The sequence below is a fragment of the Enterobacter sp. 4974935 genome (assembly GCF_058661735.1).
Map to the genome: position 1 here is coordinate 906,820 of NZ_JBZWGT010000003.1, position 56,536 is coordinate 963,355.

The 56,536-nt window shown below is 52.8% G+C and carries 59 protein-coding genes, 1 tRNA gene, 1 rRNA gene, 1 other RNA gene, 1 pseudogene and 1 other annotated feature; of the genes and pseudogenes, 44 read left to right on the forward strand and 19 right to left on the reverse strand.

What is annotated here, in order from left to right:
• Window positions 1-754: 754 nt before the first annotated feature.
• The gene (locus AC4OVS_RS05555) at window positions 755-2,239 is read right to left on the reverse strand and encodes a flagellin N-terminal helical domain-containing protein (RefSeq protein ID WP_323633801.1); all 1,485 of its coding nucleotides are present in this window, start codon (window positions 2,237-2,239) and stop codon (window positions 755-757) included.
• Between the two features lie 310 nt (window positions 2,240-2,549).
• Between AC4OVS_RS05555 and fliD the strand changes: the two genes are divergently transcribed.
• Genes fliD through fliT form a run of 3 tightly spaced genes read left to right on the forward strand, consistent with a single transcriptional unit; the run spans window position 2,550 to window position 4,806 of the window.
• A complete protein-coding gene (gene fliD, locus AC4OVS_RS05560) occupies window positions 2,550-4,052 on the forward strand; it encodes a flagellar filament capping protein FliD (protein WP_063865285.1) in 1,503 nt (500 codons plus the stop codon).
• A 45-nt stretch (window positions 4,053-4,097) separates the two neighbouring features.
• A complete protein-coding gene (fliS, locus tag AC4OVS_RS05565) occupies window positions 4,098-4,505 on the forward strand; it encodes a flagellar export chaperone FliS (RefSeq protein WP_017692827.1) in 408 nt (135 codons plus the stop codon).
• A complete protein-coding gene (fliT, locus tag AC4OVS_RS05570) occupies window positions 4,498-4,806 on the forward strand; it encodes a flagellar protein FliT (protein ID WP_323633803.1) in 309 nt (102 codons plus the stop codon). Before fliS ends, fliT begins: the two co-directional genes overlap by 8 nt.
• A gap of 117 nt (window positions 4,807-4,923) precedes the next feature.
• Here the strand turns inward: fliT and AC4OVS_RS05575 are convergent, their stop codons facing one another.
• The 3 genes from AC4OVS_RS05575 to flgA all read right to left on the reverse strand — a co-directional run bounded on the left by AC4OVS_RS05575 (window position 4,924) and on the right by flgA (window position 6,453).
• Window positions 4,924-5,367, reverse strand: coding sequence for a flagella synthesis protein FlgN (locus AC4OVS_RS05575; protein ID WP_491922243.1), 444 nt, complete (start codon window positions 5,365-5,367; stop codon window positions 4,924-4,926).
• Window positions 5,368-5,390: 23 nt separating this feature from the next.
• Entirely contained in the window at window positions 5,391-5,681 is a 291-nt protein-coding gene (gene flgM / locus AC4OVS_RS05580; RefSeq protein WP_180243123.1) for a flagellar biosynthesis anti-sigma factor FlgM, read from the reverse strand.
• Window positions 5,682-5,754: 73 nt separating this feature from the next.
• The gene (flgA, locus tag AC4OVS_RS05585; RefSeq protein WP_180243122.1) at window positions 5,755-6,453 is read right to left on the reverse strand and encodes a flagellar basal body P-ring formation chaperone FlgA; all 699 of its coding nucleotides are present in this window, start codon (window positions 6,451-6,453) and stop codon (window positions 5,755-5,757) included.
• Between the two features lie 259 nt (window positions 6,454-6,712).
• On the opposite strand from flgA, the gene flgB reads away from it, so the two are divergent.
• The 19 genes from flgB (at window position 6,713) to AC4OVS_RS05680 (ending at window position 24,735) form a co-directional block, all read left to right on the forward strand.
• Window positions 6,713-7,123, forward strand: a complete 411-nt coding sequence (gene flgB / locus AC4OVS_RS05590) for a flagellar basal body rod protein FlgB (RefSeq protein ID WP_063865280.1) — start codon at window positions 6,713-6,715, stop codon at window positions 7,121-7,123.
• A 4-nt stretch (window positions 7,124-7,127) separates the two neighbouring features.
• On the forward strand, window positions 7,128-7,529 hold the full coding sequence (gene flgC, locus AC4OVS_RS05595; RefSeq protein ID WP_491922244.1) for a flagellar basal body rod protein FlgC: 402 nt from the start codon (window positions 7,128-7,130) through the stop codon (window positions 7,527-7,529).
• Between the two features lie 8 nt (window positions 7,530-7,537).
• A complete protein-coding gene (locus AC4OVS_RS05600; RefSeq protein WP_063865278.1) occupies window positions 7,538-8,236 on the forward strand; it encodes a flagellar hook assembly protein FlgD in 699 nt (232 codons plus the stop codon).
• A 28-nt stretch (window positions 8,237-8,264) separates the two neighbouring features.
• A complete protein-coding gene (gene flgE / locus AC4OVS_RS05605) occupies window positions 8,265-9,479 on the forward strand; it encodes a flagellar hook protein FlgE (RefSeq protein ID WP_063865277.1) in 1,215 nt (404 codons plus the stop codon).
• Window positions 9,480-9,488: 9 nt separating this feature from the next.
• A complete protein-coding gene (locus tag AC4OVS_RS05610) occupies window positions 9,489-10,226 on the forward strand; it encodes a flagellar basal body rod protein FlgF (protein ID WP_491922245.1) in 738 nt (245 codons plus the stop codon).
• Window positions 10,227-10,244: 18 nt separating this feature from the next.
• On the forward strand, window positions 10,245-11,027 hold the full coding sequence (gene flgG / locus AC4OVS_RS05615) for a flagellar basal-body rod protein FlgG (protein WP_015571595.1): 783 nt from the start codon (window positions 10,245-10,247) through the stop codon (window positions 11,025-11,027).
• Window positions 11,028-11,089: 62 nt separating this feature from the next.
• Entirely contained in the window at window positions 11,090-11,803 is a 714-nt protein-coding gene (locus tag AC4OVS_RS05620) for a flagellar basal body L-ring protein FlgH (RefSeq protein WP_063865275.1), read from the forward strand.
• Between the two features lie 58 nt (window positions 11,804-11,861).
• Window positions 11,862-12,926 (forward strand): flagellar basal body P-ring protein FlgI, encoded by a 1,065-nt coding sequence (locus tag AC4OVS_RS05625; protein WP_045324746.1) that lies wholly within the window; start codon window positions 11,862-11,864, stop codon window positions 12,924-12,926.
• Complete coding sequence (gene flgJ, locus AC4OVS_RS05630; protein ID WP_491922246.1) at window positions 12,926-13,855, forward strand: flagellar assembly peptidoglycan hydrolase FlgJ; 930 nt, start codon at window positions 12,926-12,928, stop codon at window positions 13,853-13,855. The genes AC4OVS_RS05625 and flgJ overlap by 1 nt, the downstream gene beginning before the upstream one ends.
• A gap of 104 nt (window positions 13,856-13,959) precedes the next feature.
• Window positions 13,960-15,600 carry a flagellar hook-associated protein FlgK gene (gene flgK / locus AC4OVS_RS05635; protein ID WP_491922247.1) on the forward strand — a complete coding sequence of 547 codons (1,641 nt, stop codon included), beginning with the start codon at window positions 13,960-13,962 and terminating at the stop codon, window positions 15,598-15,600.
• 11 nt (window positions 15,601-15,611) lie between these two features.
• Window positions 15,612-16,505, forward strand: coding sequence for a flagellar hook-associated protein FlgL (gene flgL / locus AC4OVS_RS05640; protein WP_063865271.1), 894 nt, complete (start codon window positions 15,612-15,614; stop codon window positions 16,503-16,505).
• 65 nt (window positions 16,506-16,570) lie between these two features.
• Window positions 16,571-18,199, forward strand: a complete 1,629-nt coding sequence (locus AC4OVS_RS05645) for a methyl-accepting chemotaxis protein (protein WP_063865270.1) — start codon at window positions 16,571-16,573, stop codon at window positions 18,197-18,199.
• A 169-nt stretch (window positions 18,200-18,368) separates the two neighbouring features.
• On the forward strand, window positions 18,369-19,097 hold the full coding sequence (gene fliA, locus AC4OVS_RS05650) for an RNA polymerase sigma factor FliA (protein WP_323633819.1): 729 nt from the start codon (window positions 18,369-18,371) through the stop codon (window positions 19,095-19,097).
• 355 nt (window positions 19,098-19,452) lie between these two features.
• Window positions 19,453-19,803 (forward strand): flagellar transcriptional regulator FlhD, encoded by a 351-nt coding sequence (gene flhD / locus AC4OVS_RS05655; protein ID WP_462825109.1) that lies wholly within the window; start codon window positions 19,453-19,455, stop codon window positions 19,801-19,803.
• Window position 19,804: 1 nt separating this feature from the next.
• On the forward strand, window positions 19,805-20,377 hold the full coding sequence (gene flhC / locus AC4OVS_RS05660) for a flagellar transcriptional regulator FlhC (protein WP_063865269.1): 573 nt from the start codon (window positions 19,805-19,807) through the stop codon (window positions 20,375-20,377).
• An 84-nt stretch (window positions 20,378-20,461) separates the two neighbouring features.
• On the forward strand, window positions 20,462-21,358 hold the full coding sequence (gene motA, locus AC4OVS_RS05665) for a flagellar motor stator protein MotA (RefSeq protein ID WP_063865268.1): 897 nt from the start codon (window positions 20,462-20,464) through the stop codon (window positions 21,356-21,358).
• Window positions 21,355-22,260 (forward strand): flagellar motor protein MotB, encoded by a 906-nt coding sequence (gene motB / locus AC4OVS_RS05670; protein ID WP_180243116.1) that lies wholly within the window; start codon window positions 21,355-21,357, stop codon window positions 22,258-22,260. The genes motA and motB overlap by 4 nt, the downstream gene beginning before the upstream one ends.
• The gene (gene cheA, locus AC4OVS_RS05675) at window positions 22,247-24,235 is read left to right on the forward strand and encodes a chemotaxis protein CheA (RefSeq protein WP_491922248.1); all 1,989 of its coding nucleotides are present in this window, start codon (window positions 22,247-22,249) and stop codon (window positions 24,233-24,235) included. Before motB ends, cheA begins: the two co-directional genes overlap by 14 nt.
• A complete protein-coding gene (locus AC4OVS_RS05680) occupies window positions 24,232-24,735 on the forward strand; it encodes a chemotaxis protein CheW (RefSeq protein WP_323633826.1) in 504 nt (167 codons plus the stop codon). Before cheA ends, AC4OVS_RS05680 begins: the two co-directional genes overlap by 4 nt.
• 168 nt (window positions 24,736-24,903) lie before the next feature.
• Here AC4OVS_RS05680 and ssrA read toward each other — a convergent pair.
• Window positions 24,904-25,267: a transfer-messenger RNA gene (gene ssrA / locus AC4OVS_RS05685) on the reverse strand.
• Window positions 25,268-25,356: 89 nt separating this feature from the next.
• A complete protein-coding gene (smpB, locus tag AC4OVS_RS05690) occupies window positions 25,357-25,839 on the reverse strand; it encodes an SsrA-binding protein SmpB (RefSeq protein ID WP_003863115.1) in 483 nt (160 codons plus the stop codon).
• Window positions 25,840-25,995: 156 nt separating this feature from the next.
• On the opposite strand from smpB, the gene AC4OVS_RS05695 reads away from it, so the two are divergent.
• Window positions 25,996-26,433, forward strand: a complete 438-nt coding sequence (locus tag AC4OVS_RS05695) for a type II toxin-antitoxin system RatA family toxin (protein WP_196344390.1) — start codon at window positions 25,996-25,998, stop codon at window positions 26,431-26,433.
• The gene (locus tag AC4OVS_RS05700) at window positions 26,423-26,710 is read left to right on the forward strand and encodes an RnfH family protein (RefSeq protein ID WP_003863119.1); all 288 of its coding nucleotides are present in this window, start codon (window positions 26,423-26,425) and stop codon (window positions 26,708-26,710) included. The genes AC4OVS_RS05695 and AC4OVS_RS05700 overlap by 11 nt, the downstream gene beginning before the upstream one ends.
• 61 nt (window positions 26,711-26,771) lie before the next feature.
• Here AC4OVS_RS05700 and bamE read toward each other — a convergent pair whose 3' ends face one another.
• The 3 genes from bamE to nadK form a co-directional block, all read right to left on the reverse strand.
• Window positions 26,772-27,110, reverse strand: coding sequence for an outer membrane protein assembly factor BamE (gene bamE, locus AC4OVS_RS05705; RefSeq protein ID WP_003863121.1), 339 nt, complete (start codon window positions 27,108-27,110; stop codon window positions 26,772-26,774).
• A gap of 138 nt (window positions 27,111-27,248) precedes the next feature.
• Window positions 27,249-28,910 (reverse strand): DNA repair protein RecN, encoded by a 1,662-nt coding sequence (gene recN / locus AC4OVS_RS05710; RefSeq protein WP_022649071.1) that lies wholly within the window; start codon window positions 28,908-28,910, stop codon window positions 27,249-27,251.
• A gap of 85 nt (window positions 28,911-28,995) precedes the next feature.
• Complete coding sequence (gene nadK, locus AC4OVS_RS05715) at window positions 28,996-29,874, reverse strand: NAD(+) kinase (RefSeq protein WP_022649070.1); 879 nt, start codon at window positions 29,872-29,874, stop codon at window positions 28,996-28,998.
• Between the two features lie 122 nt (window positions 29,875-29,996).
• On the opposite strand from nadK, the gene grpE reads away from it, so the two are divergent.
• Window positions 29,997-30,590, forward strand: coding sequence for a nucleotide exchange factor GrpE (grpE, locus tag AC4OVS_RS05720; protein ID WP_003863126.1), 594 nt, complete (start codon window positions 29,997-29,999; stop codon window positions 30,588-30,590).
• A gap of 52 nt (window positions 30,591-30,642) precedes the next feature.
• Here the strand turns inward: grpE and AC4OVS_RS05725 are convergent, their stop codons facing one another.
• Window positions 30,643-31,929: an HlyC/CorC family transporter gene (locus AC4OVS_RS05725; RefSeq protein ID WP_026094274.1), complete on the reverse strand. Its 1,287-nt coding sequence runs from the start codon at window positions 31,927-31,929 to the stop codon at window positions 30,643-30,645.
• Between the two features lie 19 nt (window positions 31,930-31,948).
• Window positions 31,949-32,740, reverse strand: coding sequence for a cytochrome C assembly family protein (locus tag AC4OVS_RS05730; protein ID WP_491922249.1), 792 nt, complete (start codon window positions 32,738-32,740; stop codon window positions 31,949-31,951).
• 166 nt (window positions 32,741-32,906) lie between these two features.
• On the opposite strand from AC4OVS_RS05730, the gene ffh reads away from it, so the two are divergent.
• The 7 genes from ffh (at window position 32,907) to AC4OVS_RS05765 (ending at window position 38,324) form a co-directional block, all read left to right on the forward strand.
• Window positions 32,907-34,268: a signal recognition particle protein gene (gene ffh / locus AC4OVS_RS05735; protein WP_491922250.1), complete on the forward strand. Its 1,362-nt coding sequence runs from the start codon at window positions 32,907-32,909 to the stop codon at window positions 34,266-34,268.
• 116 nt (window positions 34,269-34,384) lie between these two features.
• Window positions 34,385-34,633: a 30S ribosomal protein S16 gene (gene rpsP, locus AC4OVS_RS05740; RefSeq protein ID WP_022649067.1), complete on the forward strand. Its 249-nt coding sequence runs from the start codon at window positions 34,385-34,387 to the stop codon at window positions 34,631-34,633.
• Between the two features lie 15 nt (window positions 34,634-34,648).
• Entirely contained in the window at window positions 34,649-35,188 is a 540-nt protein-coding gene (gene rimM, locus AC4OVS_RS05745) for a ribosome maturation factor RimM (RefSeq protein WP_003863136.1), read from the forward strand.
• Window positions 35,189-35,219: 31 nt separating this feature from the next.
• Window positions 35,220-35,987, forward strand: a complete 768-nt coding sequence (trmD, locus tag AC4OVS_RS05750; protein ID WP_003863138.1) for a tRNA (guanosine(37)-N1)-methyltransferase TrmD — start codon at window positions 35,220-35,222, stop codon at window positions 35,985-35,987.
• A 43-nt stretch (window positions 35,988-36,030) separates the two neighbouring features.
• Entirely contained in the window at window positions 36,031-36,378 is a 348-nt protein-coding gene (gene rplS, locus AC4OVS_RS05755; RefSeq protein ID WP_002914145.1) for a 50S ribosomal protein L19, read from the forward strand.
• 132 nt (window positions 36,379-36,510) lie between these two features.
• The gene (locus AC4OVS_RS05760; RefSeq protein ID WP_022649065.1) at window positions 36,511-36,915 is read left to right on the forward strand and encodes a DUF2946 domain-containing protein; all 405 of its coding nucleotides are present in this window, start codon (window positions 36,511-36,513) and stop codon (window positions 36,913-36,915) included.
• Window positions 36,916-36,953: 38 nt separating this feature from the next.
• Entirely contained in the window at window positions 36,954-38,324 is a 1,371-nt protein-coding gene (locus tag AC4OVS_RS05765) for a PepSY-associated TM helix domain-containing protein (protein WP_491922251.1), read from the forward strand.
• 2 nt (window positions 38,325-38,326) lie between these two features.
• Here AC4OVS_RS05765 and AC4OVS_RS05770 read toward each other — a convergent pair whose 3' ends face one another.
• Genes AC4OVS_RS05770 through yfiR form a run of 3 tightly spaced genes read right to left on the reverse strand, consistent with a single transcriptional unit; the run spans window position 38,327 to window position 40,571 of the window.
• A complete protein-coding gene (locus tag AC4OVS_RS05770) occupies window positions 38,327-38,809 on the reverse strand; it encodes an OmpA family protein (protein WP_045308388.1) in 483 nt (160 codons plus the stop codon).
• 12 nt (window positions 38,810-38,821) lie between these two features.
• Window positions 38,822-40,042: a diguanylate cyclase DgcN/YfiN gene (gene dgcN / locus AC4OVS_RS05775; protein ID WP_045308387.1), complete on the reverse strand. Its 1,221-nt coding sequence runs from the start codon at window positions 40,040-40,042 to the stop codon at window positions 38,822-38,824.
• Entirely contained in the window at window positions 40,035-40,571 is a 537-nt protein-coding gene (gene yfiR, locus AC4OVS_RS05780) for a regulatory sequestration protein YfiR (protein ID WP_058646296.1), read from the reverse strand. The genes dgcN and yfiR overlap by 8 nt, the downstream gene beginning before the upstream one ends.
• Before the next feature lie 478 nt (window positions 40,572-41,049).
• On the opposite strand from yfiR, the gene aroF reads away from it, so the two are divergent.
• The gene (gene aroF / locus AC4OVS_RS05785) at window positions 41,050-42,120 is read left to right on the forward strand and encodes a 3-deoxy-7-phosphoheptulonate synthase AroF (protein WP_491922252.1); all 1,071 of its coding nucleotides are present in this window, start codon (window positions 41,050-41,052) and stop codon (window positions 42,118-42,120) included.
• Window positions 42,121-42,130: 10 nt separating this feature from the next.
• Window positions 42,131-43,252, forward strand: a complete 1,122-nt coding sequence (gene tyrA / locus AC4OVS_RS05790) for a bifunctional chorismate mutase/prephenate dehydrogenase (protein ID WP_023298402.1) — start codon at window positions 42,131-42,133, stop codon at window positions 43,250-43,252.
• A gap of 185 nt (window positions 43,253-43,437) precedes the next feature.
• Here the strand turns inward: tyrA and AC4OVS_RS05795 are convergent.
• Window positions 43,438-44,040 (reverse strand): annotated as a pseudogene (locus tag AC4OVS_RS05795) (tyrosine-type recombinase/integrase); the annotation flags it as partial.
• A 124-nt stretch (window positions 44,041-44,164) separates the two neighbouring features.
• Here AC4OVS_RS05795 and AC4OVS_RS05800 point away from each other — a divergent pair.
• From AC4OVS_RS05800 to AC4OVS_RS05820, 5 genes are all read left to right on the forward strand, one after another.
• Complete coding sequence (locus tag AC4OVS_RS05800; RefSeq protein WP_479438191.1) at window positions 44,165-44,395, forward strand: DUF7415 domain-containing protein; 231 nt, start codon at window positions 44,165-44,167, stop codon at window positions 44,393-44,395.
• 146 nt (window positions 44,396-44,541) lie between these two features.
• On the forward strand, window positions 44,542-45,213 hold the full coding sequence (locus AC4OVS_RS05805; protein WP_023298400.1) for a hypothetical protein: 672 nt from the start codon (window positions 44,542-44,544) through the stop codon (window positions 45,211-45,213).
• Window positions 45,214-45,223: 10 nt separating this feature from the next.
• On the forward strand, window positions 45,224-45,652 hold the full coding sequence (locus AC4OVS_RS05810) for a WapI family immunity protein (RefSeq protein ID WP_023298399.1): 429 nt from the start codon (window positions 45,224-45,226) through the stop codon (window positions 45,650-45,652).
• A 72-nt stretch (window positions 45,653-45,724) separates the two neighbouring features.
• Window positions 45,725-45,928 (forward strand): ogr/Delta-like zinc finger family protein, encoded by a 204-nt coding sequence (locus tag AC4OVS_RS05815; protein ID WP_071788728.1) that lies wholly within the window; start codon window positions 45,725-45,727, stop codon window positions 45,926-45,928.
• 144 nt (window positions 45,929-46,072) lie between these two features.
• On the forward strand, window positions 46,073-46,945 hold the full coding sequence (locus tag AC4OVS_RS05820; protein ID WP_491922253.1) for an SMP-30/gluconolactonase/LRE family protein: 873 nt from the start codon (window positions 46,073-46,075) through the stop codon (window positions 46,943-46,945).
• Here AC4OVS_RS05820 and pheA read toward each other — a convergent pair.
• From pheA to bamD, 4 genes are all read right to left on the reverse strand, one after another.
• On the reverse strand, window positions 46,942-48,102 hold the full coding sequence (pheA, locus tag AC4OVS_RS05825; protein WP_023306733.1) for a bifunctional chorismate mutase/prephenate dehydratase: 1,161 nt from the start codon (window positions 48,100-48,102) through the stop codon (window positions 46,942-46,944). The genes AC4OVS_RS05820 and pheA overlap by 4 nt on opposite strands.
• 30 nt (window positions 48,103-48,132) lie before the next feature.
• Window positions 48,133-48,258: a sequence feature (Phe leader region), on the reverse strand.
• Entirely contained in the window at window positions 48,210-48,257 is a 48-nt protein-coding gene (pheL, locus tag AC4OVS_RS05830; RefSeq protein ID WP_100229775.1) for a pheA operon leader peptide PheL, read from the reverse strand. Its footprint overlaps the feature before it by 48 nt.
• A gap of 103 nt (window positions 48,259-48,361) precedes the next feature.
• Window positions 48,362-48,703, reverse strand: coding sequence for a ribosome-associated translation inhibitor RaiA (gene raiA / locus AC4OVS_RS05835; protein WP_006811628.1), 342 nt, complete (start codon window positions 48,701-48,703; stop codon window positions 48,362-48,364).
• 267 nt (window positions 48,704-48,970) lie between these two features.
• A complete protein-coding gene (gene bamD / locus AC4OVS_RS05840; protein ID WP_003863164.1) occupies window positions 48,971-49,708 on the reverse strand; it encodes an outer membrane protein assembly factor BamD in 738 nt (245 codons plus the stop codon).
• Window positions 49,709-49,839: 131 nt separating this feature from the next.
• On the opposite strand from bamD, the gene rluD reads away from it, so the two are divergent.
• The 5 genes from rluD (at window position 49,840) to AC4OVS_RS05865 (ending at window position 56,379) form a co-directional block, all read left to right on the forward strand.
• Window positions 49,840-50,820: a 23S rRNA pseudouridine(1911/1915/1917) synthase RluD gene (gene rluD / locus AC4OVS_RS05845; protein ID WP_022649057.1), complete on the forward strand. Its 981-nt coding sequence runs from the start codon at window positions 49,840-49,842 to the stop codon at window positions 50,818-50,820.
• Window positions 50,817-51,548: a purine nucleoside phosphorylase YfiH gene (yfiH, locus tag AC4OVS_RS05850; RefSeq protein WP_171932823.1), complete on the forward strand. Its 732-nt coding sequence runs from the start codon at window positions 50,817-50,819 to the stop codon at window positions 51,546-51,548. Before rluD ends, yfiH begins: the two co-directional genes overlap by 4 nt.
• 129 nt (window positions 51,549-51,677) lie before the next feature.
• Complete coding sequence (gene clpB / locus AC4OVS_RS05855; protein ID WP_045308384.1) at window positions 51,678-54,251, forward strand: ATP-dependent chaperone ClpB; 2,574 nt, start codon at window positions 51,678-51,680, stop codon at window positions 54,249-54,251.
• Window positions 54,252-54,677: 426 nt separating this feature from the next.
• Window positions 54,678-56,219, forward strand: a 16S ribosomal RNA gene (locus tag AC4OVS_RS05860).
• A gap of 84 nt (window positions 56,220-56,303) precedes the next feature.
• A tRNA-Glu gene (locus AC4OVS_RS05865) sits at window positions 56,304-56,379 on the forward strand.
• Window positions 56,380-56,536: the final 157 nt, after the last annotated feature.

Sequence of the window (56,536 nt, forward strand, 5' to 3'; positions counted from 1 at the left end):
ATCGCAACTATTCGCGGATCGCTAAAGGTAAATTTCAAAGGTATTAACGTTATTAATGCCGATGTTAATAATTGCCAGGCCTCGGTTGGCGTATTTGTGTGATAAATAAAGTTAATGCCCTCCCATTTTGATGCGCATGCGGTGATTCCTCTCGCTGAACCTGGCGGCCCGATAGCAGTGGGGTGACGCTTATATTCATATTTTTCTGAGGCTTAGTACGTGAAGGGCATTGACTGACGGGCATTTGCTGACTGCTCAAGTTAGTTAAGCTAAATGCTTAAAAATGTATTAGTCACAGGAGGGAGTTTCTCCCTGTGCACGCTGTGCAGCGAAAACGATTTTAACATTAAATATCGGCAGTCGCTATAAATGAGTTGGTTAATTTTATCTCACTGGTCATATCATTTAAAAAATGTTGAGGTGAGCCGTTTACCGAAGGGGTGCGCTCATAATAAATGAACGAGACGCGTTCGTTCTTTCATTTCGTATTCAATGGCACTTTTTGCATGCTATTTATGGTCGGTTATCGTTTGTCTCGAAATAGGGTGAGAGCATGTTTATATTGTTTTGTTAGGCTTTTTTCGCCCGCGCATTTTGTAATACTTTTTATTATTTATGCCTTGCCTGACAGACCGTCAGGGCAGGATGTGAACGATTCAGGAGAAGAAGCGGCGGGGGGCAAAACGAAAAAAGCCCTCCGACAGGGAGGGCTAACGCGCAATGGATACGCGTAAAATGTTGAGGCTTTTCGGGATTAACGCAGCAGGCTCAGAACGTTCTGAGGTACCTGGTTCGCCTGGCTCAGAACGGATACGCCGGCCTGTTGCAGGATGTTAGAACGGCTCATTGCGGACACTTCCACGGAGAAGTCAGCGTCCTGAATACGGGAGCGTGCTTCGGTGGTGTTAATCACAGTGGTGTTCAGGTTCGCGATGATAGAGCTGAAACGGTTCTGAATCGCGCCCAGGTCAGCCTGGAAGTTGGTCACTTCGGTCAGGGCTGCGTCCAGGTTGCCCAGCAGGTCGTCGGCTGCGGCAGCGTTAGCGGCGGTGTTGATGAACGCTGAGTCCGCTGCGCCTGCATCCGCGACGGTTGGTGCAGTTGCGTTATCTGCGAAGGTCAGCTCTTTCACCACGGTGTTACCGCTTGCGTCGGTGCTCTGCGCGAAGTATTTGGTGTTTGCACCGTCTTTCACGGAGAACATCTGCATGTTGCTGTCAGCAGCGTCAGCGCCGAAGGCCGCGTTGGAGATCTCGTCCAGCTTAGCCTGATCCAGCTTCACTTCAGAACCATCCTGAGCTTTGAAGGTCGCGCCTTCTTTCAGCTTGGTGGCATCGCTCAGCGTTGATGGACCGTTCAACAGGATATCGGCATCCAGCGCGCTGACTTCCGTTGCAGCACTCGCTGGTACAGCACCGTCAATGATCGCATTGCCAGCACCATCATCCTTGAAGGTGATAGCAGAGGTGTCCAGTTTAAACATTTTGTCGGCAGTTTTATCGTAAGCGAAAGCTTCACCATCAGCTACGTACAGTTCGACATCGCCTGCTGCTGCGCCCACTGCCGTTTCAATTGCGGTGATATCAGCCGCGTCAACTTTCCAGTTACCGGCACTAGTGCTGATACCCGTATCGTCGCCCGCTGCTTTCGCAGTAGCTGCCTTGGTGTATTCGCTGGTAGCGCCCGCAGAGCCGGCAATTTTATCGAATGCCGCAGTGAAGCCATCCAGACCCAGGGAGTCGATGTCCAGTTTCTTCAGATCGATGTCGATGGTCTGGCCATCTTTGTCGCCAATCTGGATGGTCAGTTTATCTTTGGAACCATCGAGAACGTTAACGCCGTTGAAGTTGGTGGTTTCAGAAATACGTTTGATCTCGTCCAGACGTGCAGAGATCTCTTTTTTGATGGAGTCACGGTCGTCAGAGGAGTTGGTGCCGTTTTTTGCCTGAACGGTCAGTTCACGGATACGCTGCAAGTTCTCGGTTACTTCTTCCAGCGCGCCCTCGGTGGTCTGCGCCAGGGAGATACCGTCGTTGGCGTTACGTGCTGCCTGGGTCAGGCCGCGGATAGAAGAGGTGAAGCGGTTAGAGATCGCCATACCTGCTGCATCGTCTTTCGCACTGTTAATACGCAGACCGGAAGAGAGACGCTGAATTGCAGTACCCAGAGAAGTCTGAGATTTGTTCAGGTTGTTCTGAGCCATCAAGCTCAATGCGTTAGTATTAATGACCTGGGCCATATCAATATCCTTTTAAATAAAGTAACGACGGCATTCGCCAGTTAAATATGCGATGTCTGTTGCGCATACTGAATTAATCGGATGAAAAGGAAATGACTAAATTATTTTTTCATAATTTTTTATATTCCTGGAAAAGCGCACATAAGTGATGGCAATTATCACGATTGCCACAGTCAATAGCCTGATAAGCGTGTAAGAGTGTATTAACGTGGTGGTTTCGTTGTCGCCTGCACTGTAAAAAATTAAACTTTATGGCCGAAACCCCGATGTTATCGCTATATCTATCTTCACTGTAACAGGAATACAAATCATGGCTTCGTTCTCTATGTCAGGCCTCGGCGGCTCCGGGTTAGATATTGAAAGTATGATTTCGCAGCTCCAGGTAGCTGAGAATAAAAAACTAAATCCCTATTTGCAGAAGCAGAGTAATTATGAAGGACAAACTTCCTCCTGGGGTAAAATCTCCAGCAGTCTGGATGCGGTGAAAACGGCGCTGAAAAAACTGGAGGATGAAGGGTTCAACGGGGTCAGCATTGGCACCAACAAGGCATTTAACGCAACGGCAGGTAAGGGAGCGATCCCGAATAGCTACTCAGTCCAGGTTGAGCAGTTAGCAAAAGCCAATAAAGTGGGGACGGCACCGCAAAAAGCGAACGACACCCAGCTGGGCGACGGTGCCGGTCCGCGTACGGTGACCATCACCGCAGGCAAAGGCAAGCCGATGGAGGTGGAACTGAAAGATGATGAGACCTCTCTGGTACAGATTGCTAAAAAAATTAATGCTAAAAATGGCGATGTTACCGCGACGGTAATGCCTGCCGAAGATGGCAAATATCAGCTGGTTGTGACGTCGAAAAAGACCGGCGAAGATGGCGAAATTAGCATCAGCGTAAGCGGCGACAGTAAGCTGGCGAAAGTGCTGGATTACGATCCGGCAGTCACGCCAGGTGCGGATAATGCCCGGGAGATTACGCCGGCGCAGAATGCCATTGTCTACATTGATGGTACGAAGATTGAACGCAGCTCCAATACCATTTCTGACGCCATTGACGGGATCACCCTCGATCTGCGCGAGGTCTCAGAAAAAGATCCTGACGACGCATCAAAACTGAAATCAGAAACACTGTCGATCACCGCCGATACCTCTAAGGTTAAAAGCCTGATCGAAGAGTTTGTGAATGCCTATAACGCCTATCTTAGCGCGGCATCCAGCGCCAGTGCCTACAACGAACCGGAGAAGACGACCGGCGATGAACTGCCGCAGGCCAACGCGTCAAACGGCGCGCTTTTCGGTGACGGTACCCTGCGCCGTTTGACCAGCCAGATGAAGTCCGCTGTCGCCGGGAGCTATGGCGATGCCGACGATCTGTATAAATCGCTGGGTGCGCTCGGTATCAAGGTGAATTTCAACGAAAGCAAACCCGGCGAAGAGCGTACCGGTACCCTAGGCATACTCTCTATCGACAATAAAAAGCTCGATGAAGCGCTGAAGAAAAATCCAAAGGAGGTGGAAGCCCTGTTTTTAGGCACCGGCTCAACGGGCGGGATTAAGGATCGCATGGAGGAGGTATTCACCACCTATCTGGGCGACAACGATTCGATCCCGAAGGTAGAAGGGGCTATCGCAACCGCCCTCAAAGGGGTAAAGGAACAAAATACCCGCGTTGAAAAACAGATTGCCCGCATGCAGGAACGCATTCAGGACAGCCTTGACCGCAGCCGTAAGGAATTCCAGCGTCTCGACCAGGCCCTGACGCAAATGAACAGTACGAGCCAGCAGCTTCAGTCCGCGCTGCTTGGGATCATGGGATAAACTTTAACGCATCCGGGCAGGCCAACTGCCCGGCAGGAACCGAAGATGTACACCAAAACGGGCAACAGCGCCTATTCCTCCGTCTCTCTGGACAGCCAGATTGCTGGCGCCACCCCGCACCAGCTCATCGTATTGCTCTACGACGGAGCAATTAATGCCATGCGTCGCGCCGAGATCTACTTCCAGTCCGGAAATATCGCTCGCCGGGGTGAGATGATCTCCCGGGCAATCAACATTATTGATAACGGCCTGCGCGCCGGGCTTAACCATGAGGTAGGGGGACAGATTGCCGCCGACCTGGAGCGTCTGTACGAGTATATTTCGCGCTCTTTGCTGGAGGCGAACCTTAATAAGTCCGGGGAAATGCTTCCGCACCTTATCTCGCTGATGGTGGATATGGCCGAGACGTGGAAAGCCATCGACCCGCAGGCGCGTCAGGTGAAGCATGGCTGATACACTCATGCGGCAAATCGCCCTGATGTTGCAGAGTAACGAACGTCTGCAACGGTTAGCAGACGAGGAGGCGTGGGAGTGCTTTACCGAAGAGGTTGCAGCCTACGCGCGGGGTATGCAGGCGCTCTGTGAGTTCGATCTCTCGCCGCTTGCCGAAGACGCCCGCGCACAGCTTGCGCAGCTTCTTGCCCAGGATGAACGTCTGCGCCAGCGGATGTCTGTCCGGCGAGGCCATCTCAGCGAGAACATTTCTGCTTTACTTAAATCAAACGCCTCCGCTCAGGCATACCACACTGTCTGACGCTCCCGCCCCTGGAGGCGGGAGCATGTCCCGCCTCAATCCCTCTGCAACATGACGTTAGCGCGCAAAAAAAAGCTCGCCATGGGCGAGCTCGATTACGAGTAAGCAAGACGCGAATCAGATACTGATATTGTATTTACGACCCGCGGGAGCCTGGCTGGATTCACCGGCGGGGCCGTAGAGCGTGTTGGCGTGACCCACGCGGTCTACCACCTTCTGCATAAATTGATTCTTCTTCATATGGTTTTGCAGAAGCGTTTCGACCTGCGCGTTCAGCGTTTTGGTGCTTTGCACCCGTTCTCTTATCAGCTTCCAGCTGGTGAACAGCCTGCTGTGATGGTGATAGGGCGCCTGGAGGGCGGAAAGCTGTTCCTGCTGGAGACGCATTTCATCATAGTACTGAATTGACGAAAGCAATTGGCTTTTATTATCCGATAATACCTGTAGCGAAACGGGATTGATTTGTGCGCGGCTGAGCTGATTGACCTCTTCAATTATGATGGCTTCCAGCTCGTCCAGGGACGTTTTCATTTGCGTCAGTATCGGGTACAGCTTATCCATAATGTTAAAAAATCCTGCCGTTATTAATACTCAAAAATATGTCGCACCAGCGCCTGAGCAATTTTCTCAGGCTCGATAGTGAACTCCCCGGAGTCCATTGCGGCACGGATTTTATCCACGCGTGCGTAATCCACGTCACGGCTGTCGTCGGTCTGAATTTTTTTTGTCAGCGCGCTCAGGGTCACTTCGGTTTTGTTTCCGCGCGCTTCGCCCGCCGCGACGGTATTTTCCTGCGCGGTGCCGCGTGTACGCAGTTCCTGTCCGCCGGCCAGATTGCCAATCGGTGCAGTGGGTTGGGTGCTTTCGATGCTCATGTTTATCCTCGCCAGTCATCGTTATTGCTCTTGCCTATACACTAGACTTCGGAAATACACGAAAAAACTAAAATTATTGTTCTGAAAAAATTGTCACGGCTCCGTCCCGACCCACTTTTCCCGTGACGTTACGTCCGCCCGTGGTTTTTACGCGCAGCGTATCGTCAACAGCAGCGTTGTTTAACGCTTTGCCCTGGCTGCGGATAAAGAAACCCGGTCCCGACATGACCAGCTCTACCGTCTGCCCGGCGCGAAGACGCCACTGCTGGCGCAGCTGGTTTTGCAGCACCGGTTTACCCGCCGCAAGGGGGCGCAAAAGGCGTTGGCCGACAATGTCCCTCGCCTCGAACATTAGCCCTACGGGCAAATCGTCCAGGCTACCGGTCATCGGCGTTATATCGCCTTGCTGCACAATTTCCCCGCCCTTCAGACTATGGCTGGCGACCCAGAAGGTTCCCTGGGCGCTAATGCTAAACGGCAGATAGAACTTACGCATGCCGCAGCGTGCCACCGCGGTGCGTTTGCCGGTGAGACGGTTATCATGCCCGGCCAGGCTCAGGTCAGGGTTTTCGCACACTGCTGATATCTGCCCGGGCGAGGCCAGCAGCGTAACGGTACGAACGATATTGCCCGGATTTTCCGTGAGCTTGACCAGCGCCTCCAGTTTCTGCACTAATCGCAGTTTTGCCGTTGTCGCGGATGGCACGCTGGCGTACAGCGGGCTGGCGAAAAAAAGCGTTACCAGCGTTATGCGTAATAATGGAAGCTTCATCTTGTTGCCTTATTGTAAAACCAGTAAAGTAAACCGGTATGCTTATTCTGACTAAATTATATACGCGATAGAAACGCTTTTATTGCGTTAAATAATGACACTTCTGCTGCCGTTTTCATGAATCAGTTCCGCCTGTTTTAAATATCTATTTTAATTTCGCTAATAGCGCCTATTTCTGTCAGGTCTTTGCAGTGTGATATTTCATCAGCGCTGTCTACACTATCGCGGTTTATATAAAGCAAGGCAGGGACCAGAGTGCATGATGAATAAACTTGACGATGCGTTTCGCTTCCAGCAGCAGGCGTTAGGTCTCCTCTCGCGTCGGCAGGAAATCCTGGCATCAAATATTGCGAATGCCGATACGCCAGGCTATCAGGCGCGAGATATTGATTTTTCTCAGCAGCTTAAAAATGCGTTAGGGAATAAACCTGCATCAGGGCCTGTCACCATGGCGTTAACGTCCAGCAAGCATATGCAGGGCAAAAAAATGCCTTTCGATGATGCTCAGTTGCTATATCGCGTACCGGATCAGCCAAGCGCGGATGGTAACACCGTGGATATGGACCGCGAGCGAGTTAATTTCGCGGATAACGCCATGAAATATCAATCGAGCCTGACATTCCTCGGTGCAGATATTAAGAAAATGATGACGGTAGTCAGTCAGGGGTAAATAAATGTCGTTATTTAGCGTATTTGATATTTCAGGCTCGGCGATGGCCGCGCAGTCAAAACGTCTCAACGTGAGCGCCAGCAATATGGCGAACGCAGACAGCGTTGCCGGACCTGACGGACAGCCTTACCGCGCCCGCCAGGTCATGTTTGAAGCGGACACCTCTGCCCAGGGCATCGGCGGCGTCAGAGTCAGCGACGTGGTGGAGAGTTCAGCGCCCGATCGCCTGGTCTATGAGCCCGGTAATCCGCTGGCGGACGAACAGGGGTATGTCCGCATGCCTAACGTCAACGTGGTCAATGAGATGGTCAATACCATTTCCGCCTCACGCAGCTATCAGGCAAATGTGGAGGTGATGAACTCCGCCAAGGCCCTGATGCAGAAAACCTTAACCCTCGGCCAGTAAGGCAGGATATGACAGTTTCAACGGTAAACGACACCAGCGGCAATACCAGTACTTACGGCACGGGCAGCAGTGCAGCCGACCTCTCCGAGCAGTTTATGAAGCTGCTGGTTGCGCAGATGCAAAACCAGGACCCGACTAACCCGATGGATAACAACCAGCTGACCTCCCAGCTGGCACAGTTCAATACCGCCGCGGGAGTGGAAAAACTTAACTCATCAGTCGGCAACGTTCAGGCGCTTATGGCGCAGTTGGGCAGTATGAGCGCCGCCTCCTGGGTAGGCCGTGGGGTACTGATCGAGGGCGATCCGAAAGTCGCCTTTGGTGATGCCGCGCAGCCTCTGGACGGCGAGGAGAAGCCGTCAGACAGCTTCAGTTTCCTGTTATCGGGCGATGCAGAAACGGTCACCGTCACGCTGAAGGATGATGAAGGCAATGCCTATACGGCGCAGCTGAAGGACGTGAAATCCGGGGTGAAGACTTACACCCTGGACGATCTGGAAAACTTCCAGCCGGAGCCAGGGCCGCCTCAGGACAGGGAGTACACGCTCTCCTTTGACGCGAAAAATCCGGAAGGCGATAACCCGGAAATCTCCGGCCTGATTCAGGAGCAGGTGTCTGGCGTCACGATGACGGCCAACGGCGCGGTACTGCACCTGCTCAATCATGACCCCATCACCATGGGCGACGTGGTTGTTATCCAAAAATAGCGAATAATTTACTCTCTGGAACTTCAATATGAGTTTTTCACAAGGTCTTAGCGGTCTCAATGCAGCCGCCAAAGCGCTGGACGTGGTTGGAAACAACATCGCCAACTCCCAGACAGCAGGTTTTAAAGCAGGCTCCGTGGCCTTCGCCGACATCTTCGCCGGAACGACGGGCCTCGGGGTTCAGGTTGCGGGCGTGACCCAGAACTTCGGCGACGGTGGCCTGACGGCGGGCAACAGCTCGCTGGATATGGGCTTACAGGGAAAAGGTTTTTTCCGCATGGTGAGCGAAGGTGGCGCCGTCTTTTACGGACGTAACGGCCAGTTCAAGCAGGATCAGAACGGCAATATCATCAACAGCACCAATGGCTTGTACCTGACCGGCTACCAGGCGACCGGTACACCGCCGACAATCGCTCCCGGCGCGCCAGTAGGACCCATTCGTATACCGACCGAAGACATGCCGCCAGCGGCGTCTACCGCCGGATCCCTTACGGGTAACCTGAAGTCAGATGACACCACCATCATCACCGAACCGTTCGATCATAGCGATCCAAAAACCTACAACTATCAGAGCCAGATTGAAGCGACCGACACGCTGGGCAATAAACACACCGTAAAGGTCTACTTTGTGCAGACCGCGGCAGGCGAGTGGAAAGCTTACGCGCGCGATGAAACCGCGCCCGGCACGCCTGATGTGACCTCCCTGGAGTTGAAGTTCGATAGTAACGGCAATATGGACACTGCGGCGATGGCCAGTACCAAAATGACCATCAACGGGGCCGCGTTTAATGGCTCCGCGCCGCTGAGTATCGACCTGGATCTTTCAAGCTTAACCCGCCGGGCCACCGATAGCCTCGTGAAAGTTGACACGATCGACGGACAGGCCCCGGGTAAATATCAGAGCTTTGTTATTGGCGACAGCGGAGAAGTGGTCGCGACCTACAGTAACGGTCAGCGTCAGACCGTGGCCCAAATCGTACTGGCTGACTTCGCCAATAGCGGTGGACTGGCGGCTGAAGGTAATAACGTCTGGAGCGAAACGCCGCAGTCCGGCCAGCCGTTTCTTGGCACCTCCGGCTCCGGCAGCTTCGGTACGATAAACGGGAATATGCTTGAGCAGTCTAACGTCGATCTGGGGCAGGAGATGGTCAATATGATTGTCTATCAGCGTAATTACCAGTCGAACTCGCAAACCATCAAAACCCAGTCTGAGCTACTCCAGACGCTGGTTAACCTGCGATAAGGGCGGCGGATGGATCGCGCAATATATACCGCATTGAGTGCTGCTAACGCGGCGCTCAACCGCCAGGCCGTGACGTCGAACAACATGGCTAACAGCGCCACGGCGGGCTTTCGTGCCCAACTGGCCGCGTTTCGCGCTGTGCCGGTTGAGGGAGAGACCCTGAAAACCCGCGCGCTGGTAGCGGAATCAACGCCGTTTAACGACGACACCATGGGACCGATTACCCACACCGGACGCAGTCTCGACGTTGCACTCCCACAGAACGGCTGGCTGACGGTAGCCCTGCCGGACGGCAGTGAAGGGTACACCCGTAACGGCGGCATTGAGATCGATCAGGATGGCGCATTGCAGGTTGGCGGGAAGCCGCTGATGGGCGACGGCGCACCGCTGGTGGTTCCTCCCCATTCGCAGATCACCATTGCGGAGGACGGTACCGTCTCTGCACTCGGCGCGGGTGATGAGCCTACGGCTGTCGTGCCGGTTGGAAGACTGAAAATGGTTAACGCTCCCATGAGCACCCTGATCCACCGCGACGATGGGCTGTTTCGCCCGGCAGCGGGCGGTGCGTTGCCCCAGGATGACGCCATGCGTCTGAGTCCTGAATCCCTTGAGGGAAGTAACGTGAGCCCGGTAAAAGCTATGACGGAGATGATTGCCACCGCACGCAGCTTCGAGATGAACATGAAGGTGATCCGCACCGCGGATGAAAACGTGCAAAAGGCCAACCAGCTATTAAGCGTGGGCTAAACCGCGCAAGGAGTACAGATGATTCGGTCATTATGGATCGCAAAAACCGGTCTGGAAGCACAGCAGACCAATATGGACGTAATTTCAAACAACCTGGCGAACGTCAATACCAACGGCTTTAAGCGCCAGCGAGCGGTGTTTCAGGATTTGCTTTATCAAACCATGCGCCAGCCCGGCGCACAGGCTTCCGAACAGACGACGCTGCCAAGCGGCCTCCAGCTGGGTACCGGCGTGCGTCCGGTCTCTACCCAGCGCGTGCATACCCAGGGCGGCCTGAACATGACCGGTAACGATACCGATGTCGCTATCGAAGGCAAAGGCTTCTTCCAGGTGCAGTTGCCCGATGGCAGCACCGCGTACACCCGTGACGGACATTTTGATAAAAATGAAAACGGCCAGCTGGTAAACGCAGAAGGCCATCCCATTCTGCCGGGCGTAGTGGTACCGCAGGACGCCAAAGAGATGCAGATAAGCCCTGATGGTATCGTCAGCGTGACGCTCCCGGGCCAGGCTCAGCCGCAGCAGGTGGGGCAGTTGACCCTGGCGACCTTTGTCAACGATGCCGGTCTCGAAAGCATTGGCGGCAATCTTTATCGTGAAACGCAATCCTCCGGCGCCCCGAATGAACTGAATCCGGGCCTTGAAGATGCAGGCACGCTCAAGCAGAAATACATCGAGACGTCTAACGTCAACGTGGCCGAGGAGCTGGTCAATATGATCCAGGTCCAGCGCGCCTACGAGATCAACAGTAAGGCCGTTTCTGCATCCGATCAGATGTTGCAGAGGCTCACCCAGCTTTAATTTCCTCTCTCTTACCGCTCCGGGCGCTGGCTCGGGCGGATAGATGGTTTATCGACACGTAAATGAAAACACTTTTTACATACAGTCCATCAGGGCTATCGCGTCCTGCACTGCTGGCGGGCGTGCTGCTGCTAAGCGGCTGCGCGCACATTTTGCAAAAGCCGCTCGTGGACGGACCAACGTCGGCAGAACCATTACCGATGGCACCGGTCACAACCGGCGGCTCGCTGTTCCAGGCAGGACAAGCCATGAACTATGGCTATCAGCCGATGTTTGAAGACCGCAGGCCGCGCAGCGTGGGCGACACGTTGACGATCCTGCTTCAGGAAAACGTTAGCGCCAGCAAGAGCTCCTCCGCCAGTGCCAACCGTAATGGATCGGCCGGAATGGGATTACTGGCCATGCCGGGCAGCTCGAACAGCTGGCTTGGTAACGGCAAAGCGGACTTTAACGCGGAGGGCAAAAGCGACTTCTCCGGCAAGGGCGGGGCGGCAGCGCGCAACACCTTTACCGGCACCATCACGGTGACGGTAAATAAACTCCTGCCGAACGGCAATCTACAGGTGGTCGGTGAGAAGCAGATCGCCATAAACCAGGGGACCGAGTTTATACGCTTCTCGGGTGTGGTGAACCCTCGCACCATCAGCGGGGCCAACACCGTGCCCTCAACTCAGGTGGCGGATGCGCGCATTGAGTATGTCGGCAACGGCTACATCAACGAAGCGCAGACGATGGGCTGGCTGCAACGCCTGTTCCTGAACCTTTCTCCTTTCTGATATGACGATGAATACAAAATCCATTCTGTTATTTCTCGGCCTGCTGCTCAGCATTCCGATGCTGTATACGCCGGCGCAGGCCGAGCGAATTCGCGATCTGGCCACGGTGCAGGGCGTGCGCTCTAACTCGCTCATGGGCTACGGGCTGGTGGTCGGGCTTGATGGCACGGGCGACCAGACGATGCAGGCGCCGTTTACGGGCCAGAGCCTCAATAATATGTTGTCCCAGCTTGGCATTACCGTACCGGCGGGCACCAACATGCAGTTGAAAAATATTGCTGCGGTAATGGTGACGGCTGAACTGCCGCCATTCGCCCGCTCAGGGGATAAGATCGACATCGTGGTCTCTTCTCTGGGAAACGCGAAGAGCCTGCGTGGCGGTACGCTGCTGATGACGCCACTTAAGGGGGCGGACAACCAAATCTACGCCATGGCGCAGGGCAACGTGCTGATCTCCGGAGCTGGCGCGCAGGCAGGCGGCAGCCGCGTGCAGGTTAACCAGCTTAACGGCGGACGCATTAGCGGTGGGGCGACGGTTGAACGCGAAGTCCCAAATGACTTCGCCACGCAAAACACGCTGCGTCTCCAGTTAAACGAGTCGGACTTCTCGCTGGCGCAGCAGATCAGCGACGAGATTAATCGTCGCTATAGCGGCGGGGCGGCAATCCCTGAAGATGCCCGAACTGTGCGTTTGTTTGCCCCGCCGGATGGTCCTTCCCGGGTGCGTTTCCTCGCCAATATCCAGGATATTCCGCTGCGCGTGGGGATACAGGATGCGAAGGTCATTGTTAACTCTCGTACCGGCGCCGTGGTGATGAACCGCCATGTCTCCCTCGATGCCTGTGCCGTGGCTTACGGCTCGCTGACGGTAGAGGTCACGCAGAATAATGTCGTGAGCCAGCCGGATACGCCCCTTGGTGGCGGGCAGACCGTCGTGGTGCCACAAACCGATATCTCAGTACGCGACCGCGGCGGCTCGCTGCAAAGCGTGCGCAGCAGCACGGATCTGAACGCGGTGATCAGGGCACTCAATACGCTTGGCGCGACGCCAAATGAGCTGATGTCCATTTTGCAGTCAATGAAAAATGCAGGTTGCCTGCGTGCGAAGCTGGAGGTGGAGTGATGAATGCTTTCGATCGTCTGGATAAGCCCGCCTTTGACGTTCGCTCTCTTGACGCGCTGAAGCGCGATGCGCGCCGCGCTGAACCCGGGGCGCTCAGGGCGGCGGCGCAGCAGATGGAGGGGATCTTCGTGCAGATGATGATGAAGAGCATGCGCGATGCCACCATCAAAGATGACCTCATGCACAGCCAGTCCACCGATATGTTTACCGCGATGCACGATCAGCAGGTGGCGCAAAATATTGCCGGGAGCGGACAGCTTGGGTTTGCGGATATGATTGTGCGCCAGTTGGGCGGCGAGAGCGAAAACGCATCGGTGTCGACGACCGGCAGCGGCCCGCTTAATCTGCCGGGACTTTCCTCCTCCGCCAGATCCGCCGCCGGGCCGCGGGTTCCGTCTGCGCCGGTCTCCTTTGGCAACGTAGCTGAGGGGGCACAATCCTTTATTTCTCGTCTGCTGCGTCCAGCACAGATCGCCGCCAGGCAGAGCGGGGTTCATCCGCAACTGATCCTCGCGCAGGCGGCGCTGGAGTCGGGATGGGGGCAGCGTGAAATCCCCACCGCTGACGGCCGCCCCAGCCATAACCTGTTCGGTATTAAGGCCGGGGGTGACTGGCAAGGCAAGACCACAGAGGTGATGACCACCGAATACATCAATGGTGTGAAGCAAAAGGTAAAGGCCGCGTTTCGCGTTTACGATTCCTATGAACATGCGCTCGCCGATTACACGACGCTACTCACTAAGAACCCGCGCTATGCGGGCGTTGCGCATTCCCGTTCGCCGGAGCAGGCGGCCAAAGCGCTTCAGGCGGGGGGATACGCAACCGATCCTGCCTATGCGAAAAAACTCATCTCCATTATTCAGAAAGTAAAAGGTGATATTAAGCAGGGTGTAGAAGCCTATAAAAACGACCTCGCGAAAATATTTTAAAAAAGTTTTTAGATAAATTAGCAATCACCGATGAATAAAGCAGAGCAATAATTTTGACCCTGCCCGGATATCGGGTTGGAAATAACGGAATAGCCAGGTGCCTTATGAACAACCTCTTTAGTCTCGCGAAAAGTGGCCTTAGCGTAGCGCAATCCGCTCTTAGTGTGGTGGGCAGCAACCTGACCAATGGCATGAGCGATACCTATAGCCGCCGCAGCCTTGTGATTGGTGAGCTCGGCGGCATGACCACCGGAAAGGGATTTTACGGCTACGGCGCGACGGTGACCGGCGTCGATCGCGCTTACGATGCTTTTGCCAACAAGCAGTTACGCGGCTCCGTCTCAAACTGGGCCTCGCTTAGCGGTCGCATGGAGCAACTGAGCGACATAGATAATATGTTGGGCGATGAATCCGACAACGTCTCCGTCTCAATCAATAACCTGTTCAAGTCGATGGCGACGCTGAGCGCGACCCCAGACGACGGCCCGGCCCGTTCCGCGGTATTCAGCTCACTCGGCGTATTGACCCAGCGCTTCAATGACAGCGGCAAGCGCCTCACCGCGCTGGAAAAGAGCACCAATACCAATATCGAAACCAGCGTAAAAGAAATTAATAGCATCAGCGACCAGCTGGCAGAAGTGAATAAACAGCTGGAACGCGTACAGGCGCAGAACGGCACGCCGCCTGCGGACCTGCTGGATCAGCGCGATGCATTACTGGAAAAACTGAGCGAGCAGATCGGTATTGATGTTACCGAGAACAGCGTATCTGGCCGCGTCGACGTCACGCTTCAGGATGGCCGTCCCCTCGTCTTTGGCGAAAACGCCAGCAAGCTACAGACCACAGCGTCTGAAAGCGATCCCAACAGAATCGTTGTCTCTTACGTTGACAGCAACGGTACTACCACGCCGGTTAACGAAGCGAGCATTACCAAAGGCCGCCTGGCCGGGTTGTTTAAGTTCCGCAGCGAAGATCTTGAACTCGCTAAAAACGAGCTTAACCAGATCGCCTTTATGCTGGCGAGCCGCATGAACGAGCAGCACCGTTTGGGTGAGACGCCAACGGGCGTGCCGGGAGGCGATCTCTTCTCTCTGCCACCCATGAAGGCGGTGGCAAATGCGGGCAATGCCGGTGGGGGAACGCTCGACGCTATCAGCGTGACGGACTACACCAACGTAAAATCTGAAAATTACAGCATCGATTTTGATGGAACAAACTGGAACGTAATGGGGGCGGACGGACGCCTGGTCAAACAGGTGCCGGCCGGATCCGCCACGCTTGAGTTTGACGGCGTTGAGATCGATCTTTCTGGCGTGACCGCAAGCGCGGGGGACAGCTTTTCCTTTAATCCTATGGCTGGGGCAGCGGAGGGTATTGGCCGCGCGATTGACAGCGCACAGGATTTTGCCGCAGCGGATGCCTCCGGTGGCGGGGTAGGAAACAATCTTAATCTGGAGGAGATGCTTAAGATCCAGAATGAGAAACTGATTGGCGGCAGCACGCTGACGGAGGCTTATTCAAGCCTGGTGGGGACCATTGGTTCTAACGCGCGGGCGGTAAAATCGGGCATTTCATCGGCGGAGATCGACCTGCAAACCAAATATGATGCGAAGCAGGCGCTTTCAGGGGTCGATATGAACGAAGAAACCGTCAATATGCAGATGTTTATTCAATATTACCAGGCCAATGCGCAAATTCTACAGACCGCTACCACCATGTTTGATTCGCTGCTTTCGATTAAATAAGGAGCTTTCCGATGCGATTAAGTACGCTGTATATGTTTAAACAGAGCGCCGAGAGCATGTCGAAGCGCGTGAGTGATAATAATAATATCTATCTTCAACTCTCTGCTGGAAAATCGTTGCTGCGAGCCTCGGATGATCCCAAGTCCGCTACCGATGCGGTTAATTATCAGGATGCGCTGGCGAAGCTTGAGCTTTATAGCAACGTGCGTTCAACGGTGCGGGGTTCACTTGAGCATGAAGATAATATTCTGAACGGTGTCGGCAATTTGCTGACCACTACCCTTACCGAAAAAATCGTCGCGGCGAAAACGGAAAGCTACTCTGACGAAGATCGTCGGGCGCTGGGTGCAGAGATAAAAGGTATTCGCGGCAATCTGATGGATCTTGCGAATAACCGCGACGGGAGCGGGCGCTATATTTTTGGCGGATTCAAAAGCGATACGGCACCGTTTGACGATGCGGGTAACTATGTCGGCGGTGATACCGCACGCCGGCAAACCGTAGCCGATGGTACGGACATGCAGACGGGCCACCTGGGCAGCGAAGTTTTCGGGGATATCTTCTCTGTTCTTGATAAAGCGGTAGAAGAACTTTCTCGCGATCCTATCGACAGCGATGCGCTGAATACTGCGTTGAGTGCCGCCAGCGAAGCCGTTTCCAGCGGCATCGATCGTCTGGGTAAGGCACAGGCTGAACTGGGGACCAACCTTCAGCAACTGGATGCGCTTGATATGAGCGGCGACGTCATGATCAACGACACCATCACCAAGGTTCAGACGGCCATTGGCGCGGACTACAGCACAATGACTTCGCTCATTATGGATTCCAAAATGTCGGAGTTTGCATTAAATGCATCCATGATGGTATTTCAGTCAATGCAAAAAATGAATTTATTTAATAAATAACATTACCCTTCCATTTTATTTCTGAAAGTTTTAGCCGCATATTTATGTGCGGCTGATGAGGACCTATGTTAAATAAACTAAAAATCTATACCGTAATCAGTCTGATTATCGGCATGATCTCGTGCATGCTGTTTGGCGTTACGGCTTTTTCCGTTTATAACTCGGTGACGATTAATAAAAATTTTAAACGCGTTGTGGACGTTAATGACAGCAACGCCTATATGACTAACGCCGCATATAACATTAACTCGGTGGTGGCGAACACGAACGGAATGATGCTTCAGACGTCTCTGCATAAACCGCTATCGCCAGAGATGATCAAGCACACCCACAATCTGCTGAAGGAGGCGCGCAAGGAGATGGACGCTTTCGCGCAGGTGAAATTCAACACCCCGGAAGAGACAAGGGCTGCTGAAGAACTTCGCGCCAAATTTGACCTGGTTTATAACACCGTGCAAACCAAGCTCGGCTACCTTGAGCGACCGGAAGGATACCCGGGCTCGATGAACGGTGATATGGAACTGCGTACGGAGCTGCGCCAAAAAATTGAGAAGTATTCAGAAATCTCATCTGACCGTGGGTACGAATATGTGTCGGTAGCGGAAAGTGGCTACAAGATGATGATTTGGGTAAGCGTGGTGATGATGGCCATCGCGATTTGCGTATTGTTAGCCGTTCGCTACTGGCTGCGTATTGCGCTGGTGCGTCGGATGGAAACTACCGTTGAGATGCTTCAGCGCGTAGCGGCAGGCGATCTGAGTCATGCCATAGAAGCCGGCGCTGATAACGAAATTGGCAAAATGCTCAGGGAGCTTGAGAAGATGCGTGTTTCCCTGACCAACACCATCACCGGTATCCGTGAAGGGGTAGTGCATATCCATTCTAACGCCCAGGAGATTGCGCAGGGCAACAGCGACCTTTCCTCCCGTACCGAAGAACAGGCAGCGGCCCTTCAGGAGACGGCCGCCAGCATGGAGCAAATCAAAACCACCGTACGTCAGAATGCGGATAACGCACATGCGGCACGCAGCCTGGCAGAAGGGGCAAGCATGAATGCCCAAAATGGCGGTGAGGTGATGGTGAACCTGGAAGCTATCATGGCGCAGATTACCGAAAGCTCCCGTCAGATTGCCGATATTAACGGCGTCATCGACAGTATCGCGAACCAGACCAACATTCTTGCCTTGAACGCGGCGGTTGAAGCCGCTCGAGCGGGAGAGCAGGGGCGTGGCTTTGCGGTTGTGGCGGAAGAAGTGCGTAACCTCGCCAAGCGCAGCGCCGATGCAGCGAAAGAGATTAATCAGCTGATTAATACCAGCGTGAGCAATATTGATACAGGTTCGCGTCAGGTAAGCCAGGCGAGCGGCGTCATGCAGGACATTGTGACGTCGGTTGCGGAAGTAACGCAGATTATGGGCGAAATCAGCTCAGCCTCTGACGAGCAAAGTGCGGGTATCAATCAGATATCGCAGGCCGTGAACGAGATGGATCTGGTGACTCAGCAGAACGCGGCGATGGTGGAAGAAGCAGCTATGGCGGCAGGCAAGCTGGAATCTCAGTCGGACGAGCTTGAGCAGCTTGTTGCCCAGTTTACCCTGCGAGATGAAAAAGTAGAAAAACGCCATACGCCCGCGCCGGAAAAAATGACGTTGCGTCACGTTGAAAATGATAATGCACAGTGGGAAACGTTCTGACATCTGCTGAAGGAGAATAATTGGCGTCAGAAGTGCCGCCAATTATTCTTATCAAGCTGCGAGATGATTAAATTAACAGTATGCGTATTTTTATAAAAGCTTATCGCACTTTTTGATTATGTGGTTTCAACTGATAATTGAGAATGTGAAGATTAGGTGGATGAAATGCGTGGACGGTATATACACAGCTGAAGGGCTGGAGAATAAAACGGCATTGTGGTCAAAATACCATTTTATCGTCAGGCAAGAAGCGCTGCGTTTGCATAAGAGACTGCCTGCCAATGTCGAATTAGACGATCTCATTCAGGCGGGTTCTATGGGTTTTTTAAGTGCCATTGATAGCTTTGACCCTAAAAAAGGGGTGGCACTTAATGCCTGGATCTCACAGCGTGTGAAATGGGCATTAATGGATGAGCTTCGTGAAAGTGATTGGGTTCCACGGCGCGTGCGATCCCATTCGCGAGAAATTGTGTCACTCATTCAGCAGATCGAGCAGGAAAAGGGAGGGGAAGCGACCGAAGCTGATATTGCTGAACGGATGGGCGTTTCGCTAAAGGAGTTTCAGCAGATGCTGGCTGATAATAATAGCAGCCAGATGTATTCCATGGATGAGCTTCAGGAGAACTATTCTGACAGTTGGGAGAGTAATGATGGCGAAAATGCGCAGCTTAATCCGTTAAATGAGGCCATTCAGGAAAACTTGATAGCCAACATTGCTGAGCATATCCGAATGATCCCCAAGCGTGAACAGATGATATTGCAGCTTTATTATCAGCAGGATCTGAACATGAAAGAGATTGGATTAATTCTGGGGGTGACGGAAACGCGCGTTAGTCAATTGCACAGTTTAGCGATAAAACGCTTACGAAGCAGAATGGAGTTGTTAGGAAATGAATAACATAGCGATAACATTAACAAGATTAACAATATTTCCTGAGTAAAGTTAATTACGTTACGTGATAATTAAGAATCTTTAATAATGTGTTTTTTGATAATAAAATCATCATGTTACGATAATTTTTTGCTGCGCGCTGTTTTCTTAAAGCTTGTTAGGAAAATTCTTAATGAATATGATTTCGTCAGATTTGTGATGTAGCCATCCTTTGGCATTGAAAAGTTTTCGATAATTTATTGAATCAGCCTGGCTGTATTCAGCGATTATCAATGCCAAAAGACTCTCTGCATCGACCGGGTAAACATTTTGCCTTAACTATTTAGCCTTGTTTGTGGTTGAAAAACAGTGGGAGCTTTTTGTGTCCAATTTTGACGAGTATCTGCAAAACATTCACGATATTAACCTTTCTTATTTATTACTGGCTCAGCAGCTGATCAGACAGGATAAGTTTGCTGCCAGCTTTCGTCTCGGCTTATCCGAAGGCACGATTGATAATTTAAAAGAGTTGTCTTTACCACAGTTGATGAAACTGGCTGCGACCAATCAGTTGATTTGTCGTTTACGTGTTGATGACGAAGTGGTCATCGAAAATTTGACGAAAGATTCGCGTATTGAAGCTCTTCAGCAAATTCATACCGGCATCATTTTATCGACAAACTTACTTAATTCGTTAAGCGTGTCCGATGCTGCTGTGACGGGAGAAGCATAAAATGTGCGAGAAAAGTTTATTGCAAGAAATTGAAGAGGTAAATATTGCCATGGGGTTAATAAACCTCGGGGCAAGAATGCAGGTTCTGGAATCTGAAACCTCGTTAAGTCGTCGGCGTTTACTGCGCTTGTATAAAGAGTTACGCGGCTGTCCACCTCCAAAAGGGATGCTCCCTTTTTCTGAGGACTGGTTCATGTCATGGGAGCAGAATATTCACTCTTCCATGTTCTATAACATTTACCTTTATCTTCAGAAAACCGGGGGCGGGCGTCCAATTGAAATATTGATGAAAACCTACCGTCTTTATCTGGAGCAGTGTGGTTCCTGCTGCGACGATAAACCTGTTCTGGGGCTCACGCGTGCCTGGACATTATTACGCTTTATCGACTGCGGCATTATTTCCCGTAAGGCCTGTAGCGTGTGTTCCGGCGGTTTTATCGTCACGACGGAATTCATCAAAAACCCGTTCACCTGTAGTTTGTGCAGCCCTCCGTCCCGGGCATTTAAGAAATCGCAGGTCAACCTCAGCGGAATTGCAGGCAATTATGCCACGCCGGAAATTATGACAGCCTGACGGATGTTCGATGGCAATGCACAGGATGGCGTTTATTCGATGCCACGGCACTCGACATCGGTCAGCGAGTAAAAAGGAGAGAGTGTGTTAGTTATCTTTGGCTATCTTGTTGTTATTGCTACTGTATTTGGTGGGTTCGTGCTGTCTGGTGGTAATCTGCTCGCGCTGTTCCAGCCTTTGGAGTTGTTAATTATCGGCGGTGCCGGGGTCGGCGCTTTTATTGTTGGTAATAACATCAAATCCCTTAAGGCGACGGGTAAAGCCATCGTGAAGCTGTTCGTGGGGAAACGCTACAACAAAACGGTTTATATGGACCTGATGGCACTCATGTTTTTGCTGCTGTCAAAAAGCCGTGTTCAGGGATTAATGTCACTTGAAAAGGACATTGAAGATCCGGCGGGCAGCGAAATTTTCAGCGCTTATCCTCGTCTGATGAACGATCCGATGTTAAGCAACTTTATCCTCGATTACTTCCGCCTCATGATCGGCGGGAGTATGAACTCGCATGAAATCGAAGCGTTAATGGACGAAGAGATTGAAACCTGCGAAGAGGAGCTTGAGGTTCCGGCCCACAGTCTCAATACCGTCGGCGATGCCTTTCCGGCCTTTGGTATTGTGGCTGCCGTCATGGGGGTAGTGAACGCGCTCGGTGCAGCAGACCGACCCGCAGCCGAGCTCGGAATGCTGATTGGCCACGCGCTGGTGGGCACGTTCCTCGGAATTTTGATTGCCTACGGGTTTGTTTTACCGCTCGCCACCCTGCTGCGTCAGATGAGTTCCGACCAGGTCAAAATCCTTCAGTGCATAAAAGTCACGCTGCTCTCCAGTTTAAACGGCTATGCGCCACAAATTGCCGTGGAGTTTGGCCGTAAAACCATTTTCACCAGCGAACGGCCTTCCTTTGAGGAGCTTGAAGAACACGTGCGGGAAGTGAAGTCCAGCGCCAGCCTTAAGTCTAAGTCTGCGGATGCCGCCGCATGAAAAACGATTCTCCAATCATCATTTCGCGCAAGCGAAAGAAGAAAAAGCATGCCCATCACGGGGGTACGTGGAAAATCGCTTACGCCGATTTTATGACCGCCATGATGGCGTTCTTCCTGGTGATGTGGCTGATTTCTCAGTCCAGTACGGTGCAGCGGGAGATGATTGCCGATTACTTCCGCATGCCGCTTAAGCCATCTATGGCCAATGGAGACAAAACCAGCCTGAGTGACAGCGTCATCCCCGGCGGCGGTGACGATCTGATGAAGCAGGACGGAGAAGTGGCGAATCATAAGCGGGTGCAGGGCGAGCGGCAGCGTTGGATGGAAAGCCTGAAAAAAGCCAGAGATAAATTGCAGCAGATGATCGAAACCGATCCGCGGCTCAATAACTTTAAATCCAACATTATGCTGCGTCTTACCAACGACGGGCTGCTCATCCAGATCACCGACAGCCAGGATCGTCCTATGTTTAGAGTAGGCAGCGAACTGCCGGAATCCTATATGAACGGCATTTTGCAGGCGCTTGTGCCGCTGTTGCAGGAGTTGCCCAATAAAATCAGTCTCACCGGCCATACCGACTCGCTTCCCTATGCGGGCGGCACCTCCGGATACAGTAACTGGGAACTTTCTTCCGGACGCGCCAACGCCGCGCGCCGCGTGCTGGTTAAAGCAGGTCTTGACGATGAGCGTTTTCTTCGCGTGATCGGCACGGGAAGCCGTATGCCTTTAGAAAAAAGTGATCCCTCAAGTCCGGCGAATCGCCGTATTAGCATTTTGGTATTAAGTAAAACCAAAGAACAGGATATCCGTCTGGAAGACACGCGCATGCATCGCCCAGAAAACGTCCTGAACAACACTACGCAGCAGGAGGTAAGGGGGTATAGCGATGGACATGAATGATTTCACCGAAATCTTTTTTACCGAAGCGGAAGAGCTGCTGGCCGAGATGGAGAAGCATTTACTGGAGATAGATGCCGCATCGCCGAATCCTGAACAGGTAAATGCCATGTTTCGCGCAGCGCATTCTTTGAAAGGCGGGGCAGGGACTTTTGGCTTTAATGCCCTGCAAGAGACCACGCATCTACTTGAGAACCTGTTTGACCAGGTGCGAGCCGGAGAACGCTCGCTTAACGGAACGACCGTTAATCTATTTCTGGAATGTAAAGACATTATGCAAGCGCAACTGGAAGCCTATCAGTCTTCGCAGGAACCTGATGAAGCGAGTTATCGATATATTTGTGAAGCCCTGCGCAAGATTGCTCTGGAAGATAAACATGCCCAGCCGGCAGTCGAGTTGCAAGACAAAGCCGCGACGCAGCAGGGGGCAGCTGATGGTGAGCCTTTACTCTGCGTGACGTTGAAGAAAATTCCTGAAAGCGAGCGGGCAATGCTTCAGGAAGAGTTATCCCACATGGGAGAGATTGTCGCGACCGAGAAGGCTGATGATGGCCTGGTGGTTCAGCTGCGCACGAGTGCCTCTGCCGACGATATCTCCGCGGTGCTGTGCTTTGTGCTTGAAGAGTCGCAAATCCTTATCGAACATGTCGGTCATCCAGCGTCCGTTGAACCGACTCCTCCTGTTGCGCAGAAAGCCCCTGTAGAAGCGGAGCGTTCAGAACCTGCTGCGCGACCTGCCGCACCGGCACCAGCCCGCAGTAATAGCCAGGAATCAGGCAGCATTCGCGTGGCGGTCAGTAAAGTCGACCAGATCATTAACCAGGTGGGTGAGCTGATTATCACCCAGGCTATGCTATCTCAGCTTTCCAAAAAACTTGATCCAGCAAGCTACGATATGCTCTCCAGCTGCGTGGCGCAAATGGAGCGCAATACGCGCGAGCTTCAGTCATCAGTCATGTCGATTCGAATGATGCCAATGGATTACGTGTTTAGCCGCTTCCCGCGGCTGGTGCACGATCTGGGCTCACGCCTGAACAAAGAGATAGAGTTAACTCTTCGTGGCGGCTCGGCCGAGCTGGATAAGAGCCTGATCGAACGCATTATCGACCCACTGACTCATCTGGTGCGTAACAGTCTCGATCACGGCATTGAGCAGAAAGAAGAACGTGCCCGTAAGGGGAAGTCGGTAGTGGGCAATCTTATCCTCTCGGCGGAACATCATGGCGGCAATATCATCATTGAGGTGACTGATGATGGTGCCGGACTGAACCGGGAGAAAATCCTCGCGAAAGCCCGCTCCCAGGGAATGAATATCAGCGACACCCTCAGCGATGAGGACGTATGGATGCTGATTTTCGCCGCGGGATTTTCCACCGCAGAAAGCGTGACGGACGTTTCCGGGCGCGGCGTGGGTATGGACGTGGTCCGTCGTAACATTATGGCCATGGGCGGCCATGTCGAAGTCCTTTCAAAGCCGGGAGAAGGCACGACGATACGCATTATTCTACCGCTGACGCTGGCAATCCTTGATGGCATGCTGGTGAAAGTTGGACAGGAGATCTATGTTCTGCCGCTCGGCGCGGTAATGGAATCGCTGAGGCCCGGCGAGGATATGCTCTGCCGCTTCGTTGGGGAGGAACGCCTGCTGCAAATTCGTGGCGAATATCTTCCGCTGGTGATGCTGCGTCAGCGCCTATCGGTGCCCGGCGAGAGCGCACCTGAAGATGGCATTGTGGTGATCGTCCAAAGCGCTGGATGCCGCTATGCCCTGTGGGTCGATCAGCTCATTGGTCAGCAACAGGTTGTGGTAAAAAACCTCGAACAGAACTATCGCAAAGTACCGGGCGTTTCAGCCGCGACCATTCTCGGTGATGGCAGCGTTGCGCTAATCCTCGACGTGGTTGAACTGTCGACGATAAACGGACAAAAGGAAAACCATGTCAGGCCGATGTTCGGCAAGCAAGGAGTAACAGCATGACCCAAACAACGACAAAGCCTGCGGGCGCGGAGGCCATTGCGCAGGAGTATCTGGTTTTTCGTCTCGGTAACGAAGAATATGGGATCGACATTCTGAAGGTACAAGAGATACGTGGATGCGATAGCGTTACTCGTATCCCGAACGCGCCAGGTTTTATCACTGGCGTGACCAACCTGCGCGGTGTGATAGTGCCAATAGTTGACCTTCGCGTGCGCTTCAGTCTCCCTAACGTTCAGCAGGATGACAGTACGGTGGTGATCATCCTTAACCTCAATAATCGCGTTGTAGGAATCGTGGTAGACGGTGTGGTTGACGTGCTGTCGATGGACATGGATCAGATTAAACCGACGCCGGACTTCGCGTCCATGCTATCAAGCCGCTATCTTCTTGGGCTTGGCGTGTTGGAAAACAGAATGATCATCCTGGTCAATATCGAAATGCTGCTCAGCCGTGAAGAGATGGATATGGTAGATTCGATGCTGGAAACTACCATGGCCTAGCAAGACGTTTAGCCACCGCCATCATAGAGAAGGGTATCCGCTTGCCTTGGGTGAGCGGATTTCAGCGTCAAGAGATGTATTGAAGGCACAAAAAAGCCCGCAGGGCTGGCGCCGTGCGGGCTTTCAGGACTTCATCGGATGACTCTGGTAATCACCGATGGAGAATTTTGGTGGAGCTGGCGGGAGTTGAACCCGCGTCCGAAATTTCTACATCCTCGGTACTACATGCTTAGTTTATCTTTACATTCGCACGCCAGCTGCGGACAAACACGCCACTAACGAACTAGCCTGATTAGTTTTAACGCTTCAACCCCAGGCAGGGTTTCCACGCGATCTCTTTTGGGTTTGACCTCTCTTTGATCCCCGTCTTAAGAGCGGAAGCTAGGGAGAGAGGGCTCTTAGCAGGTTATTAAGCTGCTAAAGCGTAGTTTTCGTCGTTTGCGACTATTTTTTTGCGGCTTTTAACGAGGCAAACCGCCCCTCGGCATGCACCTTGGGTTTCGCAAATCCCGTCGAATCCAGAATCAGCCCCAATAGTGTTGAACTCAGTATACCAGATTTCACTTCCTCGATACCAGCCCGAAACGCTAACTTATTGAATAGTACAATAAGCGCGCAGAATCAACGTCCTGCGTTTTTCATGATACGTGCTTTGTCGAGCTGCCACTCGCGTGCTTTCAGGTCAGTACGCTTGTCGTGCTGTTTCTTACCTTTCGCCACGCCGATTTTCACTTTGCACCAGGCGTTTTTCCAGTACAAAGAGAGCGCAACCACGGTGAAGCCTTCGCGGTTGATGCGTCCGTAGAGGGATTCCAGCTCGCGCTTGTTCAGCAGCAGCTTACGGGTGCGGGTTGGATCGCAGACGTAATGTGAAGAGGCGACGGTCAGCGGCGTAAAGTTCGCGCCGAACAGGAAGGCCTCACCGTCTTTCAGGATCACGTAGCTGTCGCCGATATTGGCTTTCCCGGCACGCAGCGATTTTACTTCCCAGCCCTGCAACGCAAGGCCGGCCTCGAATTCTTCTTCGATGAAATACTCGTGGCGAGCACGCTTGTTGAGCGCAATGGTCGCCGAACCAGGTTTATGTGCTTTTTTCTTCGTCATAAGTGTCGTAAAGCCGTCGGTAATCTGATTTTAAAAAGTCACCTCATTGCGTCCTGTGAGGTCTAACGCGCTATCTTAGCACGAGATAAGGCTTAGCGTTTTTTTAACAGGTGATAAATGTTATTATTTGTCTGTTGTGTGACCATGGAAAATGCTATGCCTCAGATTAGCCGTACTGCGCTTGTTCCCTACAGCGCGGAACAAATGTATCAGTTAGTGAACGACGTTCAGTCCTATCCGGAATTTATTCCAGGATGCACCGGTAGTCGGGTGCTGGAATCCGGCCCGACGCAGATGACTGCGGCCGTGGATGTCTCCAAAGCGGGGATCAGCAAAACGTTCACCACGCGCAATATCCTGACGAGCAATCAGAGTATTTTGATGCATCTGGTGGATGGTCCGTTTAAAAAACTGATGGGAGGGTGGAAGTTTACGCCACTGAGCGCTGACGCCTGCCGCATTGAGTTTCATCTGGATTTTGAATTTACCAATAAGCTGATCGAACTGGCGTTTGGCCGAATATTTAAAGAGCTGGCCTCGAATATGGTTCAGGCGTTCACCACGCGCGCCAAAGAGGTTTACAGTGTCGCATAAGATTGCTGTTGAGGTGGTGTATGCGCTGCCGGAGAAGCAGTATTTGCAGCGCGTGACGCTTGAAGAGGGCGCCACCGTTGAGGCGGCTATCCGGGCCTCCGGCATCCTTGAACTTCGCCGTGATATTGACCTGGCGAAGAATAAAGTCGGCATTTATAGCCGTCCGGTTAAGCTCGGTGATGTGCTGAAAGAGGGCGACAGGGTTGAAATCTATCGTCCGCTGATTGCCGACCCGAAAGAGTTGCGCCGTCAGCGAGCAGAGAAATCCGGTAAATAGCCAAATAAACATACACAAAAAAGGTGCTCATTGAGCACCTTTTTGCGTTGCTGACGCCTGATTATTTGGTCAGGGCAGGCTTGTTGTCGATGTTGGTCAGCACACCGGCACTGCTGAAGGTCAGCGTCAGGGTTTGCTGGGTCACATCTTCATGACCAGGCTGCTGGCGGAATACATAGAACCAGGTGTTTGTGCCGAACGGATCGGACATCATCGGGGTTCCCAGGGCATAAGCGACCTGCTGTTGTGTCATACCTACGCGGATTTTGGACACATCGTTAGGAGTAAGGTAGTTCCCCTGGTTGATGTCAGGACGGTAAACCACTTTCTCCAGAGTGGAACAGCCTGCGGTCAACATCAGAAGAACCGCTGCGGCAGCGGTCAGCGTTTTACAGCGCATAGTGATTTGATTCCTTTTCGGGCCCGAGCAGTACGCGGCTCATATGTAATATGCCGATGATAATAGACCTTGCCCCACTTTGAAACTGGTCTGGCGGCGTTTTTGTTGTTCTGTATGACCCTGAGATCCCGAAAAAGTTTATGCCGCCAGCAGTTCTTTCGCATTCGCGAGCGTATTACGGGTGACTTCACTGCCCCCCAGCAGGCGTGCCAGCTCCTGCAAGCGTGAGCGTTTATCCAGCGGCTTCATGTGCGTTTCCGTCATTTCGCCATCGGTTTCCTTGCTAACGATAAAGTGGTGATGACCACAGCCGGCGACCTGCGGCAGGTGAGTCACACACATAACCTGCGTCGATTCACCCAACTGACGCAGCAGTTTGCCGACAACGGCCGCGGTCGGGCCGCTGATACCCACATCCACTTCATCGAAAATCAACGCCGGGGTTTCCATTTTACGGGCGGTAATCACCTGAATGGCCAGGGCGATACGCGACAGTTCACCGCCAGAAGCCACTTTCGAAATCGCCTGTAAAGGCTGGCCTGGGTTGGTGGTGACGCGGAATTCAACGCGGTCTGCGCCTTCCGCCGTCAGGTGATGCTCTTCAAAGCGAACATCAATAGTGAACACCCCATGCGGCATCGCCAGCGTATGCATGCTGTCGGTAATATGCTGGCTAAGCTCCAGAGCATAGTGCTGTCGCACGTCGTGCAGCCGTTTCGCCGTTTCCAGCGCCTGCTGATGATGCAGATTAACCGCCAGAGACAAGGTTTCGAGGGAATCGGCCTGATCGTCCAGCTGCTGCTGTTCCTCCAGCAGAGACTGATAGTAATTCGGCAGCTCTTCCGGGGTAACGTGATGCTTACGCGCCAGTGAAATCTGACGGGAGATGCGTTGCTCAAGCTCGAACAGACGGTTCGGGTCGAGATCCAGACGTTCACAGTAGTGGCGCAGCTCATCCCCGGCTTCTGAAATCTGAATTGCGGCCTCTTCCAGCATTTCCAGTACGCCAGAAAGCTTATTGTCCATGCCGGTCAGTTCGGTCACAAGCTGACGCACGGTATATAGTTGGCTCTGCAAATTCACGTCTTCGCCATCCGCCAGCATGTTCAGGGCATTCTGACTGATGGAAAGCAGCTGACCGCTGTTGGCCAGACGCTTGTACTCCTCGTCGATTTGCTCAAATTCACCCGCCTGAGGGTTAAATTCGTTCAGCTCTTTCAACTGATATTCCAGCAGCTCGGCGCGCGCGGTACGCTCCTGGCTTTGCTGTTGATGCTGCGCAAGTTCGCGGCAGCTTTGATGCCACTGACGATAGTGCTCAGCCATGAGTTGAGTAAGCGCGTACTCACCCGCGTAGCCATCGAGCAAGGCTTTCTGCTGCTCGGGTTTGATTAGCTGCTGGTGCGCGTGCTGACCATGGATCTGGATGAGCAGCTGGCCCAGCTCGCGAAGCTGGGAAAGGGGAACCGCTGTACCATTGATAAAACCGCGGGAGCGGCCGTCACTGCTGATGACGCGACGAAGTAAACACTCACGTCCATCTTCCAGCTGGTTCGCTTCCAGCCATCGCAGGGCGGCAGGCGTGTCTTTTAACGAGAAGCGGGCGCAGAGATCGGCACGGGCCGCACCTGTGCGCACCATATCACCCTCTGCACGACCGCCGAGGCACAAGCCGAGGGCATCAATGGCAATGGATTTACCTGCACCGGTTTCACCGGTAATCGCCGTCATTCCACTATGGAAGTCGATCTCAAGCTCACGAACAATGGCAAAGTTGCTGATGGTCAGTTGTGCCAGCATAATTGTTTTCCTGTATGAAAAACCATAACTGTGTTTGTATACAGTATAAACTGGTTTTATATACAGTAAAGCGCTGGATGTAAAATCAGAACAATTTTTTTGACCAGCCGAGTTTTGAGCTTAATGTATTGAAATAACTGTAATCTTTTGGATGGATAAGGTTCAGGTGATAATCGCAGCGGCGAATGAGGACATCTTCTCCTTCCTGAATGGGAAGCGCAATCTGGCTGTCGCAGCTGATCTCCAGGTCGCTGCGGCGATGTGAAAAACGCAGGCGGATGGTGCTGTCGCCGTTGATCACCAGCGGACGCGCCGAGAGCGTATGCGGGAACATCGGCACCAGGGTGATCGCATCCAGCGATGGCGTCAGGATTGGGCCTCCGGCTGAAAGCGAGTAGGCAGTTGACCCCGTCGGGGTTGAAATAATCAGCCCGTCAGAGCGCTGCGAGAAAGCGAAGATTTCGTCGATATAGACTTCGAACTCGATCATGTGCGCCACTTTACCAGGGTGGAGAACCACCTCGTTAATAGCGGTGCTGATGCGCTTCTGGCAATCCTGCTGGCAGACCTGGGCTTCAAGTAAAAACCGTTTTTCACTGATATAGTGACCTTCCAGCACGTCCGCCAGCTGCTGTTGCGCATTGTCCGGGTCGAGGTCGGTCAGGAAACCAAGATTGCCACGGTTAATACCAATAACCTTAATATCATAGCGAGCCAGCGTTCGCGCCGCGCCCAGCATATTGCCGTCGCCGCCGACCACCACGGCGAGATCCGCCTGCTGGCCAATTTCCGCCAGCGTGCCGGTTCTGACGCTTTTAAGCTGCAACTCCTGGGCGATCTGCTGCTCGACCATCACTTCATAGCCTTTACCACACAGCCAGCGATACAACATTTCATGTGTCGTCAATGCGGTAGGGTGACGCGGATGGCCGACGATCCCAATACACCTGAAATGATTATTCATTTTCTGGAGGTCCTTGTGCCTGATGAATGATGACAATCTGCCTTGTTCCCTTGAATCCAGGAAACTGATCCCCATAATAAGCGAAGTTAGCGAGATGAATGCAGAAAAACGCGGAGAAATTCATGAGTAGTAAAGAACAGAAAACGCCTGAGGGGCAAGCCCCTGAAGAAATTATCACGGAACAGCACGATGAAGTTGAGGCAGTAGAGCCAGACACGTCTGCTGAGCAGGTGGACCCGCGCGATGAAAAAATTGCCAATCTGGAAGCTCAGTTGGTAGAAGCGCAGAATCGCGAACGCGATGGCGTACTGCGTATCAAAGCGGAAATGGAAAACCTGCGCCGTCGTACCGAGCTGGACGTTGAAAAGGCGCACAAATTTGCGCTGGAGAAATTCGTCAACGAACTGCTTCCGGTGATCGACAGCCTGGATCGCGCGCTGGAAGTGGCGGATAAAGCTAATCCGGATAATGCGGCGATGATTGAAGGCATCGAGCTGACGCTGAAATCCATGCTGGATGTGGTGCGTAAGTTCGGTGTTGAAGTGATTGCCGATACGGATGTACCGCTGGATCCAAACGTTCACCAGGCCATTGCGATGGTGGAATCCGAAGACGTTGCCGCGGGTAACGTGCTGGGCGTGATGCAGAAAGGGTATACCCTGAACGGTCGTACTATTCGCGCTGCGATGGTGACCGTGGCGAAAGCGAAAGCGTAATTTGCCGACCCGTAGTGCCGGGTGGCGGTTTCGCCTTACCCGGCCTACAACATTACTCGGCGATACTTTCGCGTAAAGGTTTAACGGGCAGGACCTTCACCTGCTTAATCATATTGTCCTGAACGTCCAGAATATCAATATCATACTGCTCAATGCGCACGCGCGTGCCTGCCGCCGGGATCTCTTCCAGCGCTTCCAGGATCATTCCGTTCATCGTCCGCGCTTCGTCTTCCGGCAAATGCCAGTTAAACGCTTTATTGATTTCACGAATGTTGGCGCTGCCGTCGATAAGCACTGACCCGTCGTTTTGCGGGGTGACTTCTTCTGCAAGGGAAGGCGACATTGACGTGGTAAAGTCCCCGACAATCTCTTCCAGAATATCTTCGACCGTCACCAGCCCCTGTATGTCGCCGTATTCATCCACCACCAGACCGACTTTCTTCTTGTTTCGCTGGAACTTCACCAGCTGCGTGCTGAGTGGGGTGCCTTCCGGCACGTAGTAAATTTCGTCGGCGGCGCGCAGCATCACTTCTTTGGTGAACTCGTTTTTCTCAGTCATCAGACGATAGGCCTCGCGCACACGCAGCATGCTGATGGCATCGTCGAGAGAATCGCGATAGAGGACGATACGCCCGTGCGGGGAGTGCGTCAGCTGGCGGACAATGGCCTTCCAGTCGTCGTTAATATCAATCCCGACGATTTCATTGCGCGGCACCATAATGTCGTCAACGCTGACCTTTTCCAGATCCAGCACCGACAGGAGCATGTCCTGATTGCGACGGGAGATCTGCGAGCGGGATTCGTTCACGATGGTACGCAGTTCGTCTTTGCTGAGCGCGCTACTGATGGTGACGTCTGCCTTTATACCAACCATGCGCATCAGCACCCGTGTCACCATATTCAGCAGCCAGACCAGCGGCATCATCAGAATAAGCAGCGGTGCTAACAGGAAACTGCTCGGGTAGGCGACTTTTTCCGGGTAAAGCGCCGCGATGGTTTTGGGCAGCACTTCCGCAAACACCAGCACCACAAACGTGAGCACACCTGTGGCAATCGCCACGCCTGCGTTGCCGTACAGACGCATCCCGACGATGGTGCCCAGTGCAGAGGCGAGAATATTGACCAGGTTGTTACCGATAAGCACCAGGCTAATCAGACGGTCCGGCTTACGCAGAAGCTTTTCGACACGACGCGCGGCACGGTTACCCTGCTTGGCGCGATGACGTAACCGGTAGCGGTTCAGCGTCATCATGCCGGTTTCAGAGCCAGAGAAATAAGCGGAGATGACCACCATGATGACCAGAATGACGATCAGCGTGGTGGTAGAGATGTGTTCCAGGGGGAACTCCTTTTGTTACTTAGCCAGCAAATTGCTGTATGAAGCGGCTACCAAAATAGGCAAGCGTGAGAATGCCCGCACCCGCAACGTTGAACCAGACCACGCGACGACCGCGCCAGCCTTCATGATAATGGCCCCATAACAGGACAATATAGACAAACCACGCGATGATGGAGAGGACCGCTTTATCGATATTCTCCACGCTGAACAGGTTCTTCATATAAAACAAGCCCGTGCACAGCGTCAGCGTCAGCAAAACCACGCCGACCTGGGTGATATGGAACATCTTACGCTCAATCACCATCAGCGGCGGCATTTCATGGTTAAACGCCAGCTTTTTATTTTTCAGCCGGTAGTCGATCCAGGCGAGCTGCATGGCGTAAAGGGCGGCGATGATCAGCGTCGCGTAGGAGAATAGAGACAGGCCGATATGCACCAGCATCCCCGGCGTGGCTTCCAGATGGGTAATAAACTCATTGGGCATGAACGTGGCTAACGCCAGGTTGATCAGCGCAAAGGCGTAGACTATCGGCAGCAGCAGCCAGCCACGATTTTTAGACGCGACAATGGTCATGACCGTACAGATCATCAGGCTGACCAGCGAGCCGACGTTCAGCACGCTCAGATTTTGCACGCTGCCGTCGCCGGGAATGATGCGTGATTCCAGCGCAAACGCATGGCTAATCAGTGCGATCACTGCCGAAAGAATAGCCATGCGCCGCCAGCCGCTGTTTTTTTGCAGCAGGCCAGGAATGATCAGCGCGAGGCTGACAGAGTAGGCAACAAGGGCGATCAGTGCGAAAACAGGCATATAGGCGTCGACAGTTGTCTTAATAAGAAAGAGAAGCAGTATAACGTTACGTGACGCCTGCTCCAACCGTTGCATAACAACAAAGGCGCCTTCATGTTATACTCCGGCAAAATTCTGTGTATGTGTCGCCCAGGCGACCTAACGTTTCTACCCCAGGCGAGAGACAATGTTTGATAATTTAACCGATCGTTTGTCGCGCACGCTGCGCAACATCAGCGGCCGTGGACGCCTCACCGAAGAGAACATCAAGGAAACGCTGCGCGAAGTGCGCATGGCGCTGCTGGAAGCAGACGTTGCGTTGCCGGTCGTGCGTGATTTTATCAACCGCGTGAAAGGGAAAGCGGTTGGTCATGAAGTTAACAAGAGCCTGACTCCGGGTCAGGAGTTCGTCAAAATCGTCCGTAACGAGCTGGTTTCGGCGATGGGCGAAGAGAATCAGGTGCTTAACCTGGCGGCTCAGCCACCAGCAGTCGTGCTGATGGCGGGTCTGCAAGGTGCGGGTAAAACCACCAGCGTCGGTAAGCTGGGGAAATTCCTGCGCGAAAAGCACAAGAAAAAAGTGCTGGTGGTTTCGGCGGACGTGTATCGCCCGGCGGCGATCAAACAGCTGGAAACGCTGGCCGAGCAGGTTGGCGTAGACTTCTTCCCGTCCGACGTGGCGCAGAAGCCTGTTGACATCGTTAACGCGGCGCTGAAAGAGGCGAAGCTGAAATTCTACGACGTGCTGCTGGTGGATACCGCCGGTCGACTGCACGTTGACGAAGCGATGATGGACGAAATCAAGCAGGTTCATGCTTCTATCAATCCGGTAGAGACCCTGTTTGTTGTCGACGCCATGACCGGTCAGGATGCGGCAAACACCGCAAAAGCGTTTAACGAAGCCCTGCCGTTAACCGGCGTGGTGCTGACCAAAGTCGACGGCGACGCTCGCGGCGGTGCGGCGCTGTCTATACGTCATATCACTGGTAAGCCAATTAAGTTCCTCGGCGTGGGCGAGAAAACCGAAGCGCTGGAGCCGTTCCACCCGGATCGTATTGCCTCCCGTATCCTCGGCATGGGCGACGTGCTGTCGCTGATCGAGGATATCGAAAGCAAGGTTGACCGCGCGCAGGCTGAAAAACTCGCCAGCAAGCTGAAAAAAGGTGACGGTTTCGATCTGACCGACTTCCTTGAGCAACTGCGTCAGATGAAAAACATGGGCGGTATGGCAAGCCTGATGGGTAAACTGCCGGGTATGGGGCAGATCCCGGACAACGTCAAATCCCAGATGGATGACAAAGTGCTGGTGCGTATGGAGGCAATCATCAACTCGATGACGCTGAAAGAGCGCGCGAAGCCAGAAATCATCAAAGGTTCCCGCAAGCGCCGTATCGCAGCCGGTTGCGGCATGCAGGTCCAGGACGTTAACCGCCTTCTGAAACAGTTCGATGACATGCAGCGCATGATGAAGAAAATGAAGAAAGGCGGCATGGCGAAGATGATGCGCGGCATGAAAGGCATGATGCCGCCCGGTTTTCCTGGGCGATAATCGCTTTTGAGATTGCTTTTTGCCCGAAAATGAGTAAAATTTTCGGGCTTTTAATATGACACCCGGGCTCCGTTCCTCGATGGGGCCCGGTTGTTTTATTCACACAAGAGGATGTTATGGTAACTATTCGTTTAGCACGTCACGGCGCTAAAAAGCGTCCGTTCTACCAGGTTGTTGTGACTGACAGCCGTAATGCACGCAACGGTCGCTTCATTGAGCGCGTTGGTTTCTTCAACCCACTGGCCTCTGGCGCAGAAGAAGAAACTCGTCTGGATCTGGATCGTATCGCTCACTGGGTTGGCCAGGGCGCTACTGTTTCCGATCGCGTTGCTACGCTGATCAAAGCAGCAAACAAAGCAGCTTAATCTGTCACGGTGGTCATGATGAGCAATAAAGCACCTGTTGAACCGATCGTATTGGGAAAAATGGGTTCTTGCTACGGTATCCGTGGTTGGCTCAGAGTGTTTTCCTCCACTGAAGACGCTGATAGCATTTTTGATTACCAGCCCTGGTTTATCCAGAAAGCCGGTAAGTGGGAAGAGGTCGAGCTGGAAAGCTGGCGTCACCACAATCAGGACATCATCATCAAGCTGAAAGGCATTGACGATCGAGATGCCGCGAATGCGCTGACTAATTGTGAAATTGTCGTGGATTCGTCGCAGTTGCCGCAACTGGAAGAGGGTGACTACTACTGGAAAGACCTTATGGGTTGCCAGGTAGTGACCACTGAAGGCTACAGCCTGGGGAAAGTCATCGACATGATGGAAACCGGGTCAAATGACGTTCTCGTCATTAAGGCAAACCTGAAAGATGCATTTGGCATCAAGGAGCGGTTGGTTCCGTTCCTCGATGGACAGGTTATCAAGAAAGTCGATCTCACTACTCAAACCATTGAAGTAGATTGGGATCCTGGTTTTTAAATTCTCCGGATAAACGGTAAAAGACGGCGCTATGTGGATTGGCATAATTAGCCTGTTTCCTGAAATGTTCCGCGCGATTACCGATTACGGGGTAACTGGCCGGGCAGTAAAGAATGGCCTGCTGAGCATCCAGAGCTGGAGTCCTCGTGACTTCACGCATGACCGGCACCGTACCGTGGACGATCGTCCTTACGGCGGCGGACCGGGGATGTTGATGATGGTGCAACCCTTACGGGACGCCATTCACACAGCAAAAGCCGCGGCAGGTGAAGGCGCAAAGGTGATTTATCTGTCACCTCAGGGACGCAAGCTTGATCAAGCGGGCGTGAGCGAACTGGCGACGAATCAAAAGCTGATTCTGGTCTGTGGTCGCTACGAAGGGATAGATGAGCGCGTAATTCAAACCGAGATTGACGAAGAATGGTCTATCGGCGATTACGTTCTCAGCGGTGGTGAGTTACCGGCAATGACGCTGATTGACTCCGTCGCCCGGTTTATTCCGGGGGTTCTGGGCCATGAAGCTTCGGCAACGGAAGATTCCTTTGCCGATGGGTTACTGGACTGTCCACACTATACTCGTCCTGAAGTGTTAGAAGGGATGGAAGTCCCGGCAGTGTTACTGTCTGGAAACCATGCCGAGATACGTCGCTGGCGTTTGAAGCAGTCGCTGGGCCGAACCTGGCTTAGAAGACCTGAACTTCTGGAAAACCTGGCTCTGACTGAAGAGCAAGCAAAGTTGCTGGCCGAGTTCAAAACTGAACACGCGCACCAGCAGCATGAACATGATGGGAAAGCGTAATACGCTCCCGAATATCAGTTTACCCAGGATAAGAGATTAAATTATGAGCAACATTATTAAGCAACTTGAACAAGAGCAGATGAAGCAGGACGTACCTTCCTTCCGTCCAGGTGACACCGTGGAAGTGAAAGTATGGGTTGTTGAAGGTTCCAAAAAACGTCTGCAGGCATTCGAGGGCGTGGTTATCGCTATTCGTAACCGCGGTCTGCACTCTGCATTCACTGTTCGTAAAATTTCCAACGGCGAAGGCGTTGAGCGTGTCTTCCAGACTCACTCTCCGGTAGTTGACAGCATTGCTGTTAAACGTCGTGGTGCTGTACGTAAAGCTAAACTGTACTACCTGCGTGAGCGTACTGGTAAGTCTGCTCGTATTAAAGAGCGTCTGAACTAAGATTCGCTTAAGCGACATCCTGTCAGAAAGGGCTGGCCGAAAGGCTGGCCCTTTTTTTATCCCATCGCACCTCTCGCGTTAACCCTTCCGTCATAAATCATTTACAATGTTCGCCTCTTGGGGGGAGGGTAAGTGGATAACGTACTGCATCAGCATAGCTGGAAACGCGCAGCGGCATTGACCGCGCTATTTGCGATCCTGCTGATCGTCGTGGCGCCGCTGATCTCCGTCTCGCTGCAAAAAGATCCCATGAGCGCCATGCCGGGCATGCACCATGACATGAGCATGATGTCGATGGACGAGCATCATGGGGATATGCCGCATTCCATGCCAGTTGACCATGCGGAAGCTTGCGGCTACTGCGTGCTGTTAGCGCATGTGCCGGGCGTGATGCTGGCGCTTATCGTTCTGCTCAGCGTGGTGTTGCAGCGGTTGCGCATGAAGCCGCCTCGTCAGGCGGTCAGCCACTGGCACTTTTTCCCCTGGCTTTACCCCGATACCCGCGCGCCGCCGCGTCGGTCTGCTTTCTCCCTTTAAAACAAAATCACTCACTTTTTGCCTTAAAAAGGAAAAGTATGACTACCTGCACTCCGCGCGCGGCATGGGGAAACCTGCTGCGTCGCCTCCATTTCTATATCGGGCTGTTTGTTGGTCCGTTTATTTTCTTCGCAGCGTTGACCGGTACGCTGTATGTCGCCACGCCGCAGCTTGAAAATGCGCTGTACCATCATGCACTCCACACGGATGCCGTGGGTGAGACGCAGCCTCTTGCTGCACAAATTGCCGCGGCCGAAAAGGCCGTAGAATCAGATCTGCGTCTGCATGCCGTTCGTCCGGGGCTGGAAGAGGGCGAAACGACCCGCGTGATGTTTGCCGACCCGGCGCTGGGTCCCTCCGAGCATCGGGCTATTTTTATTGATCCCGCCAGCCTTGAGGTTCGAGGGGATATGACCGTCTACGGCACCAGCGGGATTTTACCGCTGCGTCAGACTATCGATTATCTGCATACCTCGCTGATGCTGGGCAACCTCGGGCGCCTCTATAGCGAGTTAGCCGCCTCGTGGATGTGGGTTGCTGCCCTGGGCGGGATCGCGCTGTGGTTCTATACCCGACCGAAGCGCCGTATTAACAATCGTTTCCAGAATCGTCGTCGCCTGCATGTGATCTTAGGCTGGACGTTACTGGCGGGAATGCTGCTGTTCTCAGTCACCGGGTTAACCTGGTCACAATGGGCCGGTGGCAACGTCGATAAGCTGCGTGCAGAGATGAACTGGCTGACGCCGCAGGTAAACACCACCCTTTCCGGTGCGCCGGAAATGATGGATGAACACGCCGAACATCGTGGTCATCACGGCGGAATGTCGATGCCTGAAATGCCTGTTGTACTGTCGCTTTTTGACAGCGTATTGCAAGCCGCCCGCCAGTCAGGAATTGATGCGAACAACGTTGAGATCCGTCCGGCAAGCAGGGTCGACCAGGCCTGGACGGTGACGGAAATCGATCGCCGCTGGCCGACGCAGGTTGATGCCGTTGCCGTGGACCCCCACTCTCTGAAGGTGCTGGACAGGACTCGCTTTGGGGATTTCCCGCTGATGGCTAAACTCACCCGCTGGGGCGTGGATTTCCATATGGGGATCCTGTTTGGTCTGGCAAATCAGCTGCTGCTCATCGCGTTTGGCGTTGCGCTGTGCGTGCTGATTATCTGGGGATACCGGATGTGGTGGATGCGTCGTCCTGCGACGTCAGCCGCGAACCCGGTACAGACGCTCTGTCAAAGCTGGCTGGCATTGCCGCTGTGGGGAAGGGGAGTGACGTTCATGATAAGCCTCCTGCTGGGGCTGGCGTTGCCGGTAATGGGCGTCAGTCTGGCGGTATTTATCGTGATTGACTGGCTGCGCTGGCGAGCGGCTTCAGGCGTGTCGCTCGCCGGCACATCCGCTAAATAGCCTTAAGGCGTGCTGATAACTACCGCAACACGGCGGTTTTCAGCGCGCCCTTGCGCAGTACGGTTGCTGCTGAGAGGGTATTTTTTGCCTAAACCCCGCGTAGTGAGGTTGCTGCGCGGGATGTTCGCGCCCTTCGCCCAGGCATCCGCTACAACATTGGCACGTTTTAACGAAAGCGCTTCGTTGTAGCTCTCTTCGCCATAGTTATCCGTATGGCCGTCCATCCGGGCGTGATTCAGACCGGTTGCCGCCAGACGTGAGGCCATAGTCTGGATCTGCGTTTCACTTTCCGGACGCAGTCTGGCGTCATTTTTATCAAACAGGATCTTATCCGACAGGCCCAGGGACCAGTCGCCATTCAGTTCGTTAAAGCCGTAGGACTTCATGGCCGCGATTTGCTCTGGTGTGAATTTACCCTCCGGCGTCTGGCACCCGGACATAACCAGAGATGCCAGTAACAACGGCGCGATGTATCGCTTCAACATATCGTCTTCCTTTCAGGGTATTGTTTTCGAACGCTGGTTTTTGACCAGGTACATATTGCGATCGGCTTGCTCCAGTAATGCCTCGACGGAGGCATTTTCCCACGCCAGAGCAAAGCCAATGCTGAGTGACATTGATGCTGTGTGTCCGTTATGCAGATCAAACGGACGGATAAATTGCTGCGACAGCGCAGCGCAAATATATTCGACCTCACGCGCGGTGTGGACGCCATAAAGGATCATGGCAAACTCGTCGCCGCCAAGACGGTAAGACTGATGACGTTTTTCGCCAAATTCGACCATCCTTTTTGCGGCTTCGATCAGTACGCAGTCGCCCGCGGCATGGCCCCAGGTGTCGTTAATAAACTTGAAGTTATCACCATCCAGGAAGAGCAGGGCAGAATTGGTCTTTGCCGAAGCGTCATTCATTAAGGCCGCAATGTTGTTGCGAAACGCGGCGCGGTTTGCAAGCCCCGTGAGCGGATCGTGCATGGCGGTACGCAACAGTTGAGCGTTTTTCGCCTGTAGCTTGAGCTGCCACTCTTCCATTTCATCCAGCAGGCTGTTGAAGTCTTCACCAAACTGGTGGAACTCTTCGATGCGGCCTTCCGTTACCCGGCGAGAGAAGTTGCGGTTGGTACGGACGTCATGCACAACGTCAGTGATGTTTTGCATTTCAACAACCATGCCATGATGTAGCGAGCGGGTGATGGTCAATGCGACGGCAGAGGCAAAAAGAATGCAGCCGGTGAGGACCGCAAATGAGAGCCAGATAAAGTGGCTAATCAGGCTGTCTCGTGCGGTCAGACGAATTTCGCCAATCACATTACCGTTATGTATGATGGGCTGTGCGACAGGAACAGGGAACAACCACCGGTTGACCAGCGCGCCCAGCGTGTCGGTATTATCCGCCGGGTTCCACGACCACCAGGCAAACCGTTTATGATGTGCATTAAGCACTTCCGCCACGGCAAATTGCCCCTGCTTGCCGAGGGTCGCCAGCGTTTCATTTGCCGCCACGGCATCGTTGAACACCAGAGAGGCCTCAAGGCTGTGGCTCATGGTGGCGCCGGTGAGTTCGAGGTTTTTTTGCGCGTATTGCTTTAATGTCACCACGGAAGCGAAACACAGCAGCAACCATATAAACGTCATCGTAATAATGACGCTTATCATGCTGATTCGCCGCAACGTTCTTTTAAACGTCGGACGCGGTGTTGGTGTGACTTCCTTATTCATGCTTCTTATTCCGTGCGAGCATTAATACATCCGGATTGACTCTTACGCCACTGCGCGTCAGCGCATCCAGATTTACGGAAAACCTGACCTTGTTGTGCTCTATTATCAGACAAAATGCGCTGCCAATAACGCATTCAGGATTTTGCTCTGACATTAATAGCAACGCCTGGCCCTGATAGTGATTTATTATTTCCTGTTGTTTTGCCGGTGATTCGCTCCCGAAATAGAGGGCATCGCACCTTGCTGTGAGTGCTTCCCGATCGCTATGCACAATGACAGGACTATAGGGCAACGGGTTATTTACATCTTCACTGCTGAGCGCCTGTCTGTAACGGGAAGAGGCATAAATACAGAGCTTAGGCTGGCCGGAAAGTGCTGGCCATCGGGTGTAGCTTACAATACCAGAAACAATCGAACGTACCGATTTATCCGTTTCCGTGAGCGAGCCTGCCCTTACAGGGCTCACCAAAATGAACAGCATTAGCGCCAGGGGGAGGTGAAGCAAAGCGATCAAGAATGTATTTCTCATCAGAATCCGCCAAACCGCCCCGGAAATAGATGCCCTTATGAATTTCCGGCAGAATACCATTCTTTCTCAAAGCCGTCATTATGTCAGAAATATCCCTGTCTTGACCTAAGCTAAATCTTACAGAGCACGATATTCAAAGTAATTTAGGCAGGCTCAATTAAGTCTGCTGGAATTCATACTTTTATTCATTTTTTGTTGCCAGGATTTATGTAGCCACGCAACTTTCCCTCAATTCACCCGAGGATAATTAAGCTAACGGCCAGCGCCGGGATAGCGTGCCTGGTGTGAGCGTAGACTGGCGTTAAAAGCGCATGTGTAATTTTATGTTTACGATTTTAACCTGTGATTTGGCATTTAAATGGCTGATGTAAAATAATCTGTACGTATTTTGGATTGAAATCTTTACTTGATGTGTTATCGTTGTGTCACCTCTTCGAGGAAAACCACTATCGCAAACGAGTTTTACAGGATCGCAATCATGCAAAAAGACGCGCTGAACAACGTACATATCACTGACGAACAGGTGTTAATCACCCCGGAACAACTGAAGGCGGAATTCCCGCTGAGCGTCGCGCAGGAAGCTCAGATTGAGCACTCTCGCCAGACCATTTCTGACATTATCGCAGGCCGCGATCCGCGCCTGCTGGTGGTATGTGGTCCTTGCTCCATTCACGATCCTGAAACCGCCATTGAGTACGCTCGTCGATTTAAAGCATTAGCGGAGGAGGTCAGCGATAGCCTCTATCTGGTGATGCGCGTCTATTTTGAAAAGCCACGTACAACGGTTGGCTGGAAAGGGTTGATTAACGATCCGCACATGGATGGCTCGTTTGATGTGGAAGCGGGCCTGAAGATTGCGCGTCGCCTGCTGGTGGAGCTCGTCAGCATGGGGCTGCCGCTGGCAACCGAAGCGCTGGATCCGAACAGCCCGCAGTACCTCGGCGATCTGTTTAGCTGGTCTGCGATTGGGGCGCGCACCACCGAGTCACAAACCCACCGCGAGATGGCGTCTGGCCTGTCTATGCCGGTTGGTTTTAAAAACGGTACCGACGGCAGCCTGGCCACGGCGATTAACGCCATGCGCGCCGCCGCCATGCCCCATCGTTTTGTCGGGATCAACCAGGCGGGCCAGGTATGCCTGCTGCAAACGCAGGGCAATCCGGACGGGCATGTGATCCTGCGCGGTGGTAAAGCGCCAAACTACAGCCCGGCGGATGTCGCGCAGTGTGAAAAAGAGATGGAACAGGCGGGACTGCGTCCGGCGCTGATGGTAGATTGCAGTCATGGTAATTCGAATAAAGATTACCGTCGCCAGCCTGCGGTTGCAGAATCTGTGATTGCACAGATTAAAGATGGTAACAGTTCAATTATCGGCCTGATGATTGAAAGTAATATTCATGAAGGCAATCAGTCATCGGAACAGCCGCGTAGCGCGATGAAGCCCGGCGTCTCCGTCACGGATGCTTGCATCAGCTGGGAAACCACTGATGCGCTACTGCGTGAGATCCACAAAGATTTGAACGGCCAGCTGGCGACGCGTCTGGCATAAGAGGATAGTTATGGTTGCTGAATTGACCGCATTACGCGATCAAATTGATGAAGTGGATAAGGCGTTGCTGGACCTGCTGGCGCGCCGCATGGCACTGGTTGCTGAGGTCGGCGAAGTTAAAAGCAAATACGGCCTGCCAATTTACGTTCCGGAGCGTGAGGCCTCTATGCTCGCCTCCCGCCGTAAAGAGGCACAGGCGCTGGGCGTTTCACCGGACTTAATTGAAGATGTCCTGCGTCGTGTGATGCGGGAATCCTATTCCAGCGAAAACGACAAGGGCTTCAAAACTCTCTGTCCGTCGCTGCGTCCGGTGGTGATTGTCGGTGGCGGCGGCCAGATGGGGCGTCTGTTTGAAAAAATGCTGACGCTTTCTGGCTATCAGGTGCGCATCCTGGAAAAAGAGGACTGGCCGCATGCGCCGGAGCTCATTAAGGATGCCGGAATGGTTATCGTCAGCGTACCGATTCATGTGACGGAGCAGATTATCGCGAAACTTCCTCCGCTGCCGGAAGATTGCATTCTGGTGGATCTGGCGTCCGTTAAAAATGGCCCTCTACAGGCAATGCTGGCGGCGCACACCGGGCCCGTGCTTGGGTTACACCCGATGTTTGGCCCGGACAGCGGCAGCCTGGCGAAGCAGGTAGTGGTTTACTGCGATGGTCGTCAGCCGGAAGCGTATCAGTGGTTCCTGGAACAGATTCAGGTCTGGGGGGCACGTTTGCACCGTATCAGTGCGGTTGAGCACGATCAGAACATGGCGTTTATTCAGGCGCTGCGCCACTTTGCAACCTTCGCCTATGGTCTGCACCTGGCGGAAGAGAACGTTCAGCTTGAACAATTGCTGGCGCTTTCCTCGCCAATCTATCGTCTGGAGCTGGCGATGGTCGGGCGACTGTTTGCCCAGGATCCACAGCTTTACGCCGACATCATCATGTCGTCTGAAAATAACCTGGCGCTGATCAAGCGCTACTATCAGCGTTTTGGCGAAGCGATCACCTTGCTGGAACACGGCGATAAACAAGCGTTTATCGACAGTTTCCGTAAAGTGGAGCACTGGTTCGGTGATTACGCCACGCGGTTCCAGAGTGAAAGCCGCACGCTGTTGCGCCAGGCAAATGACAGTCGCCAGTAATCTGATGATGTATATACTAAAAGCCAGCAATGCTGGCTTTTTTCATATAATGGGTGGATGTGGTTTATCAACCATTTAAATTATCACTAATAAAAACAGTAATTTAAAAAAGCTGTAACCATCTGGAACCGTTTCTAATACCCCGAAGTGTGGACGCAATGTGGACACTCCGGGGGGAGCAGAACCTACAGCGATATCCCTCCTGAAAGCGGATTCAATGTAACGGCATTTTGCAGGTACTCCGGTGACAAATGCGCATAAGTCATCGTCTGCTGGATGTTTGCATGACCCTGTATTTGCTGTAATGAAATGATGTTACCCCCGTTCACCATGAAATGACTTGCGAAGGTATGACGCAAAATATGCGTTGCCTGATTTGCAGGAATATCAGGTTTAACCATCTTCAGCACTTTGCAAAAACTCACGTAATCGACGTTGAACAGATTCCCGCTGGTATTCTTCTTTATCAGCGATTCAAGCTCAGAAGAAATCGGTACAGTGCGCTTTTTTGCGTTTTTGATTTTCAGGAATGTCACGCGCCCGTTTACTATTTGTGCCAGTTTGAGTGTTGCCAGCTCTGACCACCGCCCGCCGGTACTAATCCCCAGCAGGGCAACCAGCAGATCCTCACCTGTAAATGACTTAAGCAGCAGCGCACTTTCTGCTTTGTTAAGGAAAGCCATTTCAGGGTTAGCCTCTGCCAATGGTGGCAAACCATGAACGGGGTGCACCCCAGCAAACTCTTAAAGTTGAATCAGCTTCGTGAACATGCCTGATACAAGAAAGAGGGTATACCGAAAACGCGTGTCAGTGAGGGTAACGAATGTTATCGATTTAACTGAGTGGGTGGCAAATTATGTAATGTTGAGTTTCCAGTTGATGCTGGATGACGCCGACTGCGGTATGACAATCATGAACTGGAAAGAACTAAGCGAGAAGGGGCTGGTTTTCATAATTAATCACGAAATTTTACACCCGCCAGGGCTGGCTGTTGGATATGAAATGACTAACGGTATTTCGGCTGGGGCTTCGTGGCTGATAACGGAGCCTGGCAATATTCAGACGAGCTTGTTGATGATGCTAAAAAAATGGGTGGTTAAAATGAGCCATACGCGAATAATGCCAGCACCGCCGGTGCTGTAATTTGCTTTTAGTGCCGGTGGTGTTGAACAACGAGCGCGGCGAGGCGTTAGCCTCTAAGTCGATAAAATCAGAGTCAGGAAAGTAGATTGAAGTAAAAACGTCCATTATGATGACCCCAAAGGTTAGCCCAAAAGGAAATTAGGACAATGAGCGTTGGATTAATTACGGACGAGCCAGGACGTTTCTACACCTTCCAGTCAACATTACCAGCCGGTGAATACTTCGAATTTCGCCCCCGCAATCCTCCACTGAATTCAAAACCCATTGTTGATGACGAAACCGGGATGTGTATTGGCTATTCAGTCTCTCAGGCTCCCGGTTTATGGCAGATTTATGATACCGACGGCATGTTTGTCAGGCTGGAAGAAGCGCCACTAGAAGCCCCCCTGATTGACCCAACAGACATCGTATTAATTGCCTTGGGTGCATTTCGTCTTTTTCGGGCTGGTAAAGCGTTACTGGAGAGTGGAGTTAAAACCGCTGTAACTGTGAGGCTCAGTGAGGCTACTATCAGTCTCTTACGTGGTCGGCTGAAAATGGGGTTATCTGCACGAACCCTTAAAATGACCGCAACTCCTGCTAAACATATGCTTAATCCCGCGCGATATGTGCCCTTGCAACTTCAGGAAAAAGTTATTCGCTACGGCAAAAGAACGCCTGATCCTCAAAAGGCTCAAGGTCTTTTTCGTTACGAATCTGAGATATATAAACTTGTTGAGAATCGGGCGAAAAAAGGAACCTATTATTATAAAAAATATATGATAGAAGTATTGGTGCGTGAGAAAGACTGGACAATAACTCATTTTTTATACAAGTGATGGGGGGAATATGATTGAGATAATTAGCGACAGGAAAATTTTACGGATTTCTCCCTTTGGGCGTGATAATACCCCTGACATACCAGAGTATGACTGGATACATACCTATGTGGAGTACGAACTACCCGAGCTTAAAACACAATATCAGGCATCCTTTAATGTCGGAGAGCTTAATGCTCTTAAAGCTAAACTCAGGGAGTTACATAGAAGTTTAGTTGATGGCACGAAGGCTCGTGAGGTGATTTTTGATAGCACAGAAAATCAGTTAAATCTTGTGTTTTCACCATCATCAACAGGGCGTGGGGTGCTTTTAACATTAACGCTAAGGCCGGAAAATCCTGCTGAAAGCGTCGTAGTCAGTGATAGTCTTGGAATGGATGAAAGTTATTTTCCTGCAATACTTTCCGGGCTGGACGAAATCATTAATTGGACGAGTTGATTCACAATTTTAGATGTGCATGCATCAGTGGATGAGTTTGCATTCATTTTTTATTCCAGTTTTTGCCAGCCAGTGACAGCGCTGGTGCGGCTCAAAGGCGCAGGCCATGCGCGCCGCACAGGCAAGGAGCTGTATCATCAGTGCACAAACATCATTTGCAGTTGCACGTTCATCACCACTGAGACGGTCGAGAGCTTTATCGTTTCGCCGGGTGAAGTAGTACCAGCGCCGCCGCACCCGACGCAATCAGGCCAGCAACAAATCCACTGGATGTGACCAAAAGAAAGCCCTGCACATGGCAGGGCTTTTTCGATGCGTGGACGACGTGTGGACATCGTCAGAAACAAATCCTTTTGTTTCAGCCTATTGCGTCTAAAATTAAAACAGCAATGCTGGCTTTTTTCATTTTGGGGAACTGTCATGGCTGAACCGCAGCTGCTGTTGAACTATACCGGGCATCTGCCCGAATGCCCGACGTGGAGTGCTGAAGAAAAGGCGCTCTACTGGGCGGATATTCTGGAAGGGGAGATTCATCGGTACCATCTGCCCACCGCGGAACACTCGGTGCTCTCATTCCATGAAGAAGTTGGGTGTTTTGCCCTGCGTGAACGCGGCGGATTTATCGTCGCGATGCGAAACGCCATCTGGCTGACCGATAAACATGGCCTGCTCCAGCGTAAGGTTTGCGATAACCCGTCCAACCCGCAGCTTGCACGCTTTAACGATGGAGGCACCGACCATCTGGGACGGTTTTATGCGGGCACGTTCTGGGGGCCGGGAGATTATAACGGCGCCATGTTGATGCGTATCGACAACGACCTGACACCGAAAGTGATCCAGTGCGATATTCAGGGGCATAACGGTTTAGCGTTTAGTCCTGACAAACGGTGGATGTTTACTTCTGATACGCCGAACGGTGTGATTTACCGTACGCCGCTTGATGAGCAGGGGGAACCCGGTAAGCGCGCAGAGTTTCGCCGTTTTAGCGAGGGAGACGGTATACCCGACGGAGCGGCAATGGATGAGGAAGGCTGCTACTGGAGCGCACTGTTTGACGGCTGGCGTATCGCACGGTTTTCACCGCAAGGCGTACAGCTGGAAGAATACCGGCTGCCGGTACGCTGCCCGACAATGGTCTGCTTTGGCGGCGACGATATGAAAACGCTGTTTATCACCACCACGCGGGAAAATATGGAGGCGGAGGAGCTGGCGAAATACCCGCTTTCCGGTGCCATCTTCACCCTGCCTGTAAATGTGGCAGGGATGAAGAAAAGCCGCTTTATCGAACATTAAGCCGGATCGACCGGGACCACGTTTTCGCTCGGATAGCAGCCCAGTACTTTCATGGAGCGTGTGATCTCGCCCAGTTCGCGCAGGGCTTTCTGCATGGATGCAGACTCCAGGTTGGCCTGAACGTCGAGATAGAACATCTCTTCCCACGGGTTGCCATGTATTGGGCGGGATTCCAGCTTCGTCATGATCAGGTTGTGATTACGCAGCACCAGCAGCGCTTCAACCAGCGCACCCGCCTGCTGGCCGGTCGCCATCAGCAGGGTGGTTTTCGCCGGGACCTGGTCCGACACGTTGATGGCCTTGCGGGCAAGAACCACGAAACGGGTGATATTTTGCGTCTGGTTGGCCAGATTGCGTTCCAGCACCTGTAAGCCATACAGCGCGCCGCCCGCTTCGCTACCGAGTGCCGCGACGGCAGGAGAGTTTGCCTGCGCCACTTTTTCCATCGCCGCCGAGGTGCTTTCGGTGTACTCAATTTTCCAGTGCGGATAACGGTTCAGGAACTGGCTGCACTGCTGGAACGGCTGCGGGTGGCTGTACACCGTTTCGATCTGACTCAGATCGGTTGAGCCAGAGACCAGCACGCAGTGATCGATAGGAATAGTCAGCTCACCGACCAGCGACAGGCTGGTGTGCTGGAGCAGATCGTAAACATCGTTGATGGCGCCGGAACTGGTGTTCTCAATAGGCACCACGGCGTAATCTGCCTGGCCGGTTTCGACCTGGTTGAAGATGTCTGCAAATTTTGCACAACCGCTCTCAATGAACTCTTCGAAATGACGGGCTGCGTACTGGCGAGCCGCCAGGTGAGAATAAGAACCTTTCGGGCCGAGGAAAGCGATCCGAGCAGAGTGCGGGTTGGTTTTGTTCAGATGCTGCTGGAGCAGGGCCTGTTGCGTCAGAACGGAATCTTCAATGATGAGCTGGAACAGGCGGGTGATGTAGTGGGCATCAAGATGATGCGCTTTGCCGAGCTGTATCAACCGTTCCAGTAAATCACGCTCGCGATCTATATCGCGCACCGGCCGATGAGAATCCAGCTTGGCTTTGCCCACTTCAATGGCGAGCGCGCGGCGTTCTGCCAGCAGGGCCAGTAACTTTTCGTCGAGTGCACTGATTTTTACGCGTAAATCCAGGAGCGGGTTTTCCGGTGTCATAGTGTTGTCTGTCTCATTTTATCGTTATCAATAAAAAAGGCCTCCCGGTGTGGGAGGCCTTGTTGTTCGTCTTCGCATTCTTTATCACACGACGAAACGCCTCCCGGTCAGGGGAAGGTAAAAAAGAATGCGAAGAAAAACGGCGTCTGTTTCATTAGGTCATCCTGAAATTGATAGGGTTAAAGTACCTGTACTGTTTTGATCCTGTCAATAAAAAACGCGCCCGAAGGCGCGTTGTCGGTACACTCAATTTAAAGGATTACTCTTCTTCAACTTCTTCCGCGAAGCTGGCGTCTTTCACCGATGTTGTGGCGCGACGGGCTTCACCTTTGTGTTGCACTTTATTGAGCTGCCGTTCCAGCTTGTTGATCAAATCGTTAATTGCGGTGTACATATCCTCGTGTTTAGCGCTGGCGACCAGATGGCCGTTTGGAGTATTGATAGTTGCATCAGCGACGAAACCCTGCGGCTCCTTGGACAGGATGATATGTGGATTAATCAAATGTGTTTGCCATTTATCCAGTTTGGCGAGACGGTCTGCGACGTGCTGGCGGATTGCCGGAGTAATTTCCATTTGTTTACTGGTAATGTTCATTGTCATAAATTTTACCTCTTGTCTTTCCGTCTTGGTGATTCCAGCATACCCGACCTAATGTCAAAATGTGTGATTTAGATCACGTTATTTTGTCGGTTTTTGTCAGGGAATCTTTTTTGTGAGGCAGGGCAGGAAGAGGTGAGATTTACCTTGTCGAAGCCAGCAATTGCGGTCATAGTTGACTGGATGTGTTGAAGCTAAACCGCTTCAGCGTAAGTCTGAAAGAATAAAAAAACGGCAGCCTGCGGGCTGCCGTTATGCGTTGTAGCGGTATCAGGTGTTGCTGCTGTTCGCGGCGATGATTTTCGCCACTTTGTCAGCCTGAGCCGTCATCTGCATCTGGCGATACGCATTCTCCATCAGCTTCAGGCCATCACGCGTGGCCTGGGTATCTGGATAATCACGCAGCATGCCTTCTACACGGTTAACCACGGCAACCCATGCGCCACGGCGAGTGTAGTATTCCGCGACGGAGTACTCGTATTTCGCCAGACGATCTTTCAGGAACACCAGACGCTTAGTGGCATCGGTAATGTACTGGCTGTTCGGGTAGCTACGCACCAGTTTGGAGAAGTCATTGAAAGCATCACGCGCATGTTGCGGGTCACGGTCAGAACGATCCACCCCGAAGAAGCCCTGCAATGCACTGTCATCCAGCGCCATGTTAGTCAGGCCGCGCATGTACATCACGTAATCGATGTTAGGATGGGTAGGGTTCAGACGCATGAAACGATCGATCGTTGCCTGAGCCAGCGGCAGATCGGCATTTTTATAGTAGGCGTAGATAAGATCTAACTGTACCTGCTGTGAATACGGACCAAACGGATAGCGATTATCCAACGCTTCCAGTTGCGTTATCGCCTGTTTCCAGTTACCGTCCTGCAACTTTTGTTGTGCAGTCGCATAGATTTCATTCGGCGGATTGTCAGGGACCTGTTCATTCGAACCGGAGCAGCCCACCAAAGCCAGGCTCAACGTGGCCGCTGCCACCAGATATTTCATGCGCGTCATGACGTTTTGACTTTCCTCAAATGTTTGTCCGGGAGAAACTCAGTTCCTGCTCCCGATTAAGACCAGCTACAATAGCACACTATATTAAACGGCAAAGCCGTAAAACCCAACGTTAAACGAAGAAGCAGTTTATGGCACAACGAGTAGAACTCACCGCAACAGTCTCCGAAAATCAGCTCGGTCAACGCTTAGATCAGGCTTTGGCCGAATTGTTCCCTGATTATTCGCGTTCACGTATAAAAGAATGGATCCTTGACCAGCGCGTGCTGGTAAACGGCAAGATCTGGGACAAACCAAAAGAGAAAGTGTTTGGTGGGGAAGCTGTCGCCATCAATGCTGAAATCGAAGAGGAAGTCCGCTTCGAGCCGCAGGATATCCCGCTGGATATCGTCTACGAAGATGACGATATTCTGGTCATCAACAAACCGCGTGACTTTGTCGTCCATCCGGGCGCGGGTAATCCTGACGGTACGGTACTTAACGCACTCCTTCATTATTACCCGCCGATAGCTGACGTACCGCGTGCCGGTATCGTTCACCGTCTGGATAAAGACACCACGGGTCTGATGGTGGTGGCGAAGACGATCCCCGCCCAGACTCGACTGGTGGAATCTTTGCAGCTGCGCGAAATCACCCGTGAGTATGAAGCGGTGGCGATTGGTCATATGACCTCTGGCGGCACGGTGGAAGAGCCGATTAGTCGTCATCCAACCAAGCGTACGCATATGTCCGTGCACCCGATGGGTAAACCGGCGGTAACCCATTACCGCATCATGGAACATTTCCGTATTCATACGCGCCTGCGTCTGCGTCTGGAAACCGGGCGTACTCACCAGATCCGCGTGCACATGGCGCATATTACCCATCCGCTGGTGGGTGACCCTGTTTACGGCGGTCGTCCGCGTCCACCAAAGGGCGCATCGGATGAATTCATCTCCGTGCTGCGTAAATTCGATCGCCAGGCGCTGCATGCGACGATGCTACGTCTTTACCACCCAATCACCGGAATTCAGATGGAATGGCATGCGCCTATCCCACAGGATATGGTGGAACTTATCGACGCGATGCGCGCAGATTTCGAAGAACATAAGGATCACGTGGACTGGTTATGACCAAACTGATTGTCCCGGCGTGGCCACTGCCTGAAGGCGTGGCCGCCTGTAGTTCAACCCGTATCGGTGGCGTGAGCCAGGGCGCGTGGGAGTCTCTGAACCTCGGTGCGCACTGTGGCGATAACCTGGAGCACGTTGAAGAGAACCGTAAACGCCTCTTTGCTGCGGGAAACCTTCCTTCAAAACCGGTCTGGCTTGAGCAGGTGCACGGTAAAGCGGTGCTGAAGCTGACGGGGGAGCCCTATGCGTCTAAACGCGCCGATGCTTCGTACAGCAATACGCCGGGAACGGTTTGCGCGGTGATGACTGCTGATTGCCTGCCGGTGTTGTTCTGCAATAAGGCAGGAACTGAAGTGGCTGCTGCCCACGCCGGATGGCGAGGCCTGTGCGAAGGCGTGCTGGAAGAGACCGTTGCCTGCTTCCATGACGATTCTGCAAATCTCATCGCCTGGCTTGGCCCGGCGATTGGCCCGCAGGCATTTGAAGTGGGGCCTGAGGTTCGGCAAGCTTTTATGGAAAAAGATCCTCAGGCGGTTAATGCGTTTGTGGCATCCGGCGATAAATATCTGGCCGATATTTATCAGCTTGCCCGCCAGCGCCTTAATAATGTCGGCGTGACCCAGATCTTCGGCGGCGATCGCTGTACATTCACCGAAAAGGGTGATTTTTTCTCCTGGCGCCGTGACAAGACGACAGGCCGTATGGCAAGTTTCATTTGGCTGATATAACCTAAAGAATCAAGACGATCCGGTACGCGCCGTTTTCTTTTCACATAATTCAGGTTATTAACCTTGAATAATTGAGGGATGACCTCATTTAATCTCCAGTAGCAAATTTGACCTGTTATGGGAGGAGTTATGCGTCTGGATCGTCTTACTAATAAATTCCAGCTTGCTCTCGCCGATGCCCAGTCCCTCGCACTGGGGCACGACAACCAATTTATCGAACCTCTTCATTTAATGAGCGCCTTGCTGAATCAGGAAGGGGGATCGGTACGTCCTTTGTTAACGTCCGCTGGCATTAATGCCGGCCAGTTACGCACCGCCATCGATCAGGCGCTGAGTCGTTTACCGCAGGTAGAAGGTACCGGTGGCGACGTACAGCCGTCACAGGATCTGGTGCGTGTACTGAACCTTTGCGACAAGCTGGCGCAAAAACGTGGGGACAACTTTATTTCGTCAGAGCTGTTTGTTCTGGCGGCGCTTGAATCACGCGGTACCTTAACCGACCTGCTGAAATCCGCCGGTGCAACCACCGCTAATGTGACCCAGGCGATTGAGAAAATGCGCGGAGGTGAAAGCGTGAACGACCAGGGAGCCGAAGACCAACGTCAGGCTTTGAAAAAATTTACGGTCGATCTGACCGAACGTGCCGAGCAGGGCAAACTTGACCCGGTAATCGGTCGCGACGAAGAAATTCGCCGGACTATTCAGGTACTGCAACGCCGTACCAAAAACAACCCGGTGCTGATTGGTGAGCCTGGCGTCGGTAAAACCGCCATCGTTGAAGGGCTGGCGCAGCGTATCGTTAATGGCGAAGTGCCCGAAGGGCTGAAAGGCCGTCGCGTACTGGCGCTGGATATGGGCGCGCTGGTGGCCGGGGCGAAATACCGCGGTGAATTTGAAGAGCGTCTGAAAGGCGTGCTGAACGATCTGGCGAAACAGGAAGGCAACGTCATCCTGTTTATTGACGAACTGCACACTATGGTGGGGGCAGGTAAAGCTGACGGCGCAATGGATGCAGGGAACATGCTGAAACCTGCGCTGGCACGTGGTGAACTTCACTGCGTCGGTGCCACTACGCTGGACGAGTATCGTCAGTACATTGAAAAAGATGCCGCGCTGGAGCGACGCTTCCAGAAGGTGTTTGTCGCAGAACCAAGCGTTGAAGATACCATCGCCATTTTGCGTGGTCTGAAAGAGCGTTATGAGCTGCACCATCACGTGCAGATCACTGACCCGGCCATCGTTGCGGCGGCGACGCTTTCGCATCGTTACATTGCCGACCGTCAGTTGCCGGATAAAGCCATCGACCTTATCGATGAAGCGGCGTCCAGCATCCGTATGCAGATTGACTCGAAACCGGAAGAGCTGGACCGACTCGATCGCCGCATTATCCAGCTCAAGCTGGAACAGCAGGCGCTGAACAAAGAGTCTGACGAAGCGAGTAAGAAACGCCTCGATATGCTTAACGAAGAACTGGACGAGAAAGAGCGTCAGTATTCTGAGCTGGAAGAAGAGTGGAAAGCTGAGAAAGCCTCCCTCTCTGGCACCCAGACAATCAAGGCGGAGCTGGAGCAGGCGAAAATTGCCATTGAGCAGGCCCGTCGCGTAGGAGATCTGGCGCGGATGTCCGAGCTACAGTACGGCAAGATCCCTGAGCTGGAAAAACAGCTTGAGATCGCCACGCAGTCGGAAGGCAAAACCATGCGTCTGTTGCGTAATAAAGTGACGGATGCCGAGATTGCCGAAGTGCTGGCGCGCTGGACGGGTATTCCTGTGGCTCGCATGATGGAAAGCGAACGTGAGAAACTGCTGCGTATGGAGCAGGATCTGCATCAGCGCGTCATTGGACAGAACGAAGCGGTCGAAGCGGTATCTAACGCCATTCGTCGTAGCCGTGCGGGGCTGTCCGATCCGAATCGTCCAATCGGCTCGTTCCTTTTCCTGGGGCCAACCGGTGTCGGTAAAACCGAGCTGTGTAAAGCGCTGGCTAACTTTATGTTCGACAGCGATGACGCGATGGTGCGTATCGATATGTCCGAGTTTATGGAGAAACACTCCGTCTCGCGTCTGGTCGGTGCGCCTCCGGGATATGTCGGTTATGAAGAGGGCGGTTACCTGACGGAAGCGGTTCGTCGTCGTCCTTATTCCGTCATCCTGCTGGATGAAGTGGAAAAGGCTCATCCTGACGTGTTTAACATTCTGTTGCAGGTGCTGGATGATGGGCGTCTGACGGACGGGCAGGGAAGAACGGTCGACTTCCGTAACACGGTGGTGATCATGACCTCGAACCTGGGTTCCGATTTGATTCAGGAACGCTTCGGTGAGCTGGATTACAGCCATATGAAAGATCTGGTGCTGGGTGTGGTCAGCCAAAACTTCCGTCCGGAGTTCATCAACCGTATTGATGAAGTAGTCGTGTTCCATCCGCTGGGTGAGAAACACATTGCGTCGATTGCGCAGATCCAGTTGCAGCGTCTGTACAAGCGTCTGGAAGAGCGTGGGTATGAAATCCACATCTCGGATGATGCGCTGAAACTGCTGAGCGAGAATGGTTACGATCCTGTTTATGGCGCGCGTCCGTTAAAACGTGCAATCCAGCAGCAGATCGAAAACCCGCTGGCGCAGCAAATCCTTTCCGGGGAGCTGGTTCCGGGCAAAGTTATCCGTCTGGAAGCCAACGAAGACCGAATTGTGGCAGTGCAGTAAGTCACAAAACGCAAAAACGGGCCGCTTGCGGCTCGTTTTTGTTTAAAAACCAGGCAAGAATTAAGGTCTGAGATGTGTTTTGCCTGGAAAGTGAGCAGTCAGTAAATAATTTTCACTTTGCACTTGCAGCCTCAGAATAACTCCCTATAATGCGCCTCCACTGACACGGAACAACGGCACGCAAGCCGCCGGGTCAGCAGAGAAAAGCAAAATAAACGCTTGACTCTGTAGCGGGAAAGCGTAATATGCACACCCCGCGCCGCAGCGAAAACGTAGCGGCACTGCTCTTTAACAATTTATCAGACAATCTGTGTGGGCACTCAAAGTGACATGGATTCTTAACGTCCTCGGACGAAAAATGAATACCAAGTCTCTGAGTGAACATACGTAATTCATTACGAAGTTTAATTCACGAGCATCAAACTTAAATTGAAGAGTTTGATCATGGCTCAGATTGAACGCTGGCGGCAGGCCTAACACATGCAAGTCGAACGGTAACAGGAAGCAGCTTGCTGCTTCGCTGACGAGTGGCGGACGGGTGAGTAATGTCTGGGAAACTGCCTGATGGAGGGGGATAACTACTGGAAACGGTAGCTAATACCGCATAACGTCGCAAGACCAAAGAGGGGGACCTTCGGGCCTCTTGCCATCGGATGTGCCCAGATGGGATTAGCTAGTAGGTGGGGTAACGGCTCACCTAGGCGACGATCCCTAGCTGGTCTGAGAGGATGACCAGCCACACTGGAACTGAGACACGGTCCAGACTCCTACGGGAGGCAGCAGTGGGGAATATTGCACAATGGGCGCAAGCCTGATGCAGCCATGCCGCGTGTATGAAGAAGGCCTTCGGGTTGTAAAGTACTTTCAGCGGGGAGGAAGGCGACAGGGTTAATAACCCTGTCGATTGACGTTACCCGCAGAAGAAGCACCGGCTAACTCCGTGCCAGCAGCCGCGGTAATACGGAGGGTGCAAGCGTTAATCGGAATTACTGGGCGTAAAGCGCACGCAGGCGGTCTGTCAAGTCGGATGTGAAATCCCCGGGCTCAACCTGGGAACTGCATTCGAAACTGGCAGGCTAGAGTCTTGTAGAGGGGGGTAGAATTCCAGGTGTAGCGGTGAAATGCGTAGAGATCTGGAGGAATACCGGTGGCGAAGGCGGCCCCCTGGACAAAGACTGACGCTCAGGTGCGAAAGCGTGGGGAGCAAACAGGATTAGATACCCTGGTAGTCCACGCCGTAAACGATGTCGACTTGGAGGTTGTGCCCTTGAGGCGTGGCTTCCGGAGCTAACGCGTTAAGTCGACCGCCTGGGGAGTACGGCCGCAAGGTTAAAACTCAAATGAATTGACGGGGGCCCGCACAAGCGGTGGAGCATGTGGTTTAATTCGATGCAACGCGAAGAACCTTACCTACTCTTGACATCCAGAGAACTTAGCAGAGATGCTTTGGTGCCTTCGGGAACTCTGAGACAGGTGCTGCATGGCTGTCGTCAGCTCGTGTTGTGAAATGTTGGGTTAAGTCCCGCAACGAGCGCAACCCTTATCCTTTGTTGCCAGCGGTTAGGCCGGGAACTCAAAGGAGACTGCCAGTGATAAACTGGAGGAAGGTGGGGATGACGTCAAGTCATCATGGCCCTTACGAGTAGGGCTACACACGTGCTACAATGGCGCATACAAAGAGAAGCGACCTCGCGAGAGCAAGCGGACCTCATAAAGTGCGTCGTAGTCCGGATTGGAGTCTGCAACTCGACTCCATGAAGTCGGAATCGCTAGTAATCGTGGATCAGAATGCCACGGTGAATACGTTCCCGGGCCTTGTACACACCGCCCGTCACACCATGGGAGTGGGTTGCAAAAGAAGTAGGTAGCTTAACCTTCGGGAGGGCGCTTACCACTTTGTGATTCATGACTGGGGTGAAGTCGTAACAAGGTAACCGTAGGGGAACCTGCGGTTGGATCACCTCCTTACCTTAAAGAACCTGCCTTTGCAGTGCTCACACAGATTGTCTGATGAAAAGTAAATAGCAAGGCGTCTTGCGATTGAGACTGTACGTCCCCTTCGTCTAGAGGCCCAGGACACCGCCCTTTCACGGCGGTAACAGGGGTTCGAATCCCCTAGGGGACGCCACTTGCTGGTTCGTGAGTGAAAGTCACCTGCCGTCATATCTCAAAACTGACTTGCGAGTCATGTTTGAGATATTTGCTCTTTAAAAATCTGGATCAAGCTGAAAATTGAAACGACACACAGCTCATGTGTGTTCGAGTCTCTCAAATTTTCGCAATCA

Coding starts and splice junctions, on each gene's coding strand:
- fliT (WP_323633803.1), top strand. CDS start 4,498: ATGGCTGATACACTCATGCGGCAAATCGCCCTGATGTTGCAGAGTAAC.
- raiA (WP_006811628.1), bottom strand. CDS start 48,703: ATGACAATGAACATTACCAGTAAACAAATGGAAATTACTCCGGCAATC.
- rplS (WP_002914145.1), top strand. CDS start 36,031: ATGAGCAACATTATTAAGCAACTTGAACAAGAGCAGATGAAGCAGGAC.
- AC4OVS_RS05810 (WP_023298399.1), top strand. CDS start 45,224: ATGATTGAGATAATTAGCGACAGGAAAATTTTACGGATTTCTCCCTTT.
- AC4OVS_RS05645 (WP_063865270.1), top strand. CDS start 16,571: ATGTTAAATAAACTAAAAATCTATACCGTAATCAGTCTGATTATCGGC.
- AC4OVS_RS05695 (WP_196344390.1), top strand. CDS start 25,996: ATGCCTCAGATTAGCCGTACTGCGCTTGTTCCCTACAGCGCGGAACAA.
- clpB (WP_045308384.1), top strand. CDS start 51,678: ATGCGTCTGGATCGTCTTACTAATAAATTCCAGCTTGCTCTCGCCGAT.
- aroF (WP_491922252.1), top strand. CDS start 41,050: ATGCAAAAAGACGCGCTGAACAACGTACATATCACTGACGAACAGGTG.
- AC4OVS_RS05575 (WP_491922243.1), bottom strand. CDS start 5,367: ATGGATAAGCTGTACCCGATACTGACGCAAATGAAAACGTCCCTGGAC.
- recN (WP_022649071.1), bottom strand. CDS start 28,910: ATGCTGGCACAACTGACCATCAGCAACTTTGCCATTGTTCGTGAGCTT.
- rimM (WP_003863136.1), top strand. CDS start 34,649: ATGATGAGCAATAAAGCACCTGTTGAACCGATCGTATTGGGAAAAATG.
- flgG (WP_015571595.1), top strand. CDS start 10,245: ATGATTCGGTCATTATGGATCGCAAAAACCGGTCTGGAAGCACAGCAG.
- flgB (WP_063865280.1), top strand. CDS start 6,713: ATGATGAATAAACTTGACGATGCGTTTCGCTTCCAGCAGCAGGCGTTA.
- fliD (WP_063865285.1), top strand. CDS start 2,550: ATGGCTTCGTTCTCTATGTCAGGCCTCGGCGGCTCCGGGTTAGATATT.
- AC4OVS_RS05610 (WP_491922245.1), top strand. CDS start 9,489: ATGGATCGCGCAATATATACCGCATTGAGTGCTGCTAACGCGGCGCTC.
- flgM (WP_180243123.1), bottom strand. CDS start 5,681: ATGAGCATCGAAAGCACCCAACCCACTGCACCGATTGGCAATCTGGCC.
- nadK (WP_022649070.1), bottom strand. CDS start 29,874: ATGAATAATCATTTCAGGTGTATTGGGATCGTCGGCCATCCGCGTCAC.
- flgJ (WP_491922246.1), top strand. CDS start 12,926: ATGAATGCTTTCGATCGTCTGGATAAGCCCGCCTTTGACGTTCGCTCT.
- AC4OVS_RS05600 (WP_063865278.1), top strand. CDS start 7,538: ATGACAGTTTCAACGGTAAACGACACCAGCGGCAATACCAGTACTTAC.
- rpsP (WP_022649067.1), top strand. CDS start 34,385: ATGGTAACTATTCGTTTAGCACGTCACGGCGCTAAAAAGCGTCCGTTC.
- motB (WP_180243116.1), top strand. CDS start 21,355: ATGAAAAACGATTCTCCAATCATCATTTCGCGCAAGCGAAAGAAGAAA.
- flgK (WP_491922247.1), top strand. CDS start 13,960: ATGAACAACCTCTTTAGTCTCGCGAAAAGTGGCCTTAGCGTAGCGCAA.
- AC4OVS_RS05765 (WP_491922251.1), top strand. CDS start 36,954: ATGACTACCTGCACTCCGCGCGCGGCATGGGGAAACCTGCTGCGTCGC.
- smpB (WP_003863115.1), bottom strand. CDS start 25,839: ATGACGAAGAAAAAAGCACATAAACCTGGTTCGGCGACCATTGCGCTC.
- grpE (WP_003863126.1), top strand. CDS start 29,997: ATGAGTAGTAAAGAACAGAAAACGCCTGAGGGGCAAGCCCCTGAAGAA.
- rluD (WP_022649057.1), top strand. CDS start 49,840: ATGGCACAACGAGTAGAACTCACCGCAACAGTCTCCGAAAATCAGCTC.
- pheA (WP_023306733.1), bottom strand. CDS start 48,102: ATGACACCGGAAAACCCGCTCCTGGATTTACGCGTAAAAATCAGTGCA.
- cheA (WP_491922248.1), top strand. CDS start 22,247: ATGGACATGAATGATTTCACCGAAATCTTTTTTACCGAAGCGGAAGAG.
- dgcN (WP_045308387.1), bottom strand. CDS start 40,042: ATGAATAAGGAAGTCACACCAACACCGCGTCCGACGTTTAAAAGAACG.
- flgE (WP_063865277.1), top strand. CDS start 8,265: ATGAGTTTTTCACAAGGTCTTAGCGGTCTCAATGCAGCCGCCAAAGCG.
- yfiH (WP_171932823.1), top strand. CDS start 50,817: ATGACCAAACTGATTGTCCCGGCGTGGCCACTGCCTGAAGGCGTGGCC.
- AC4OVS_RS05770 (WP_045308388.1), bottom strand. CDS start 38,809: ATGTTGAAGCGATACATCGCGCCGTTGTTACTGGCATCTCTGGTTATG.
- tyrA (WP_023298402.1), top strand. CDS start 42,131: ATGGTTGCTGAATTGACCGCATTACGCGATCAAATTGATGAAGTGGAT.
- AC4OVS_RS05730 (WP_491922249.1), bottom strand. CDS start 32,740: ATGCCTGTTTTCGCACTGATCGCCCTTGTTGCCTACTCTGTCAGCCTC.
- AC4OVS_RS05680 (WP_323633826.1), top strand. CDS start 24,232: ATGACCCAAACAACGACAAAGCCTGCGGGCGCGGAGGCCATTGCGCAG.
- AC4OVS_RS05555 (WP_323633801.1), bottom strand. CDS start 2,239: ATGGCCCAGGTCATTAATACTAACGCATTGAGCTTGATGGCTCAGAAC.
- flgC (WP_491922244.1), top strand. CDS start 7,128: ATGTCGTTATTTAGCGTATTTGATATTTCAGGCTCGGCGATGGCCGCG.
- trmD (WP_003863138.1), top strand. CDS start 35,220: ATGTGGATTGGCATAATTAGCCTGTTTCCTGAAATGTTCCGCGCGATT.
- flgA (WP_180243122.1), bottom strand. CDS start 6,453: ATGAAGCTTCCATTATTACGCATAACGCTGGTAACGCTTTTTTTCGCC.
- AC4OVS_RS05820 (WP_491922253.1), top strand. CDS start 46,073: ATGGCTGAACCGCAGCTGCTGTTGAACTATACCGGGCATCTGCCCGAA.
- fliS (WP_017692827.1), top strand. CDS start 4,098: ATGTACACCAAAACGGGCAACAGCGCCTATTCCTCCGTCTCTCTGGAC.
- AC4OVS_RS05805 (WP_023298400.1), top strand. CDS start 44,542: ATGAGCGTTGGATTAATTACGGACGAGCCAGGACGTTTCTACACCTTC.
- flgL (WP_063865271.1), top strand. CDS start 15,612: ATGCGATTAAGTACGCTGTATATGTTTAAACAGAGCGCCGAGAGCATG.
- flhC (WP_063865269.1), top strand. CDS start 19,805: ATGTGCGAGAAAAGTTTATTGCAAGAAATTGAAGAGGTAAATATTGCC.
- AC4OVS_RS05800 (WP_479438191.1), top strand. CDS start 44,165: ATGAACTGGAAAGAACTAAGCGAGAAGGGGCTGGTTTTCATAATTAAT.
- AC4OVS_RS05625 (WP_045324746.1), top strand. CDS start 11,862: ATGCTGTATACGCCGGCGCAGGCCGAGCGAATTCGCGATCTGGCCACG.
- yfiR (WP_058646296.1), bottom strand. CDS start 40,571: ATGAGAAATACATTCTTGATCGCTTTGCTTCACCTCCCCCTGGCGCTA.
- AC4OVS_RS05620 (WP_063865275.1), top strand. CDS start 11,090: ATGAAAACACTTTTTACATACAGTCCATCAGGGCTATCGCGTCCTGCA.
- ffh (WP_491922250.1), top strand. CDS start 32,907: ATGTTTGATAATTTAACCGATCGTTTGTCGCGCACGCTGCGCAACATC.
- bamE (WP_003863121.1), bottom strand. CDS start 27,110: ATGCGCTGTAAAACGCTGACCGCTGCCGCAGCGGTTCTTCTGATGTTG.
- bamD (WP_003863164.1), bottom strand. CDS start 49,708: ATGACGCGCATGAAATATCTGGTGGCAGCGGCCACGTTGAGCCTGGCT.